The 57243-nt window shown below is 42.2% G+C and carries 61 protein-coding genes and 4 riboswitches (2 of these 65 only partly in view); of the genes, 24 read left to right on the top strand and 37 right to left on the bottom strand.

Features of this window, described 5'->3' with window-relative positions:
* The 3 genes in view from BLR93_RS12550 to ribD are tightly spaced (at most 11 nt apart) and all read right to left on the bottom strand, a layout consistent with a single transcriptional unit that may run on beyond the window.
* Positions 1–891 carry the 5' portion of a bifunctional 3,4-dihydroxy-2-butanone-4-phosphate synthase/GTP cyclohydrolase II gene (locus tag BLR93_RS12550; RefSeq protein WP_093215119.1) on the bottom strand. 312 nt of this gene lie to the left of the window's left edge, so the window shows 891 of its 1203 coding nt (coding positions 1–891); it begins with the start codon at positions 889–891; its stop codon lies beyond the left edge, outside the window.
* An 11-nt stretch (positions 892–902) separates the two neighbouring features.
* A complete protein-coding gene (gene ribE / locus BLR93_RS12545) occupies positions 903–1568 on the bottom strand; it encodes a riboflavin synthase (protein ID WP_093215116.1) in 666 nt (221 codons plus the stop codon).
* 1 nt (position 1569) lies between these two features.
* Positions 1570–2664, bottom strand: coding sequence for a bifunctional diaminohydroxyphosphoribosylaminopyrimidine deaminase/5-amino-6-(5-phosphoribosylamino)uracil reductase RibD (gene ribD, locus BLR93_RS12540; RefSeq protein ID WP_093215114.1), 1095 nt, complete (start codon positions 2662–2664; stop codon positions 1570–1572).
* Positions 2665–2885: 221 nt separating this feature from the next.
* Positions 2886–3031: riboswitch (FMN riboswitch) on the bottom strand.
* 193 nt (positions 3032–3224) lie between these two features.
* On the opposite strand from ribD, the gene BLR93_RS12535 reads away from it, so the two are divergent.
* Positions 3225–3860 carry an ArsR/SmtB family transcription factor gene (locus tag BLR93_RS12535; RefSeq protein WP_093215111.1) on the top strand — a complete coding sequence of 212 codons (636 nt, stop codon included), beginning with the start codon at positions 3225–3227 and terminating at the stop codon, positions 3858–3860.
* A 71-nt stretch (positions 3861–3931) separates the two neighbouring features.
* The gene (locus BLR93_RS12530) at positions 3932–5209 is read left to right on the top strand and encodes an MFS transporter (RefSeq protein ID WP_093215109.1); all 1278 of its coding nucleotides are present in this window, start codon (positions 3932–3934) and stop codon (positions 5207–5209) included.
* 24 nt (positions 5210–5233) lie between these two features.
* Here the strand turns inward: BLR93_RS12530 and murB are convergent, their stop codons facing one another.
* Positions 5234–6184 carry a UDP-N-acetylmuramate dehydrogenase gene (gene murB / locus BLR93_RS12525; RefSeq protein ID WP_093215106.1) on the bottom strand — a complete coding sequence of 317 codons (951 nt, stop codon included), beginning with the start codon at positions 6182–6184 and terminating at the stop codon, positions 5234–5236.
* Positions 6185–6620: 436 nt separating this feature from the next.
* On the opposite strand from murB, the gene BLR93_RS12520 reads away from it, so the two are divergent.
* On the top strand, positions 6621–7436 hold the full coding sequence (locus tag BLR93_RS12520) for an STAS domain-containing protein (RefSeq protein ID WP_093215304.1): 816 nt from the start codon (positions 6621–6623) through the stop codon (positions 7434–7436).
* A 124-nt stretch (positions 7437–7560) separates the two neighbouring features.
* Here the strand turns inward: BLR93_RS12520 and argF are convergent, their stop codons facing one another.
* The 5 genes from argF to BLR93_RS12495 all read right to left on the bottom strand — a co-directional run bounded on the left by argF (position 7561) and on the right by BLR93_RS12495 (position 15688).
* Entirely contained in the window at positions 7561–8520 is a 960-nt protein-coding gene (argF, locus tag BLR93_RS12515; RefSeq protein WP_093215104.1) for an ornithine carbamoyltransferase, read from the bottom strand.
* Positions 8521–11769: a carbamoyl-phosphate synthase (glutamine-hydrolyzing) large subunit gene (locus BLR93_RS12510; RefSeq protein WP_093215102.1), complete on the bottom strand. Its 3249-nt coding sequence runs from the start codon at positions 11767–11769 to the stop codon at positions 8521–8523.
* Positions 11762–12865, bottom strand: coding sequence for a carbamoyl phosphate synthase small subunit (locus BLR93_RS12505; protein ID WP_245690143.1), 1104 nt, complete (start codon positions 12863–12865; stop codon positions 11762–11764). Before BLR93_RS12505 ends, BLR93_RS12510 begins: the two co-directional genes overlap by 8 nt.
* A 139-nt stretch (positions 12866–13004) precedes the next feature.
* Positions 13005–14432 carry an argininosuccinate lyase gene (gene argH, locus BLR93_RS12500; RefSeq protein WP_093215098.1) on the bottom strand — a complete coding sequence of 476 codons (1428 nt, stop codon included), beginning with the start codon at positions 14430–14432 and terminating at the stop codon, positions 13005–13007.
* A complete protein-coding gene (locus BLR93_RS12495; RefSeq protein WP_093215095.1) occupies positions 14429–15688 on the bottom strand; it encodes an argininosuccinate synthase in 1260 nt (419 codons plus the stop codon). Before BLR93_RS12495 ends, argH begins: the two co-directional genes overlap by 4 nt.
* 389 nt (positions 15689–16077) lie before the next feature.
* Between BLR93_RS12495 and BLR93_RS12490 the strand changes: the two genes are divergently transcribed.
* The 7 genes from BLR93_RS12490 to BLR93_RS12460 all read left to right on the top strand — a co-directional run bounded on the left by BLR93_RS12490 (position 16078) and on the right by BLR93_RS12460 (position 22277).
* Complete coding sequence (locus BLR93_RS12490; RefSeq protein WP_093215092.1) at positions 16078–17007, top strand: DUF4349 domain-containing protein; 930 nt, start codon at positions 16078–16080, stop codon at positions 17005–17007.
* Positions 17008–17098: 91 nt separating this feature from the next.
* Positions 17099–17210, top strand: a riboswitch (TPP riboswitch).
* Between the two features lie 184 nt (positions 17211–17394).
* Entirely contained in the window at positions 17395–18390 is a 996-nt protein-coding gene (locus BLR93_RS12485; RefSeq protein ID WP_093215090.1) for an ABC transporter substrate-binding protein, read from the top strand.
* Between the two features lie 3 nt (positions 18391–18393).
* Positions 18394–18687 (top strand): thiamine-binding protein, encoded by a 294-nt coding sequence (locus tag BLR93_RS12480; protein ID WP_093215087.1) that lies wholly within the window; start codon positions 18394–18396, stop codon positions 18685–18687.
* Positions 18684–19451 carry an ABC transporter permease gene (locus BLR93_RS12475; protein ID WP_093215084.1) on the top strand — a complete coding sequence of 256 codons (768 nt, stop codon included), beginning with the start codon at positions 18684–18686 and terminating at the stop codon, positions 19449–19451. Before BLR93_RS12480 ends, BLR93_RS12475 begins: the two co-directional genes overlap by 4 nt.
* Positions 19444–20181 carry an ABC transporter ATP-binding protein gene (locus tag BLR93_RS12470; protein ID WP_093215082.1) on the top strand — a complete coding sequence of 246 codons (738 nt, stop codon included), beginning with the start codon at positions 19444–19446 and terminating at the stop codon, positions 20179–20181. The genes BLR93_RS12475 and BLR93_RS12470 overlap by 8 nt, the downstream gene beginning before the upstream one ends.
* The gene (locus tag BLR93_RS12465; RefSeq protein WP_093215079.1) at positions 20178–20954 is read left to right on the top strand and encodes a TatD family hydrolase; all 777 of its coding nucleotides are present in this window, start codon (positions 20178–20180) and stop codon (positions 20952–20954) included. The genes BLR93_RS12470 and BLR93_RS12465 overlap by 4 nt, the downstream gene beginning before the upstream one ends.
* Before the next feature lie 189 nt (positions 20955–21143).
* Entirely contained in the window at positions 21144–22277 is a 1134-nt protein-coding gene (locus BLR93_RS12460) for an MBL fold metallo-hydrolase (RefSeq protein WP_093215076.1), read from the top strand.
* An 88-nt stretch (positions 22278–22365) separates the two neighbouring features.
* Here the strand turns inward: BLR93_RS12460 and BLR93_RS12455 are convergent, their stop codons facing one another.
* The gene (locus tag BLR93_RS12455) at positions 22366–23547 is read right to left on the bottom strand and encodes a pyridoxal phosphate-dependent aminotransferase (protein WP_093215073.1); all 1182 of its coding nucleotides are present in this window, start codon (positions 23545–23547) and stop codon (positions 22366–22368) included.
* Between the two features lie 153 nt (positions 23548–23700).
* Positions 23701–23804: riboswitch (SAM riboswitch) on the top strand.
* A gap of 111 nt (positions 23805–23915) precedes the next feature.
* Between BLR93_RS12455 and BLR93_RS12450 the strand changes: the two genes are divergently transcribed.
* Positions 23916–25001, top strand: a complete 1086-nt coding sequence (locus BLR93_RS12450) for an iron-containing alcohol dehydrogenase family protein (protein ID WP_093215071.1) — start codon at positions 23916–23918, stop codon at positions 24999–25001.
* Between the two features lie 22 nt (positions 25002–25023).
* Positions 25024–25812, top strand: a complete 789-nt coding sequence (locus tag BLR93_RS12445; protein WP_093215069.1) for a carbon-nitrogen family hydrolase — start codon at positions 25024–25026, stop codon at positions 25810–25812.
* 67 nt (positions 25813–25879) lie between these two features.
* Here the strand turns inward: BLR93_RS12445 and BLR93_RS12440 are convergent, their stop codons facing one another.
* The 5 genes from BLR93_RS12440 to BLR93_RS12420 all read right to left on the bottom strand — a co-directional run bounded on the left by BLR93_RS12440 (position 25880) and on the right by BLR93_RS12420 (position 29491).
* A complete protein-coding gene (locus BLR93_RS12440) occupies positions 25880–26299 on the bottom strand; it encodes a DUF4064 domain-containing protein (protein ID WP_093215066.1) in 420 nt (139 codons plus the stop codon).
* Between the two features lie 32 nt (positions 26300–26331).
* The gene (locus BLR93_RS12435) at positions 26332–27273 is read right to left on the bottom strand and encodes an ABC transporter permease (RefSeq protein ID WP_093215064.1); all 942 of its coding nucleotides are present in this window, start codon (positions 27271–27273) and stop codon (positions 26332–26334) included.
* Positions 27266–28171 (bottom strand): ABC transporter ATP-binding protein, encoded by a 906-nt coding sequence (locus BLR93_RS12430; RefSeq protein WP_425440948.1) that lies wholly within the window; start codon positions 28169–28171, stop codon positions 27266–27268. The genes BLR93_RS12435 and BLR93_RS12430 overlap by 8 nt, the downstream gene beginning before the upstream one ends.
* Before the next feature lie 149 nt (positions 28172–28320).
* Positions 28321–29130, bottom strand: a complete 810-nt coding sequence (gene thiD / locus BLR93_RS12425; RefSeq protein WP_093215060.1) for a bifunctional hydroxymethylpyrimidine kinase/phosphomethylpyrimidine kinase — start codon at positions 29128–29130, stop codon at positions 28321–28323.
* A gap of 31 nt (positions 29131–29161) precedes the next feature.
* Positions 29162–29491 carry a hypothetical protein gene (locus BLR93_RS12420; RefSeq protein ID WP_093215058.1) on the bottom strand — a complete coding sequence of 110 codons (330 nt, stop codon included), beginning with the start codon at positions 29489–29491 and terminating at the stop codon, positions 29162–29164.
* 125 nt (positions 29492–29616) lie between these two features.
* Here BLR93_RS12420 and BLR93_RS12415 point away from each other — a divergent pair, with 125 nt between their 5' ends.
* Positions 29617–29913 (top strand): DUF3817 domain-containing protein, encoded by a 297-nt coding sequence (locus tag BLR93_RS12415; protein ID WP_093215055.1) that lies wholly within the window; start codon positions 29617–29619, stop codon positions 29911–29913.
* A gap of 67 nt (positions 29914–29980) precedes the next feature.
* Here BLR93_RS12415 and BLR93_RS12410 read toward each other — a convergent pair whose 3' ends face one another.
* The 8 genes from BLR93_RS12410 to lepB form a co-directional block, all read right to left on the bottom strand.
* The gene (locus BLR93_RS12410) at positions 29981–30454 is read right to left on the bottom strand and encodes a DUF456 domain-containing protein (protein WP_093215052.1); all 474 of its coding nucleotides are present in this window, start codon (positions 30452–30454) and stop codon (positions 29981–29983) included.
* Positions 30455–30686: 232 nt separating this feature from the next.
* The gene (locus BLR93_RS12400) at positions 30687–31211 is read right to left on the bottom strand and encodes a type 1 glutamine amidotransferase domain-containing protein (RefSeq protein WP_093215048.1); all 525 of its coding nucleotides are present in this window, start codon (positions 31209–31211) and stop codon (positions 30687–30689) included.
* A 153-nt stretch (positions 31212–31364) separates the two neighbouring features.
* The gene (gene thiE / locus BLR93_RS12395; RefSeq protein ID WP_093215046.1) at positions 31365–32009 is read right to left on the bottom strand and encodes a thiamine phosphate synthase; all 645 of its coding nucleotides are present in this window, start codon (positions 32007–32009) and stop codon (positions 31365–31367) included.
* A gap of 6 nt (positions 32010–32015) precedes the next feature.
* Positions 32016–32822, bottom strand: a complete 807-nt coding sequence (gene thiM, locus BLR93_RS12390) for a hydroxyethylthiazole kinase (protein WP_093215043.1) — start codon at positions 32820–32822, stop codon at positions 32016–32018.
* On the bottom strand, positions 32815–33648 hold the full coding sequence (gene thiD, locus BLR93_RS12385; protein ID WP_093215041.1) for a bifunctional hydroxymethylpyrimidine kinase/phosphomethylpyrimidine kinase: 834 nt from the start codon (positions 33646–33648) through the stop codon (positions 32815–32817). The genes thiM and thiD (BLR93_RS12385) overlap by 8 nt, the downstream gene beginning before the upstream one ends.
* A 322-nt stretch (positions 33649–33970) precedes the next feature.
* Positions 33971–34073: riboswitch (TPP riboswitch) on the bottom strand.
* Positions 34074–34139: 66 nt separating this feature from the next.
* Entirely contained in the window at positions 34140–35168 is a 1029-nt protein-coding gene (gene splB, locus BLR93_RS12380) for a spore photoproduct lyase (RefSeq protein ID WP_093215037.1), read from the bottom strand.
* Positions 35161–35418, bottom strand: coding sequence for a transcriptional regulator SplA domain-containing protein (locus BLR93_RS12375; protein ID WP_093215034.1), 258 nt, complete (start codon positions 35416–35418; stop codon positions 35161–35163). Before BLR93_RS12375 ends, splB begins: the two co-directional genes overlap by 8 nt.
* 139 nt (positions 35419–35557) lie before the next feature.
* A complete protein-coding gene (gene lepB, locus BLR93_RS12370; RefSeq protein WP_093215031.1) occupies positions 35558–36106 on the bottom strand; it encodes a signal peptidase I in 549 nt (182 codons plus the stop codon).
* A gap of 107 nt (positions 36107–36213) precedes the next feature.
* Between lepB and BLR93_RS12365 the strand changes: the two genes are divergently transcribed.
* Positions 36214–37206, top strand: a complete 993-nt coding sequence (locus BLR93_RS12365) for a D-alanyl-D-alanine carboxypeptidase family protein (RefSeq protein WP_093215030.1) — start codon at positions 36214–36216, stop codon at positions 37204–37206.
* 137 nt (positions 37207–37343) lie between these two features.
* On the top strand, positions 37344–38540 hold the full coding sequence (locus BLR93_RS12360; RefSeq protein WP_093215027.1) for a CynX/NimT family MFS transporter: 1197 nt from the start codon (positions 37344–37346) through the stop codon (positions 38538–38540).
* Positions 38541–38604: 64 nt separating this feature from the next.
* On the opposite strand, the gene BLR93_RS12355 is transcribed toward BLR93_RS12360, so the two are convergent.
* The 4 genes from BLR93_RS12355 to BLR93_RS12340 form a co-directional block, all read right to left on the bottom strand.
* A complete protein-coding gene (locus BLR93_RS12355; protein WP_093215025.1) occupies positions 38605–39030 on the bottom strand; it encodes a hypothetical protein in 426 nt (141 codons plus the stop codon).
* A gap of 396 nt (positions 39031–39426) precedes the next feature.
* The gene (gene proC / locus BLR93_RS12350) at positions 39427–40224 is read right to left on the bottom strand and encodes a pyrroline-5-carboxylate reductase (RefSeq protein WP_093215022.1); all 798 of its coding nucleotides are present in this window, start codon (positions 40222–40224) and stop codon (positions 39427–39429) included.
* A 17-nt stretch (positions 40225–40241) separates the two neighbouring features.
* On the bottom strand, positions 40242–40715 hold the full coding sequence (locus tag BLR93_RS12345) for a GNAT family N-acetyltransferase (protein WP_093215021.1): 474 nt from the start codon (positions 40713–40715) through the stop codon (positions 40242–40244).
* A gap of 18 nt (positions 40716–40733) precedes the next feature.
* Complete coding sequence (locus BLR93_RS12340; RefSeq protein ID WP_093215019.1) at positions 40734–41381, bottom strand: SGNH/GDSL hydrolase family protein; 648 nt, start codon at positions 41379–41381, stop codon at positions 40734–40736.
* Between the two features lie 106 nt (positions 41382–41487).
* Between BLR93_RS12340 and BLR93_RS12335 the strand changes: the two genes are divergently transcribed.
* On the top strand, positions 41488–42276 hold the full coding sequence (locus BLR93_RS12335) for an ion transporter (protein ID WP_093215017.1): 789 nt from the start codon (positions 41488–41490) through the stop codon (positions 42274–42276).
* A gap of 87 nt (positions 42277–42363) precedes the next feature.
* Complete coding sequence (locus tag BLR93_RS12330; RefSeq protein WP_093215014.1) at positions 42364–42840, top strand: spore coat protein; 477 nt, start codon at positions 42364–42366, stop codon at positions 42838–42840.
* Between the two features lie 80 nt (positions 42841–42920).
* Here BLR93_RS12330 and BLR93_RS12325 read toward each other — a convergent pair whose 3' ends face one another.
* Entirely contained in the window at positions 42921–43340 is a 420-nt protein-coding gene (locus tag BLR93_RS12325) for an organic hydroperoxide resistance protein (RefSeq protein WP_093215012.1), read from the bottom strand.
* 188 nt (positions 43341–43528) lie between these two features.
* On the opposite strand from BLR93_RS12325, the gene BLR93_RS12320 reads away from it, so the two are divergent.
* Positions 43529–43798, top strand: a complete 270-nt coding sequence (locus BLR93_RS12320) for a DUF1292 domain-containing protein (RefSeq protein WP_093215009.1) — start codon at positions 43529–43531, stop codon at positions 43796–43798.
* Positions 43799–43816: 18 nt separating this feature from the next.
* The gene (locus tag BLR93_RS12315; RefSeq protein ID WP_093215006.1) at positions 43817–44068 is read left to right on the top strand and encodes a hypothetical protein; all 252 of its coding nucleotides are present in this window, start codon (positions 43817–43819) and stop codon (positions 44066–44068) included.
* A gap of 16 nt (positions 44069–44084) precedes the next feature.
* Here BLR93_RS12315 and eutH read toward each other — a convergent pair whose 3' ends face one another.
* Positions 44085–45206, bottom strand: coding sequence for an ethanolamine utilization protein EutH (eutH, locus tag BLR93_RS12310; RefSeq protein WP_093215001.1), 1122 nt, complete (start codon positions 45204–45206; stop codon positions 44085–44087).
* 154 nt (positions 45207–45360) lie between these two features.
* Here eutH and BLR93_RS12305 point away from each other — a divergent pair, with 154 nt between their 5' ends.
* Both BLR93_RS12305 and BLR93_RS12300 read left to right on the top strand, forming a co-directional pair.
* Positions 45361–45993 (top strand): LysE family transporter, encoded by a 633-nt coding sequence (locus tag BLR93_RS12305; RefSeq protein ID WP_093214997.1) that lies wholly within the window; start codon positions 45361–45363, stop codon positions 45991–45993.
* 82 nt (positions 45994–46075) lie between these two features.
* Entirely contained in the window at positions 46076–46816 is a 741-nt protein-coding gene (locus tag BLR93_RS12300; RefSeq protein ID WP_245690142.1) for a YqcI/YcgG family protein, read from the top strand.
* Here the strand turns inward: BLR93_RS12300 and BLR93_RS12295 are convergent.
* The 4 genes from BLR93_RS12295 to BLR93_RS12280 form a co-directional block, all read right to left on the bottom strand.
* Positions 46813–46968 carry a YvrJ family protein gene (locus BLR93_RS12295; protein ID WP_093214994.1) on the bottom strand — a complete coding sequence of 52 codons (156 nt, stop codon included), beginning with the start codon at positions 46966–46968 and terminating at the stop codon, positions 46813–46815. The genes BLR93_RS12300 and BLR93_RS12295 overlap by 4 nt on opposite strands.
* 216 nt (positions 46969–47184) lie before the next feature.
* Positions 47185–48507 (bottom strand): amino acid permease, encoded by a 1323-nt coding sequence (locus tag BLR93_RS12290; protein WP_093214992.1) that lies wholly within the window; start codon positions 48505–48507, stop codon positions 47185–47187.
* A gap of 337 nt (positions 48508–48844) precedes the next feature.
* On the bottom strand, positions 48845–50278 hold the full coding sequence (locus BLR93_RS12285; RefSeq protein ID WP_093214989.1) for an MDR family MFS transporter: 1434 nt from the start codon (positions 50276–50278) through the stop codon (positions 48845–48847).
* 31 nt (positions 50279–50309) lie between these two features.
* The gene (locus BLR93_RS12280) at positions 50310–51182 is read right to left on the bottom strand and encodes a TetR/AcrR family transcriptional regulator (RefSeq protein ID WP_175559348.1); all 873 of its coding nucleotides are present in this window, start codon (positions 51180–51182) and stop codon (positions 50310–50312) included.
* 189 nt (positions 51183–51371) lie between these two features.
* Between BLR93_RS12280 and BLR93_RS12275 the strand changes: the two genes are divergently transcribed.
* Together BLR93_RS12275 and BLR93_RS12270 are read left to right on the top strand one after the other, a co-directional pair.
* Entirely contained in the window at positions 51372–52265 is an 894-nt protein-coding gene (locus BLR93_RS12275; RefSeq protein WP_093214985.1) for an SDR family oxidoreductase, read from the top strand.
* A gap of 102 nt (positions 52266–52367) precedes the next feature.
* The gene (locus BLR93_RS12270; RefSeq protein WP_093214983.1) at positions 52368–53534 is read left to right on the top strand and encodes an iron-containing alcohol dehydrogenase; all 1167 of its coding nucleotides are present in this window, start codon (positions 52368–52370) and stop codon (positions 53532–53534) included.
* Positions 53535–53867: 333 nt separating this feature from the next.
* Here the strand turns inward: BLR93_RS12270 and BLR93_RS12265 are convergent, their stop codons facing one another.
* Both BLR93_RS12265 and ytzI read right to left on the bottom strand, forming a co-directional pair.
* Positions 53868–54590, bottom strand: coding sequence for a YqjF family protein (locus BLR93_RS12265; protein ID WP_175559347.1), 723 nt, complete (start codon positions 54588–54590; stop codon positions 53868–53870).
* 141 nt (positions 54591–54731) lie between these two features.
* Positions 54732–54896 carry a YtzI protein gene (gene ytzI, locus BLR93_RS12260; protein ID WP_175559346.1) on the bottom strand — a complete coding sequence of 55 codons (165 nt, stop codon included), beginning with the start codon at positions 54894–54896 and terminating at the stop codon, positions 54732–54734.
* A 181-nt stretch (positions 54897–55077) separates the two neighbouring features.
* On the opposite strand from ytzI, the gene BLR93_RS12255 reads away from it, so the two are divergent.
* Entirely contained in the window at positions 55078–55500 is a 423-nt protein-coding gene (locus BLR93_RS12255; protein WP_093214977.1) for a pyridoxamine 5'-phosphate oxidase family protein, read from the top strand.
* 305 nt (positions 55501–55805) lie between these two features.
* Here BLR93_RS12255 and BLR93_RS12250 read toward each other — a convergent pair whose 3' ends face one another.
* Together BLR93_RS12250 and BLR93_RS12245 are read right to left on the bottom strand one after the other, a co-directional pair.
* Positions 55806–56981, bottom strand: coding sequence for an FtsW/RodA/SpoVE family cell cycle protein (locus BLR93_RS12250; protein WP_093214975.1), 1176 nt, complete (start codon positions 56979–56981; stop codon positions 55806–55808).
* A 260-nt stretch (positions 56982–57241) separates the two neighbouring features.
* On the bottom strand, positions 57242–57243 hold a 2-nt sliver of the coding sequence (locus BLR93_RS12245) for a zinc-dependent alcohol dehydrogenase (protein WP_093214973.1). It continues 1132 nt past the right edge of the window; a 2-nt sliver of its 1134-nt coding sequence is all that appears in the window; its start codon lies off the right edge, out of view; only part of the stop codon is in view: it crosses the right edge, with 2 bases visible at positions 57242–57243.

Genomic DNA, 57243 nt, shown 5'->3' with positions numbered 1-57243 from the left:
TATTCCCCGGCCTTCCTGGCGCATGTAAATAAGGACGCCTTTGCCAGCTTCTTCAATCTGCTTTAATGCTTGTTCCAATTGTGGGCCGCAATCACAGCGGTGTGAGCCAAACACATCCCCGGTCAGGCACTCGGAATGAATTCTTGCCAATACAGGGTCCTCTGCATTTAATTCCCCTTTATACAAGGCTAAATGTTCCTTGCCAGTTATTTTTTCAGTATAAGCGGCCAGCTTGAATTCTCCATATTCGGTAGGAAGATCAATTTCAATTTCCTTCTCGATTAACTGATCATTCACTTTCCGGTAAGCAATTAAATCCTGAATAGTAATCAATGATAACTGATGCTTTTCGGCTAGTTCTTCCAAATCCGGCAATCTGGCCATTGTGCCGTCATTTTTCATAATTTCACAAATCACACCTGCTGGCTTAGCACCAGCCAACCGTGCCAAATCCACGGCAGCCTCTGTATGCCCTGGCCTTACTAAAACTCCCGCACTCTTAGCAACTAAAGGAAAAACATGCCCTGGTCGCTTAAAATCAATCGCTTCTGTTTGTTCATCCAACAGCTTTTGGATGGTTAACGCCCGATCATAGGCGCTAATACCTGTATCTGTCAGCTTGTGATCAACACTTATTGTAAATGCTGTACCGTAAGTATCACTATTTTCTTCAACCATTGCATGCAAGTGGTATTTTTTTGCCAGTGTTTCATCCATCGGGGTGCAAATCAGCCCCCGGCCTTCTTTTGCCATGAAATTGACCGCTTCAGGAGTAGCATGTTCAGCTAACATTACAAAGTCTCCTTCATTTTCACGATCCTCATCATCGACAACAATTACCATTTTCCCTGCCCGAAGATCTTCCAGCGCCTGGACAATTGTCTGGAACATTAGCTGTCCTCCTATTCTAAAAAACCATATTGTTGTAATTTATCCACTGTGATCGCTGCTGCCGAATTGCTTTTTTTCTCGTTTTGGTATCTCGCCGAAAGAAGACGATCCATATATTTGGCAAGCATGTCATATTCTATATTGACCACATCCCCTTCCCTTTTTTGGGAGAGGATGGTGGCTCGCTGTGTTTCCGGAATGAGTGAAATCGTAAAGCCTTTTTCAGAGAGGCCAAAGACTGTTAACGAAGTACCATCCACGGAAATCGAACCTTTTTCTGTAATATAAGGAAGGCCCTTCTCCGCGACATCAATCGTTAAATAAAGGGCATTTGCCTCTTCCCAAAGTTTTGCTATCGTTCCGACTGCATCGACATGTCCCGATACAAAGTGGCCGCCAAAGCGATCCGAAGCTCGCATTGCTCTCTCCAGGTTCACTTCTATCCCTGTCGTTACACCTGCCAATGAAGAAGTCCGGAAAGTTTCCGGGATAACATCCACCGAAAACCAATCGTTATTGAAAGCTGTTACTGTTAAACATACTCCATTAACAGAGATGCTTTCACCGATTGCTACATCCTTTGTGACGGTTTTTCCTTCGATCGTTAATGTCGATGAATTGCGGTTTTTTTTGATTGTCTTTATTTTTCCTTTTTCCTCAACGATACCGGTAAACAATTTATTGTTCCCCCTTGTCAGGTACTGCAATTATTTTTATATCGGTGCCAATTTGTGTGAAGGAGGTAAAAGTTAATCGTTTGCCTTCCTTCATTAGTCGAGGAGAAATACCGCCCACGGAAGTGACAGCATCAATCCCACCAAGCAAACGCGGAGCTATATACCAATGGCATTCATCAAAAAGGCTTTTTTCTACAAAAGAACCGTGAACACCACTGCCACCCTCCACATAAACGGATTGGACATTCTGCTCTCCCAATAAATCCAAGACAGCTTCCAGCTGGATCTCCGGTGTGTCCAACTGCCATACTTTCACATGAGACTTATTGCATTTAGCTTGCCCTGTATTGGCTGAAGAACCACAAATCACCCAAGTCATTGCCTCTTGGCTGTTTAATAGCTTACTATCTTCCGGAATGCGCAAATGAGTATCTAACACAATCCGAATCGGATTCTTGCTTCCCTGGGGGAGTCTAGCGGTTAATAACGGATCATCCTGTAATACCGTGCCAATCCCTACAAGTATTGCATCATGTAGATCTCGTTGTTTGTGGACGTCTTCCCTTGCCTCTGAGGAAGTGATCCAGCGGCTGTCTCCCGAGGCAGTCGCTGTTTTGCCATCTAATGTCGCCGCGGCTTTCAAGGTGACATACGGCCGTTTATGCCTTATATGTTTAAAGAATTTACGGTTTAATTCTCTTGCCCTTTCTTCTCTCAAGCCGACCTCCACTGTTATCCCTGCTTGCCTTAATTTGTCAACTCCGCGTCCAGCTATCTCCGGGTTAGGATCCAAGCAGGCAACAAATACTCTGGCTAGCTTTCGTTCGATTATTAAATCCGCGCATGGCGGTGTTTTGCCATGATGTGAGCAAGGCTCCAATGTTACATATATGTCAGCCCCTTCCGCTAAATCCCCTGCTTGTTTTAAAGCATGGACCTCCGCGTGCTCTGTACCTGCCTGTAAATGGCTGCCTATACCAAGCACTTTTCCATCCTTTACTACTACAGCACCTACAGAAGGGTTAGGGCTTGTCTGCCCAAGCGTTACTTCAGCTATCGCCAAGGCTGTATCCATGTATTTGGCCTTCGAGGACATCTTGTACCAATCCTTTCTATTCAAAGGTAGCCAGCAGGTATTCCCTTTTTTGCTAACTTATCTATAAGCATAAAAAAGCCCCGGTATTTACCGGGGCTTGAAATAACAACACAGATAGTAAAAGCGCATAAGAAAATAGTGACAAGACCATATAGAACAAACACTTTGCGCTATATGCCTCTTTTCCTATGCATCAAAATAAACGTATAGCTACGCTTATCCGTTTCCTTTTCCCATCCAGACTTTCACTGTCGGCTTTGGAATTGCACCAAATCCACCGCTGCAATTAGCAAGCGGGTCACGGACTAAGGGCATACGTTCGCCCATCACCGCCGGTCGGGATTTACACCCTGCCCCAAAGGAATTTTTATTCGATTAAAATCATGATAGCATTAATTATTAAAAAATGCATCTAATTGAACCATCTACTTAATTTTGAAAAATAGTCGGTCAATTGATTTCCTTTATTCTGTTTTTTGATTGTCGTCAGAGGCAGGTTGTGATACTATACAGTTAAATTATTTTAACCGTGTAAAATTTATAAACGGAGGCGCTTCTCATTGGAACAGATGATGACTTTAAAGACATTTGAACAACTAAAAGCACTTAGCGACCCTTTTCGCGGGCAATTAATGATGCGCCTAATGGAAAAACCTTATACAGGACAGCAATTAGCTGCCCAATTTAACCTTTCCCGCGCCAAAATTCATTATCACCTGAAAGAGCTGGCCAAAAATGACTTGGTAGAAATAGTGAAAACAGAAGAGAAAAACGGGATTATCCAAAAATTTTATCAATCAACGGCAAGGGGCTTCTCTCCTTCCGAACAGCTTCTTCCGTACAAAGAGGACTTGAGCGAGGCATCCAGGCAAATGTACACGCAAATGCTGGAGCGCACGAAGATGAGGGTGCTGACTGCTCCACCAGAAGCTTTTCAGCAGGAAAAGGCGACATCTGATCCATCCGAGTGGTCCCATCTTTCCTCCACTTGGGAAATTACTGCAACGGAAGAACAATTTAAACGCTGGCTGAAAAAGTTCTTTTCCCTGATGGAAGAGCTGCGGGAAACTAGTGCCGAAGCGGAAAAGGATGCTAATGGAAAACTATACAGCATCACTGCTTTCGGATTTGAAATAGATGAGCCGTTGTTTCAGCGTATAAATCTTCCAGAACAAAACAAAAAAGAATCGGATTAAGATTCTTTTTTTTACATATACGGTAAAATTTTTTTTACCGAGTAATTTTATTTATTAAGGGAGGAACCTGCGTGTCTTTATTAACCAGCAATCGAGACTTCCTATGGCTGTTTCTAGGAAGAATTGTCACAAATATCGGCGACAGCGTCTACTATGTGGCTGCCATGTGGCTTGTTTACGACTTGGGAGGCAGTTCTTTTTATTCCGGATTGGCGGGATTCTTAACGCTACTGCCCATGGCATTACAATTTGTTACCGGTCCTTTTGTAGACAAATGGCCGATTAAAAGGACGCTTGTAATCACACAAATACTGCAATCAATCCTTATACTAATCATTCCGTTTGCCTATACTCTCAACCTGCTAACCGTTCAGCTTGTATTAGTAATTATGCCAATTGTATCTTTTATTGAACAGTTCGCTTATCCATCTCAGACAAAGGCCCTTCCAATCCTACTAAACGATAAAGAGTTGATAAAAGGGAATTCTTTGTTTTCCTTTGCATACCAAGGGATCGACCTCGTGTTTAATGCTGTTTCCGGGATTTTGGTGGCAACTGTCGGAGCTGTTACCTTGTATGTAGCCGACTCTATTACATTTGTTATTGCTGCTCTGCTTTTTGCGAGTGTTAAGCTTCCTGAAAAAACGGAGCAAACAATGGGAAAGAAAGGTTTGAAACCAGCTTTTCGGCAATACTTGGAAGATTTGCAAGAGGGCTTTTCTCTCGTTTTTCATTCTCTTATGGCCACCTTTTTAATCGGATCGATTGCCTGCAATTTTGCCATCGGTGCTGCTATGGCTGTCTTGCCTGGGTTTGCAGACAGTAAGGGCGGCGCTGAAATTTATGGATTCTATCTGGCAGCCATGTCGTGTGGTTCATTAATAGGTGCACTGGCAAGTCCCTGGTTCGGTAAATTTGCTGTTGGCCGGGTCTCGATTGTTGCCTTTTGTTTTGGATCGGCATGCTGGATAGCCAGCGCTTTAATTCCTTCCGTCTTACTTGGGACTGTCTTGTTCGGTATTGCCTGGCTTCCTGTTGGCGCAACAAATGTCTTGTTTGCAGCAGTCGTGCAGACGGTCGTGCCTAATAGCGTACTAGGCAGGATAAATACAGTTTCACGCAGTATGAGTGTTGTCGCTATGCCTATAGGTTCTTTGGCAGGAGGCTATTTGGCAAGCATCACCTTCCCTTCGTTAATTTTTTCTTGTGCAGGTGCTGGACTGCTTATCGTATCAATTGTCTGGGCGCTTCACCCCGCCCTCCGCCGCCTGCCAACAGCGGAAGAAATGAACAGTGAAACATTCCGGCTGAATTTTGTATCAGAAAAACAAACAGCAGCTCCTAAATAAGGAGCTGCTGTTTGGAAGAATCTATTAATTTTGCTTTACGGACTTTTGTGTATCTACATCGGCGTCTTCGCCAATGATTTTCACTTCTCTCTCCAGGAATACACCGAATTTTTCTTCGACAGTTTTTTGTACCAACTCAATCACTGATATATACTCAGTAGCCGTTGCATTATTTTTGTTGACAATAAATCCGGCGTGTTTGGTGGAAACTTCCGCTCCTCCAACTCCTTTGCCCTGAAGCTCGCTGTCCTGGATAAGCTTGCCAGCGAAATATCCAGGAGGCCGTTTAAAAACACTGCCACAGGAGGGATATTCCAAAGGCTGCTTCGACTCTCGTTTATAAGTAAGATCATCCATGATAGCCTTAATATCCTTATAATTGCCTGGCTCCAATTTGAAGCTAGCCTCGAGCACAATATAGCCTTTGTCGGGGATATTGCTAGTCCGGTATTCTAAATCCAAATCTTCTGCCGCCTTCGTTAACAGGTTTCCGTCCGGGTCAACAACTACGGCATGTTCCAGCACATCTTTAATTTCTCCTCCATAGGCACCTGCATTCATAAACAGAGCACCGCCGACAGTTCCGGGGATGCCGCAGGCAAATTCCAAACCTGCCAGCTCTTCCCTTAATGCTCTACGGGAAACTTCAATGATTGCTGCGCCGCTTTGGGCTACGATGCGCTTTCCACTTGTGCGAATTTCCTGAAAGCGCTTCTGGCTCATTACTATACCCCGGATGCCGCCGTCTTTTACAATCATATTTGAACCATTCCCCAGAAGTGTAAAGGGTACCTCTTCCCGTTGGGCAAGTTTCACTAATTCCTGAACTTCTTCAAACGTCTCTGGAGTAACCAGAATATCTGCTTTTCCGCCTAATCTAGTGTACGTATGATTTTTCAATAATTCATCAACCATTACGTTTCTTTCTGAAGTTATCTTCAGTATCTCTTTATATGCATGATGATAATTTACCAAATCAGATCATTCCTTTAATTTGTTAGCCTCGTTCTCAGATGCAGCAGTCAGTCTGAACAAAAAATAAAACAGACCTTTTTTCATAACTTTGATTATAACACAGGTGTAAAGAACCAACGACATCTTAATTTCCCGCTGTAAACGCTATTATTAAAATCTTATGAAAAAATTTTTTATACGTGCCTAACTCGTTTACACCGTTATTTTCTCCATATCCCTTCCCCTTCACCCATAAGTCAAACATTTAACCATCCAGAGCTTGCAACATTTCAAAATGTTTCTCTGTAGCAGATAATTTCATGAATAATCAGGATTTGTTATAATGTTAGAGATTCTATTTTTCTTTTTATTTCATTAGTAGAATAATTTTCCGGAACTATGTTTTTATCTTTTCGTAAAGGGAGTGATTTTCTTGGAATGGACTTATCAAGATAGCATGAGTATAAAAGAGTTTCTCATCAGTAATAAAGAACCCTTTGAAGAAAAATTACTAAATGAAGCTGTGAACGTTCGAGGGAAAATAGAAGAAATACGATTAATCGGAAATATTAATTTATTAAAAAATGCACACCTTTTGGTTCTCTATGTAGTGGAGGAAAAAGAACAGGAACTACTCGCTTTTGCAAAGCGTGAGGGAATCGCATGGGCTAATTTCAACTTAACATTGGCCTTTAAACTGGAGTGGGTGCAAGCCATCCGCAGAACCTTATGGGTCGCCTTGTATAATTATGACTTGCAAACCAATGAGTCTGCCGACCGTGACAGATTTTATACATTGGAGAATAAAATCAACGCGCTGATTGATCAGTTTTTGAATGGCTTTTTTATTAATTATTCAAAGTATAAGGATGAATTAATAGAAGCTCAACGAGAGCTGGTACAAAATCTATCAGTTCCGATTATTCCAGTAACCCCTTATGTAAGTATTTTACCTTTAATCGGAACGATTGATTCTTCCCGCACTCAAACGATCGAAGAAAAAGTCTTAATAGAGATCGGCAGACATCGGATTCACACATTGATCTTGGATTTTTCCGGAATTGCTGAGATGGAAGGAGAGATAGCCAAACGCTTTTTAAAATTGCTGGATGGTATTTCTTTGATGGGATGCAGGCCTGTTATTACAGGGTTGCGGCCGGAAATTGTGCAAAATATGGTGGATTTAGATCTGTTGTTCGAGCATAAAGCTATTATCAAAGGAACATTACAGCAAGCATTAGACGAGTACTTGGCGTACGGTGGAACAGTTTAACGAGCTACATAACTGCCCTTCTTGGTTAGGCAGATTACGTTGCAATCTCTGCAAGTTGAAAAAAATAAAACGGCTTTCTTATCAGCCAAAAAAGCCCTTCCTAAGGAAGGGCTTTGTTTTTCAGTTATCCCATGAGGGCAGTCATTAATGCCTTTTGTGCATGCAATCTGTTTTCAGCCTGTTGAAAAACGACCGATCTACTGCCATCTATCACTTCTGCTGTAACCTCTTCCCCCCGGTGCGCCGGTAAGCAGTGCATAAACACGGCATCCTTCTGGGCATAAGAAAATAATTCTTTATTTACTTGAAAGCCTGAAAATGCTTGTTCCCTGGCCGCCTGTTCACTCTCCTGACCCATACTTGCCCATACATCTGTATAAATCACATCTGCACCCCGGACGGCTGCTGGAAGGTCTGAAGTGATTTCTACTTTACCGCCTTGAAGCCTGGCAATCGATTTTGCCTGCTCTGTTATACATTCGTCGGGCTGAAACCCTTCCGGCGCAGCTATACTGATATTCATTCCCATTCTAGATGCTCCAAGCATAAGAGAATGCGCCATATTGTTTCCATCCCCGACATAGACGAGGTTAATTCCGTTTAACCCGCCCTTCACTTCTTCGATTGTTTGTAAATCCGCTAAAACCTGGCAAGGATGATAGCTGTCGGTTAAACCATTTATGACAGGAATTGAGGCATTCGCCGCCAGCTCCTCCACCGTTTTCTGAGAGAAGGTTCGTATCATTATCCCATCTAAATATCCGGATAATACTTTGGCTGTATCTGCAATCGGCTCGCCCCTGCCGATTTGAATGTCATTTGCGCTTAGGAATAGACCTGTTCCGCCCAACTGATAGATTCCTGCTTCAAAAGAGACGCGGGTTCTGGTTGACGATTTTTCAAAAATCATCCCGAGCGTCTTTCCCTGCAGCGGCTGCTCGATAATCCCTTTTTGCCGCTGCATCTTCAATGTCGCAGCAAGCTCCAACAAGTAGCTTATCTCCGCCTTGCTGTAATCGCCCAATGTTAAAAAATTCCGGCCGGAAAGCTGTTGCTGTATGTTGATTTCTTTGGTCAATTCCATTTAATGCACACGCTCCTTCTCTTGATTCAGCCCTTGATTCGCCTGTAAATACTCATTAATGGCATGCGGTTCCTCTATGACTTGCATAGATGCTTTCAGGAAAGCTGCTAATGTTTCAACTGTCGTTAAGCATAATGTATCCGTCTTTAATGCATCTTCCCGCAGCTGCACATGTTCATTGGATTCCCAGCTTTGCATGAGATCGCAAATCAATTGAAAATCATTGTTTAGACAGCTTTCTCCTGCTTCAGCAATACTAATAACTTTATCAACAGTAATTCCTTGTTCATTAAGTGCATCAGCTGTTTCCCTATCAACAGCTATCTTCGCCGGAAGCTGTGAAATAATGTCCAACAGTTCTTTCGATAAATGGCTGGCATTACTTCCTAACGAGAGGAATATCTGCTGATTCTTTCTTAAATCGAGCAAGCTTCCTTCCTTCCAGCCGAACGCCTTGGCCATAGCACTTTCGACAGTCGTTCCCAAGCCAATTGCTTCTCCAGTCGATTTCATTTCAGGGCCCAGGAAGGGATCTACACCAGGCAATTTATTAGTAGAAAAAACAGGAACTTTAACAGCATAATAACTGCCCGAATCATGCAGTCCAATCCTCCAGCCCAGCTCAGCTAACGACTCCCCCATCTGGACCCGGGTAGCCAGGTCGACCAACGGTACTCCCGTTACTTTGCTGGCAATTGGTACCGTCCGGGAAGCACGCGGATTTACCTCCAGTACATATATATCCTTTCTATCTTCACTAAGGACGAACTGAATATTGATAATACCCTTGATTGCTAATTCTGCAGATATTTGCTCGGTATATTGTTCTATTAATGCTTGCTGGTCATGTGTTAGACCTGGGGCTGGGAAGATAGCTGTGCTGTCTCCAGAATGGACGCCCGCTTTCTCGACGTGCTCAAAGATCCCAGGGATTAACACATCCTCACCGTCACAGACAGCATCCACCTCTACTTCATAACCAGAGATGAAACGGTCAATCAATAGAGGGAAAATCCGCGAACCGGCCCCTTCATTTTTTAAGCTGCCAATATAATTTAACAGTTGTATGCGATTATGGACGATTGCCATTCCTCTGCCCCCAATCACATAAGAAGGACGAATTAGAATTGGATAGCCTATTCTCTCGGCTATTTTCTCCGCATTCACTGTATCCATTACTGTTTCACCAGGTATATGTGGGATATCTAGCTTCTTTAATAGCTGATAAAATTTATTCCGATCCTCAACTGCTTCAATGGCTGATAAAGATGTCCCGCTAACATGTACACCAGCCCTGCTTAATCCTTCAGCTAAGTTGATTGCTGTCTGGCCGCCGAACTGAACTAGCACTCCATCTGCATTCTCTTTTTCTACCACATGCAATACATCTTCTTCCGTTAATGGTTCAAAATACAAATGATCTGCCGTATTGAAATCAGTACTGACAGTCTCTGGATTATTATTGACGACGATGGCTTTGATGTCCTGTTCTTTGAGCGACATTGCTGCATGAACCGAACAGTAATCGAATTCCACCCCTTGGCCGATACGGATAGGACCGGAACCAAGGACTACCACCTTCTGCTTGCCAGCCAGCGCTTCTACTTCATCGCTTTCTTTCCACGAGCTGTAAAAGTATGGAGTATCTGCTGAAAATTCCGCCGCACAAGTATCAACCATTTTATAGGAAGGTGTTAATCCGAACTGACGCGTTTTTCCCTGTACGTCTGCTCTACTGACTTGAAAAATGTCAGCAAGCAATCCATCTGACAACCCGTATAATTTTGCTTTACTTATATCTGAACTGCTTAAGGACTCCCAATCCTTGGAAGCAAGCTCCTTCTCCAGTTGGATGATTAATGCTATTTCATTTAAAAAATATTTATTGATTTCCGTTAATGAATGAATGTCGGCAATCGAGTAATTTCTCCTAAACGCTTCAGCAATTACGAACAGCCTTTCATCAGTAGCCTCTGCCAGACTTTTGTTAATCTCATCATTTGTCAAACTAGCAATGTTCGGCAATACTAAACTATCTACCCCGATTTCCAATGATCTGACCGCCTTATTTAAGGCCGCCGGAAAATTACGAGCTAGTGCCATCACTTCACCTGTTGCTTTCATTTGCGTTCCAAGCCGTCTGTTTGCCTTTGCAAACTTATCAAACGGCCACCTCGGAATTTTGACAGCAATATAATCAATCGCCGGCTCAAAACTTGCATAAGTATGGCCGGTAATTGGATTCAAAACTTCATCTAAATGATAGCCTAAAGCTAGCTTTGCAGCTATGCGGGCTATCGGGTAGCCTGTTGCTTTGGAGGCTAGTGCACTAGAACGGCTGACGCGAGGATTCACTTCAATAATTACATATTCATTGCTTTCAGGATTTAAAGCAAATTGGATATTACAGCCGCCCACTACGCCCAATTCTCTAATTACCTTGCAGGAGGTAGTACGCAGCATTTGATATTGGCGGTCATTAAGCGTCTGGGAAGGCGCTACGACAATGCTGTCTCCTGTATGGACTCCGACCGGGTCAATGTTTTCCATATTACAAACAATAATGCACGTATCATTGGCATCCCGCATGACCTCATATTCTACTTCCTTCCAGCCTTTTACACTTTGGTCGACTAAGACCTGGCCAATCGGACTGGCATGAAGGCCGTTTTTGACAATTGCTTTCAATTCCTCCTCATTGTCAGCTATTCCGCCGCCGCCACCGCCCAATGTATATGCTGGACGAATGATAATTGGATAGCCTGCAGAAGTTGCAAAACTAACCGCATCCTCTACTGAGCTAGTTGTGATGCTTTCCGATACCGGTTCATCTATGGACTTCATCATTGACTTGAAGATTTCCCTGTCTTCTCCTTTTTGAATAGTATCCAGCGGTGTACCAAGCAATTCCACTTTGTATTGCTCAAGCACGCCTGCCTCAGACAATGCCACAGCAAGGTTTAATCCTGTCTGTCCGCCCAGTGTAGGCAGTAAGCCATCAGGTTTTTCTTTTTTTATGATATTGGTCAAAGATGTACAAGTCAGCGGCTCCAAATAAACCTGGTCAGCAATATGTTGATCAGTCATAATGGTGGCTGGGTTATTATTAACTAAAATAACCTCCATCCCTTCTTCCTTTAATGCTAGACAAGCCTGGGTGCCAGCGTAATCAAATTCAGCAGCCTGGCCGATAACGATAGGGCCGGAGCCGATAACAAGCACTTTTTTGATATGTGAAAACTTAGGCATGTTGTTTCTCTCCCTTGTCTGGAATCTTGCTGAGGAACTCCTTAAATATTTTATACGTATCAATAGGTCCGGGATGTGCCTCTGGATGAAACTGAACGGTCATTACTGGCTTTGTTCGATGTACAAGCCCTTCCACCGAACGGTCATTGACATTGATATGCGAGATATCCCAATTAGCCAGTTCAACGGAATCCATATCAACAACGTATCCATGGTTTTGTGAAGTAATGAAAACTTTGCCTGTCGTCAAGTCTTTTACTGGATGGTTGCTCCCGCGATGGCCATATGGAAGACGTTCGGTCTGCCCGCCATGAGCGAGGGCAACCAGTTGATGTCCCAAGCAAATACCCAATGTTGGGTATTTGTCGGTTACTTCCCTGATATGGCCGCCCAAATAGGATAAATACTTAGGATCTCCTGGCCCGTTGGATAATACAATGCCCTCAGGCTGGAGCTCCTTTATTACTGCCGGTGGTGTATCATAGGGTACAACAGTCACATTACAGCCAAGCTCTGCCAAAGTATCGGTGATCGAGTGTTTGTATCCATAATCATAAACAACTACATGCGGCCCCTTCCCAGGCAAATGGGAAGAAGTGTTCTTTCCTTTTACCTTTGTTATCTTTGTCACCGATACTTTTTTAACAACCTCTGTATCCACCTTTATCATTTTCGGAGCTGCCTGCTTATTGGATGTTATTTTGCCATAAACTTCTCCATTTTCTCTGATGATCCTTGTCAATGCTCTCGTATCTATATCATATAACGTGGGTATTTTATATTGACTGACCATCTCGGTTAAAGTGAAACTAGCCTGGTAATGTTCCGGTGTATGACATGGAGAAGAGATAATTAATCCAGCTAGAGACGGCTTCAAACTTTCATGGTCAAAATCATTGAATCCATAGTTGCCAATCAACGGATATGTCATTGTCACTATTTGTCCTGCATAGGAGGGGTCTGTCATTACTTCCTGATAGCCTGTCATGGCCGTGTTAAACACAAGCTCCCCTTCGGCAGCGATTTCCTCGCCAAGCCATTTCCCTTCCAAAACATCCCCTGTGCTCAGCACAAGGTAGCCTGTAATTTCATTCAATTCCGTCACTCCTCTCTCGCACAAATAAATGGTTTTTATACGCATTTATTTATATTTATTCATATCAATGAAAAAAACAGGCCCACAACCACCTTTATGGCGTAAGCCGTAATTATCCATCTTTTTTATAAATTCAAAATCAGGCATTTTCGTCATTTTCGATTAATTGTTTGTGCTGTTCAATCCACTCCATATTTATTTGGAAGAGCTGCCGCGCTACAGCAAGCTGTTCTTCCACACGGTTCTTAGCTGTACCGCCTGCCACATTCCGGGCGTTTACGACAGCCTCTGGAGCAAGAAAATCATAAATATCCCTTCCAATCAGCGGGGAAAATTGCTGAAATTCCTCGACAGATAGATCCATTAAATATTTATTATGATTGATGCAGTGCAAAACCACTTGGCCGACTACTGCATGCGATTCCCTGAATGGCATATCCTTGCCGACAAGGTAATCAGCAAGATCTGTTGCATTAGAATAATCTTTAGCTACCGCCTGGTACATGTTATCCTTTTTGACATCCATCGTTTCTATCATCGGTGCGAACAATCCCAATGCACCTTTTAGCGTATCGACGGTATCAAACATACCTTCCTTGTCTTCCTGCATATCTTTATTGTAGGCAAGCGGAAGGCCTTTAAGCGTCGTTAGCATACCCATTAAATGCCCATAGACTCGCCCTGTCTTTCCTCTAACGAGTTCAGCGACATCGGGGTTTTTCTTTTGCGGCATCATACTGCTCCCCGTACAAAATGCATCATCCAATTCAATGAAATTGAACTCGGCACTAGACCATTGGACAAATTCCTCGCACAATCTGGATAAATGAACAGAAATCAGGGAAGCATTTGATAAAAATTCCACAACAAAGTCACGATCGCTGACAGCATCTAAGCTGTTTTCACAAATCCCATCAAAGTGAAGCTTCTCAGCCACATATTGGCGGTCAATCGGAAAGGTGGTTCCAGCCAGTGCTCCGGCACCTAATGGTGACTGGTTAACCCGCTTCCAGCTGTCAGATATTCTTTCCATGTCTCTTTGAAACATAAACACATAAGCCATCATGTGGTGGGCAAATAATACAGGCTGGGCCCGCTGTAAGTGAGTATATCCCGGAAGAACTGTATCAAGGTTTTCCCGCGCCTGTTTGTGGAGGGCCTTTTGAACATCCAGCAGCAGCTGGCTGATCTCCACTAAGGCCGCACGCAAGTATAAGCGCATATCCAATGCCACTTGGTCATTCCGGCTCCTGCCAGTATGCAGTTTACCGCCGACAGGCCCTATTTCTTCAATCAATAGTTTTTCGATATTCATATGAATATCTTCGTTTTCTTCGCTCATTACCGCTTCTCCATTTTTGATCTTTTCTGCAACAGAGTGAAGCCCATTTGCAATAGTAACAGCATCCTTCTCTGGGATAATGCTGCATTCTTTCAACATTTCCACGTGGGCGAGACTGCCTTGTATGTCATACACTGCTAATTTTTGGTCAAAGCTGATTGATGCTGTATATTCGTCGACTAGCTCATTTGTTGGCTTGGTAAACCGGCCGCCCCATAGTTTCATTGTTTAACAGCTTCCTTCACATCGACCACAACATTTTCAATCGATGCATCTTTTTTGGCATGTGTTTGATTGACAGCAGAGTGAACTTTGGTAGGAAGTCCCCATAATTTTATAAAACCTAGTGCCGCTTCATGGTCAAAGCTATCTTCTGGTTTGTAAGTTGCCAAGTCAAAATCATACAGTGACTGTGCGGATTCACGGCCGATTACTTGTGCATGCCCTTTGAACAACTTGACTTTCACTGTGCCAGATACTTGTTTTTGGGTTTGCTCAATAAACGACTGTAATGCTTCCGTTAACGGCGAGTACCAAAGTCCGTCATATACAGTCTGCGCCAGCTTTTGTTCAATTGTCGGCTTAAATTGGGCAACTTCTCGAGGCAGGGTCAATGCCTCCAGTTCCTGGTGGGCAGCTATTAATGTCAATGCCGCGGGCGCTTCATATATTTCACGGGATTTAATGCCGACTAACCGGTTCTCTACATGGTCGATCCGGCCCACCCCATGTTTTCCGGCGATTTCATTCAGTTTTAGGATAAGCTCGGAAAACTCGAGAGATTCTCCATCAAGTGAAACAGGCTTTCCTTGATGAAAAGTAATTTGGACAGTCTGTGGCTGATCCGGAGCATCGACAGGATCTTTGGTCAATTCGTACGCTCCTTTTGGCGCTTCTACCCAAGGATCTTCCAAAATACCGCATTCGTTACTGCGTCCCCACAAATTCTGATCTACACTGTAAGGATTATCGATATCTACCGGGACAGGAATGCCATTTTCCTCCGCATACGCGATTTCTTCATCCCTTGACATTGCCCACTCACGGACAGGTGCAACTATTTCCAAGCCAGGATTCAGCGCTGTAAAAGCTACATCGAATCTTACTTGATCATTGCCCTTTCCTGTACACCCATGGGCTACAGCTACTGCTCCTTCTTTCTCTGCAATATCAACAAGGACTTTGGCAATCAAAGGACGTGATAGTGCAGAAATTAACGGGTATTTTCCTTCGTATAGCAAGTTTGCTTGCAAAGCGGGTAAAACATATTCATTGGCATAAAGTGATTTTGCATCAACTACGTATGACTTAATCGCCCCTACATCAAGTGCTTTATTTTTAACAAAATCAAGATCCTTTCCTTCTCCTACATCAAGTGCGACGGCAATTACATCATAATTGTATTTATCCTGAAGCCATTTAACTGCTACCGATGTATCAAGCCCACCCGAGTATGCTAATACAATCTTATCTTTTTTCATTAAAAATCTCCCCTTCTGCTGTTTATATATTTATAGATTAATTGAGTTGGTTGCGTATGAATTATTATGCACTATTAAGTATATTAATTCAACCATAAATAAATATTTTTACAAGAAAACTTACCTGAACGGAATCTTCGTGACTTTCAATCCCTTTTAGTTGCAATATTTTATGCATTTTTTAGCTTATTTAGCGCTACTTTATTTTTATGATAATCCGTATGAAGTGTGATTATGGCCCACTGCCCATTTTTATAAAAATTAATTTTCTTGTATAGCTTATTCATTCTCCTGACTTCCCGGACCAATATCACAGCAATAGTAAGGAGCTGGTGTAACTTTACACCGTGTGCTAGCGTCTATTTAAAAAACTAAAGGGTGGTCAAAACATGAAAAAATGGTTTCTTATTTTATTGGTTCTAGGCTTTAGTGTGTACCTGGCAGGCTGCAGTAACGATTCGGAGCTAAAAGAATCAACGGAAATTGCCGGGGATACCGCTTCCGAAACTGCCGAATATGAGAATAGTGAAACGGGTGAGGAAAGCCAGGGAACAGCAGATGGGGCCAAACTAAATAAGCAGGAATCAAAGGAGTCTGCGGTTACTAGTGAGGCGGCACAGACGAATCGAAAGGTGATTTATAATGCTAACCTGCGAGTTGAAGTCAAGGATTACCAGCAGTCTTTTTCCGACTTTCAAGCCCAAGTATCAGAAGCCGGGGGGTATATTGTAGAATCGAATACGCATGAAGGTTCTGACGAAGATTTTACACAGGGTCATATTACCGCACGAATTCCGCAAAAACATTTCCAAAGCTTTATAGACTTTGTTGAGGAAGGCAGCAGCAAAGTTTTGGAAAACTCAATAACCGGGCAGGATGTCACGGAAGAATATGTTGACTTGCAATCCCGCCTTAAGACCAAACAGGCTGTTGAAGAACGCCTGCTGGCTTTTATGGAGGAGGCAAAAAAAACAGAAGATTTATTAAAGATATCAAATGACCTGGCAAGCATCCAAGAAGAAATCGAGACTATTACTGGACGGATTCGCTATTTGGATAACAAAGTAGACTTAGCAACCGTCACCATCCATTTGCAGGAATATAATGTTAAGATCTCTGGTGTGGATAATGACAATTTAAACACTTGGGATAAAACAAAAGAGCAGTTTATGAAAAGTATAAATGTGCTGCTTTCCGCTTTCTCCGGCTTGTTCGTCTTCCTTATCGGTAACTTGCCTATCTTAATTCTACTTGCTGTCATAGGCACGATTGCCTTTTTTATCATAAAAAAAGCCAGGCAGCGTAACGAAAAGCAGTAGTAAGCTTTTGTTAAGTATGTAATATCTATTGAAAAATTAAAACAGCTATGGCAAAGTTAAGATTGTAATAAAGATTAAACCAATTAAATAGTTGTACATGTAGGGGGACCAGTATTTGCTGGTTGAGATCGTATCCGTATAGATACAGACCCTTGGAACCTGATCTGGCTGAAACCAGCGTAGGGAACATATTTTGACGGTAGTTATGTGATGATATGCACCCTAGGTAGGAACCTATGGTGTTTTTTTATGGATAAAAGCAGCCGGCTGAATAGCCTGACATACACAAACTGTCACCGTCGATAAACCAGAAGGTAATTGATATGTTCCCTGTTTCTAGTTTACTTGCGTTTAAGCTTTATTAACATTCAGCAAGGGGGAAATAGGATGAAAAAAGCACTAATGATTTTAGCAATCTTAATCGCAGCAGGATGCAGCAGCGAAAACAATGCCAGCCAGCAGGAAGATCCGCAAGCGTTACAGAATGTTTCGCTCGTATTGGATTGGACACCGAATACCAATCATACTGGTTTGTATGCAGCGCAAGACCAAGGTTTTTTTGAAGAAGAAGGACTTAATGTAGAGATAATCATGCCAGGTGAAGCGGGAGCAGATCAACTTGTGGCCTCCGGCAAAGCTGATTTCGGGGTAAGCGCCCAGGAAACATTAACAGAAGCCCGGGTACAGGACATTCCCATTGTTTCGATAGCAGCAATCATTCAGCACAACACTTCTGGTTTTGCCTCCCCGGTCAATAAGGGCATCACTTCTCCAAAAGACTTTGAAGGGAAAACGTATGGCGGGTGGGGAGCTCCGGTAGAGAAAGCTGTCATCTCTTCCTTAATGAAGCAGGAAAATGCAAATGCGGAAACAGTCGATATTATTAACATGGGGGATACTGATTTCTTCACTGCTGTGGAACGTGATATCGATTTTGCCTGGATATATTACGGATGGACCGGCGTAGAGGCTGAACTTCGCGGAGAAGAACTAAATATGCTTTACTTGACCGATTACTCGGAAAAGCTTGATTATTATACTCCTGTCCTTACTGCCAGTGAAAACACGATAAAAAATGATCCTAAAACGGTAAAGGCCTTTGTCTCGGCGGTATCCAAAGGCTATCAATTTGCGATTGACCATCCTGATGAGGCAGCAGATATCTTGATTGAAGCAGTCCCTGATTTGGATGCGGAACTGGTCAAAGCCAGCCAGGAATGGCTGTCTCCAAAATATCAGGATGATGCAAGCCGCTGGGGCGAACAAAAGCAGGAAACCTGGGAAAACTACGCTGAATGGATGTACGAAAACGAACTATTGGATCATGAATTAGAAGCAGACAAAGCATTCACCAATCAGTTTTTGCCAAACAAGGAGGACTAAAAGATGGCTGATTCACTAGTTAGCATTCAAATTATTCCCAAGACCAAAAATGGAGAAAGCGTAATTCCCTATGTAGACGAAGCAATTGCTGTCATTGAGGAAGCAGGTGTCGCCTATAAAGTCCATCCATTGGAAACCACCATGGAAGGTGAACTGACTGAACTCTTTTCCGTTATTGAAAAAATGAATAAAAAGATGATTGAGATTGGAAGCAGTAATGTTATTTCCCAAATCAAAGTGCTCTACCAGCCAAGCGGAGCCTCGATGGATAAATTAACGGAGAAATACCACCCATGACAGCTTTTCGGAAAGGATGGAGGCCGGTATCGGCCATCATCCTTCTATTTCTCCTTTGGGAAGCAGCAAGTTTGCTGTTTGAAGTGCCATCCTGGCTGCTGCCTTCCCCTTCACAAATTTGGCAGGAGGGAATTGCTGGCTGGCCTGATTACCGCTACCACCTATGGTCGACGATCCGTTTAACAATCGTTGGCTTTTCCATTGGTACGATTATCGGTATAGCTGTGGCTATCTGCCTGCATTTACTGCCAAAACTAAGGGATACACTTTACCCATTAATGATTTTGTCGCAGAATGTCCCGATTATTGTCCTGGCACCGTTACTAGTTATTTGGTTTGGCTTTGGCGTGTTGCCGAAATTGATTGTCATTACGTTAGTTTGCTTTTTCCCCATTGCTGTTGCGGCAATGGATGGTTTTAAACAAACGGACGCAGATTTGATGCATTACATGAAAATGGCCGGCGCAACCAAAGGACAAATTTTCAGGAAGCTGGAGTGGCCGTTTGCTTTGCCTGCATTGTTTTCCGGTTTAAAAATATCGGCGACCTATAGTGTGATGGGAGCAGTTATTTCCGAGTGGCTCGGTGCCAAACAAGGCATCGGTGTTTATATGACGTTAGCCTCCTCGTCCTTCCGCACTGACCGGGTTTTTGTGGCTATCTTTTTAATCATGGCTTTATGTCTGATTTTTTTTGCTTTTATTATTCTTCTGGAAAGATGGACGGTTCGCTGGAAAACGAAGGGAGCAAAAAATAATGGCTAGTTTATCTCTTATTAATATTTGCAAATCATTCGGCGATAAAAAAGTGTTAAAAGACCTTTCTTTTTCTATCGATCATGCGGAATTTGTGTCGATTGTTGGTCCATCGGGAAGCGGAAAAAGCACGCTGTTCCATTTGATTGGCGGCTTGCTCCAGCCAGACAATGGCGAAATCCGTATGGAAAGCAGTTTGATTAACGGGAAAAGAGGGGCGATTAGCTATATGCCACAGAGTTCCTCCTTGCTTCCCTGGCGGACGATTCTGGAAAACGTCATGCTCGGGGAAGAGCTTCTCGGCAAAAAAGATGAACAGGGAGCTCTCGAAATGATTGCAAAGGCAGGCTTATCAGGCTATGAGCATGCTTATCCTGATCAGCTGTCCGGAGGAATGAAGCAAAGGGCTGCGTTTATCCGCAGTATGCTTAGTCCGCAATCGTTGATTTGCCTTGATGAACCATTTTCCGCTCTCGATGAATTTACTCGATTGGAAATGCAGCAATGGCTCTTGTCCATCTGGGAGGAGCATAAGCGCTCCATATTATTTGTGACCCATAACATTGAAGAAGCACTTTACTTATCTGATCGAATTATTGTTTTATCCAGCAGGCCAGCCCAGGTCAAGGCTGTCTTTACCATCCCTTTTGCGAGACCAAGACGGGAATCCATTGTTCTCACAGAAGATTTTTTGCGCTGGAAAAAGAAAATATACAATGAATTGAGGGGAATGATATGAGCTTTGCTGTTATAGATAGCCATATCCATCTAGATATGTACACAGATAGCCAACAAATCCAGCTGCTGAAGGAGCTTCAGGAATACCAGGTAGAAGCTTTAATATCTGTGTCAAACCACCTCGCTTCAGCTGAAAGGACTTTGGAGTTAGCTGCGCTTGACCACAGAATATATCCCGCTTTTGGTTACCACCCTGAACAGGTGCTGCCTACTGATATAGAGTTAGACAGACTATTCACCTTCATGCGTGAAAACTTGAAAAGTATGGCAGCTGTCGGTGAGGTCGGGCTCCCTTACTATTTACGAAAAGAAAAGCCTGAAATTTCCGTGGAACCATATATGGATTTGTTGGAATCATTTATTCAACACGCCGCTGCTTTTCAAAAACCGATTGTTATGCACGCGATTTATGAAGATGCTCCCTTTGTCTGTGGCTTACTGGAAAAGTATTCGATTGAAAAAGCCCATTTCCACTGGTTTAAAGGGGACTCAGCTACCATCCAGCGTATAGTGGAAAATGGCTACAGCATATCGGTTACACCGGACTGCTTGTACGAAAAGGAAATTCACGATGTGGTGCGGCAAGTCCCCCTAACTTCCCTCATGGTGGAAACAGACGGCCCCTGGCCTTTCAGCGGCCCTTTTAAACAGAGCTTGACACACCCGAAAATGGTCCATGCCAGCATTGCAAAAATTGCCGAACTCCATCAAGCAACAATTCAATCGGTCTACCAGCAGATCAATCAAAACACCAAAAGATTCTATCTTATTTAACATCAGGATTCTCAAATGAGCCAGCAGCCTAAAGCAATTCCTGTTAGGGAAAAGTGCTAGGCTGCATTATTTGTAACAAAAATGAGAATTTGTAAAGTTTAAGTGAAGAATGCCGCGGGTAAGGGCATACATTAACATCAAACAAGTAAATTTGTTATAATTGCTTCAAAAAGAAGAGGAGGAGAGAACATGAGTGGTTTAAAACCCTTAACCGTAAAAGAACTGGCCCATAGAATTTTAAACCAGGAAGAGGTTTTTATTCTTGATATTCGCCGGCAAGAGGATTATCAGGATTGGAAAATAGACGGCCGTCACGTCAAAAGTATCAATGTTCCATTCGCTGACATTCAAACTTTCCCAAATAAAGTGAAACAGTCACTTCCTCAAACTCAACCTGTTTTCATCGTTTGTTACAAAGGCATCTCCGCGCAGACAGCAACGGCCCTCCTTGAGAGAGAAGGCATGGAAAATGTTACATACTTGGTAGATGGCATTACTGGCTGGGGGGAGCATCTTGAGCCTGTCAAGATTGGCAGCTTATCTAATGGAGGAAGTGTCTATCAATTCATCCGATTAGGAAAAGGATGCTTGTCCTATATGATTGTGTCAGGAAAGGAAGCCCTCGTCATTGATGCCAGTCGTATGACAACATTCTATCAATCATTTGCAGCTGAACATGGCTGGACAATTAAACACGTAGCAGATACACACCTTCACGCCGACCATATCTCAGGCGGCAGTTTATTGGCTGAAGCCGTTGGTGCGGACTATTGGTTTCCTCCTGCTGATGACGAAGGAGCGGTTTATGACTATCAGCCATTAGAAAACGGATCGGAAATTAAATTCGGGGAGGAAAGCGAAACGGTAACTGTACTATCCTCTCCAGGCCATACAATCGGCAGCACAAGCTTTATTGTCGACAATCAATACTTACTAACCGGCGACACTTTGTTTGTTCAGTCGATTGGGAGACCAGACCTTGCCGGGAAAGCTGCAGAATGGGCCGGGCACTTACACTCCACTTTATATGACCGATTCCCTCGGTTACCGCAGCATTTGAATGTTCTGCCCACCCATTTTAGCAATATTGGCGAATTAAACGAACAAGGCAATGTCCAATCCACATTGGAAGAGCTTTATTTAAATAACGAACGGTTGAACATAAGCTCGCCTGAGCAATTTAATAAGGCGGTTACAGGGAACCTTCCGCCCCAGCCAAACAGTTATCAGGAAATTCGCTTAGTTAATCTTGGTAAAATAAATCCTGATACACACGAGCAGCAGCAAATGGAAGCAGGCCCCAACCGCTGTGCTGTAAGTTAACAAATCATCGAAAGTAGCGTAAAAAGGCTGGCTCAGTTAGCTGAACCAGCCTTTCCTATATTTCAAGGAAGAAACTATCTTCCGAAAATTAATAGTCGTTAAAAAGATTCAATTCTGCGATTCGGTCCACCGCTTCCTCTAATCTTTCTGCGCTATCAAGCAGGCCGACACGAATATAACCTTCTCCAGCCTTGCCAAATCCTTTCCCTGGCGCTACCGCTACATGTGCCTCTTCTAATAAAAGATCAGCAAATTCTTCAGATGTGTAGCCTTTGGGAACAGGCAGCCAGGCAAAGAAAGTCCCTTTCGGCATTTCTGCTTTCCATCCTATTTCATTTAATTTAGAAATAAACCGATTCCTTCTATCCTCATACGTACTCACCAGATTCTTGACAGATGATTGTTCCCCAGTTAATGCTCTTGCTGCTGCAGCCTGAATTCCGCCAAACAAACTGACATACATATGATCCTGTAATAAATTTATACTTTCAATAACAGAAGCATTTCCGACTGCAAAGGCAACCCTCCAGCCAGCCATGTTATAAGTTTTGGACAAGGTATAAATTTCAACCCCCACATCTTTTGCACCTGCGGACTGCAAGAAGCTTTGCGGCTTATCACCGTCAAATCCTAGAGCGCCATAGGCAAAATCATGTACGACACAAATATTGTGCTGATACGCCAGCTCGACTGTTTCATCAAAAAAAGCTTTGGAAGCTGTAGCGGCTGTTGGATTATTCGGATAATTCAAAAACATTAACTTAGCTTTATCCAGTGCCTCTCTGTCTATTGATTGATAATCAGGCAAAAAATCATTCTCTTTTAGTAAAGGCATTGTTTCCGTCTTCACATCTGCTAAGGCAATCCCTGACATATAATCGGGGTAGCCTGGATCTGGCAGCAACGCCACATCTCCCGGATTCAACAGGCATTGGCCAAGCTCCACCAACCCCGTTTTCGCACCAAACAGGATGGCAACCTCCTTCTCCGCATCGATATCGACACTGTATTCCTGCTTATAAAAGGAAGCAACCGCATCCTTAAGAAAGGAGAAACCGCGAAAAGGAGGATATTTATGGTTTACCGGGTCGGCCGCCGCATCCTGCAGTTCCCGGACAATATGAACAGGTGTAGGCAGATCCGGATTCCCCTGTCCCAAATTGATAACATCATGCCCTTTTTCGGTCAATTCCTTTACTTTCTGTACTAAATTGGCAAAGAATTGATCCGGAAGCCTTTTTAATAAATTCGATTGTTCGAAGTTCCTCACACTACGTCACTCTCCCAAGTATGTATATAAAATATAATTCCTAATCATAGCCATTATCCATCTATTTGTAAAGTTACCTACTTGATTCCCCGCCTTGACAGAAAATTAGCGTGATGCGATAATATCATACAATTGAAAATTGCTGAAATGACACTCTTATCAAGAGAAGGCGGAGGGAATGGCCCTGGGAAGCCCGGCAACCGGTGTAAACGAACATACGGTGCTAAATCCTGCAGCATACCGCTGCAAGATAAGAGGAAGAGTTTGCCATTACTAACCTCTTCCTATTTGTAGGAAGAGGTTTTTTCGTCTTTAATAAGAAATATCTCCCGCTGACGTGCGATACCAATCATAATGGAGGTGCTAATATGAAACCAATCCAAGTACAGGGTGCCCCAGCTATTTATCAATGCTTTGAAGGTGTCCTTGAGTTACTTCCAGAAAAAATTGCCGAGCAGCAATTCTCGCAAGGCTTGGTCATTCACGGAGAGAAATCGTGGAAGGCTGTTCAGCCCCATTTTGTTGAGCCTGGTGTGCCGCTTCATTACATAGGCTATAATAAGGATTGCACCCACGAGGAAGTAAACCGAATCAGCCTGGCCGCAGCCAGTAGTAAAGCTGACTTTATCATTGGCATTGGTGGAGGTAAAGTATTAGACATCGCCAAAGCCGCCGGCCATAAATCAGATTTGCCGGTAATCCTGATTCCAACGCTTGCATCCAACTGTGCCGCTTGGACACCATTAAGTGTTTTTTATGATGATAAGGGGAATTTTCTCGAATACATTATTTTTCCAAGGAGTACGTTAATGGTTTTACTCGACCCAAGCATCTTGATCGATTCTCCACCTGAATTTCTGCGTGCAGGTATTGGCGATACAATTGCTAAATGGTATGAAGCCGATGTTTTAACCAGGAGGTTAAGTTCAAAAAGTGTTTCCCTTGATATTGCTTTGCAAGCTGCCAGACTATGCCGTGACGTGCTATTAGAAGAAGGCACAAAGGCGATGGAAAGTTTAAAAACTGGTTCAGTCACTACCCACTTGGTCAGGGCTGCAGAAACTATTATAATGGCTGGGGGCATGGTCGGGGGCTTTGGAGATCATTACGGACGGATCTCCGGCGCCCATTCTATCCACAATGGATTGACTCATCTCCCTGAAACACATCGCTACCTCCATGGTGACAAGGTGGCCTATGGCATACTAGTTCAATTAGCTTTGGAACAACGGCCGGAGGAAATTGCGCTGCTCCTTCCTCATTACCGGGAGTTAGGGCTTCCTAAGTGCTTAGCTGAGTTGGGAATAACCAGCGGTAAGCAGGAAGCGATGGGAACTATTGCAGAGGCTGCCGCTGCTCCTGGAGAATCTATTTATCTCATGGACATCTCAGGAAAAGAAGAGGTTTATGCAGGCATTGCTCAATTAGAGCATTTAATGCAGCAGGAGACTTAACCGTCATAAGAGGAGGTTTTTTGTGAAACAATCTTACGCACTTATTCAAATGGATATAGCTTTTGGCAACCCTGAAAGAAATTTTCAACAAGCGGAAAAAATGATTCGGGAAGCAGCAGCCAATAATATTACTACTGTAGTCCTTCCAGAATTGTGGACAACAGGCTATGACTTAACTCGCTTAGAGGATATCGCTGATGATAATGCCAGCCGGTCAACATCGTTTTTGGGTAAACTCGCCAGTGAACTTCATATTAATATTGTGGCTGGATCAGTTGCTAAAAGAGTTGATCATCAAACAAGCAATACTCTATTAGTCTTCAACCGCAAGGGAGAACTGATAAAACAATACAGTAAAGCCCATTTGTTTCGATTAATGGACGAAGAAAAGCATTTAGTAGAAGGAAACAGCGACGGTAAGTTTGTGTTGGATGATGAAAAAAGTGCTGCTGTTATTTGTTATGATATCCGGTTCCCCGAATGGATTCGCACCCATATGCTTGATAATACACAAGTTCTTTATGTGGTCGCCGAATGGCCAAAACAGAGAATTGACCATTGGCGTGCTCTCCTCATCAGTAGAGCCATCGAGAACCAGTGCTTTGTGATTGCCTGCAACCGGGCGGGATCAGATCCGAACAATCAGTTTGGCGGACAATCGATGATTATCGGCCCATGGGGTGAAGTAATAGCAGAAGCCTCCGAAGAAGAGACAATCCTTTATGGGGCCGTTGACTTAGATGAAGTTGAAAAAATCCGATCAACCATCCCTATCTTCACTGACCGCCGTCCTGACATGTATAAATTGTAACGCAATAAACAAGCAGAGCCTGGATTATACACCAGGCTCTGCTTGTTTATTAGTCTATTAGATTCAATCAGCCTTCAATAACTTTTTTTGGTTTTCTTACCAGACACATGATTCCAGCTATCAAGTATAACAGCGCTGGTATGAGGCTCATGCCTAAATAAACAATGAAAGATAACACAGCAGTCACAATGAATAAGATGCCTGCAGTTTTAGGCTTTTTATTTCCTTTTATCAAAACTACTGCCACAATTCCCAAAATCACTGCTATCAAAGAACTAATAATCAAAAACCAGGCACCGCTGTTCATGATTTGGGTAAAGTCCCCAATCTTCTCCATTCCCGATTGCTGTGTTAGCATTTTTTCCATTTCCTGCTGGAACTCCTCATCATTCCGCAATCGAAACAATACTATACCGAATAAAGTAAAGAAACAAAAAAGTACTGCCCCAATAATACCGAGGACTATTTCCCCTGTCCGTTTAACCATTGTATAACCCCTTTCATGAAATCGTAATATTTTTAATGTCCTGCAACATCCCTCTTTGTAAAGAACACCCAGGATAGTACCAGAAATACCAAATAATAGACCAGAAGAACCATCACGGAAAACGGTAACGTCATTCCTTCTATCAATGGGGTACCTCTATAGTACTGGTCTAAATTAGTATTTGCGAATAAAATAAACTTTGCCCAATCATATTGAAGGAAGAAGCCCATAATGGAGCTTCCTGCCATCATTAGGAAAATAGCAAAACCTATCGCTAAACCACTATTTCTAAAGATAGAGGATATCATGAAAGCCAATGCAGACATCATGACTAAATTCACTAAACTAAACCCATAAGATCTTGTAATCTCATGCAAAGCAGACACTTGGACAAATCCATCCCCGCTATTTAGAACTAACGTTGGGTTGATTCCATTTACACCAAAGAAAACAGCCCCTGTCAACCAGGAAAACAATAACAGGAATACCAGAGAAGTAAGTGCAAATAATAAAACGGAAACATATTTTGAGAACAGTATTTTTGTCCGCGACACTGGTCTTATCAATAGTAATTTAATCGTTCCCCAGCGGAATTCATGCGCAACAATACCGGCTGCTACAATTATAGTAAATAAACTTAACAAAGCCGAAAGCATCGAATTATCTATCACCGACTGCCAAACATCATAATTCTGCGGCTTAATGTCATTCTCCAAATAATAATTATTTTCCTTGACTACCTGATCATATGCTATTTGTTCTTCATCCATACCTTCCGTTAATTCAGCATTCTCCTGTTCGAGCTGCTGGCGCCAGTCTTCCCCATATTCCTCATTTCCAAGATCGCCGACGGTTTTACCGAGAATTGCAATACCAAGAATGATTACAGCTAATATCACGAACATAATCCAAGTAGATTTCCGGGCATAGAGTTTCACTTGCTCGTTATATACGAGATTCATAAAGTTACTCAATCGTATTCTCTCCAATCAAATCTAGAAATTTATCCTCGAGCGTCGAACGCTTCACTTGGACGCCGAATATTTCCACCTGCCCATCGACGAGGCTTTTTATAATGCTGGGAATTTCTTCCCTTTTGGCTGATAAAACCAATTCTTCTTTTTCGATTGCTGCGTTGATTTGCAGTTTTTCCTGCACAATGTTCCGTCCGGTCTCCAGCGGTACAGCTTCAATGTGTATATCTTTTACATCCGTTTTGTTTAAAGCTTCCTGGACCGTTTCTATCGCAATTAGTTCACCATTTTTAATGATGCCAATACGGTCACACATCAGTTCGATTTCTGATAGTAGGTGGCTGGAAACAATTACAGCCACGTTTTCTTTTTCGGCTAAATTCCTTATGTATCGGCGAATTTCACGGATTCCGGAAGGATCTAATCCATTGGTCGGTTCATCCAAGATCAAAATAGATGGGTTGTGTAACAGGGCTTGGGCTATTCCAAGTCGTTGGCGCATACCTAAAGAATAGCGGCCGACCTTCTCATTGATAGCCTTATCAAGGCCCACCAGTGTTACCACTTCTTTAATCCGTTCTTCCGTCACAGCAGGCATCATTCTAGCGTAATGCTGTAGATTTTTCCAGCCGGTCATAAATGGATACATTTCAGGATTCTCTACAATCGCACCGACTCGCCGGATTGCCTCTTTGTATTCCGTTTTTATACTTTTCCCCTCGATCAATACATCTCCTTCTGTTAATTTCATCAATCCAACCATCATTCTTATGGTTGTTGTTTTTCCTGCCCCATTTGGACCCAAAAAGCCAAAGACCTCTCCAGGGTATATGTCAAAATTCAGGCCTTTAATGATTTGCTTGGAACCAATATTTTTCTTTACATCGATTAGTTGCATTGCCGATTCAGCAGTCAAATCTTGCACCTCCATACGTTTTATTAGCTGATACTTGTCCACTCTTTATTCTACGGGTGTTAGCGTGCAAATGTTTCAGCAATCCGCAAACTTTCCAAAATTCCCCTATGGAAATCTTGAGAATCTTGCTGCTAATCAGTTACTTCATTGCCATATTTACGGTATGCTGCATGATAGGTAGATCCGATACCACGGCCAAAATCTAATGGATACTGAATAGCAGCGGTGACAAATGCTTTAGCAGTATCTACAGCCTCTTCCATCGGCTTGTTCTTTGCCAGTTCCGCTGTTATCGCCGCTGAATAGCTGCAGCCAGCACCACTTGTATGGATAGTGTTAATTCTCTCTTGATAAAATTCGGTAAAAGTGCTGCCATCATATAAAACATCAACCGCAGATTCCTTAAGGGATCCTCCCTTAACCAGAACATATTCCGGTCCTAGTTGATACAACTGCTTTGCAGCTTCCCTCATAGCAGCCGTCGTATCAATCGGACCGCACTCGAGCAAACGTTCAGCCTCATGTAAGTTTGGAGTAATTACCCATGCAAGCGGAATAAGTTTTTCCTTCATCAACTCGATGGCATCATCTCTTAACAGCTGGGAGCCCATCTTTCCTATCATCACTGGATCAACAACAATTTTTTTCGTTGGCCCCTTTTCTAATAACCCGGCCACAAGACTGATGATCTCTTTTGTAAACAGCATTCCAGTCTTCACCGCATCGAAGCCGACTTTTTCTGCTGCAGTATAATATTGAGCCTCTACAGCCTCGAGCGAATGAGTAAAGATCCCTTGCTTTGTTATAGTGTTGTTTGCAACCATTGCCGTAATAGCCGCCATCCCGTAAACGTCCCGTTCCTGGAACGTTTTCAAGTCTGCCTGGATACCAGCACTCCCCTGTGCGGCAGACCCTGCTATTGTCAGTACTTTTGGCACCATATCACTTGCTCCTTTCTTTTATTTTCACGGATTAATTCCCCTCCCTGTCACGCATGATTACGTTTGCTATCAGCCCAACAGCTACTGCTAATACGGCAGCAAAAAAGTAGTTTATAAACTCTCCGTAAACATATTGTTCAATCAATAAGAATAGTATAAATATTATTCCAGCGGCAAGGATACTCGCAGCTGTTCGGTATCTAGGTCTTTTCTGCTTAATATATTTGACTTCTATTAATAAAGTAATCACCCCTAAACCGGCAACCAGCAATGCCCCAGCAGAAGCCTTTGTAGTTAAATAAGAAGTCAAGCCAAATATAATCAAAAAAGTTGGCAGGATAGTCGGTAAAATGTTTTTCAAGAAATTCTCTCCCTTTTTGTTTCACCATGAATATATGTTGAAAAATAATGCTAACATATAGTTTAGCACCATTTTTTGCTATATACTAAATAAGACTATTAGTAATCAGAAAACGGAGGTATTCAATGTTAAATTCACCTATACGGCTATTCAGAGTTTTTGGCATGATAGAAGGAACTTCTCTGGTGATCCTGCTTTTTATAGCTATGCCGTTAAAATATATGGCAGGTCTAGCTGAAATTGTCACAGTAGTTGGTTCCCTTCATGGCTTTTTCTTCATTTTGTATCTTCTGGTTATCGCGTACACCACATTTAAAACCCGGTGGGCATTGAGATGGATATTCAGTTCAGTATTGGTAGCCTTTATTCCATTTGGTAATTATGTACTTGATTATAGGCTCCAGAAAACACATTACGTCTAATAACGCTAAGCAGCCTGCTTCCATTCGGGAAGCAGGCTGCTTCATTTAGTTGTAGTTGCAATCCTTTTCAGACAGCGATGAAAAACCAAATTATCATGATCAATTGAATAACCGCCTTAGCAAACGCTCCCCCGAGAAAGCCCAGCAAAGATCCAAACGATGCTCTCCACGCTTCCTGTATCGATTTCTGCTGAGCTACTTCTGTTACAAATACGGCTACAAACGGAACGATAATAATACCAAATGGCGGGATAATAAAGGAACCGATAACAACGCCAATGGCTGCAACTCTTTCTCCCCATTTTGTCCCTCCGTATTTCTTCACAAAATAACTATTGGCTATAATATCAGATACGATCAACAATCCCGTCAGTATCACCATAGCAACCCAGAATATCCATGATAATTCACCTTCTATAAAAAAGAAGTACAGTAAAAATCCAATCCATAGGACTAATGGAGCTGGGATTATCGGGAAAACAATCCCGGCAAAACTTAGCAAAAAACAAGCTGTAATTAGAATCCAAATAATAATGTCGATAAAAACCCCTCCTTTATAATCCGACTAAAATAACATAATGGGCTGGCCAGTGCCACCTGCGAGCCCGTAACTCCAAGAACCGTTTCGCCTAATATTCCTATTTCATTTGTCTTTTCACTTGAAAAAAGAGGCTGCACTACGTTGTACAGCCTCTTTTCCATAGCCTTTGATTTCGGTATTGACCAGCGGCCGGCAGACTTCATGCTCTGCGTCCTTACATCGTTTCGTTAGATTAAGAGTCGGCGAGTAAGTCGGCGAATTCTTTCATGTATGGCGGAAGATCTGGTGGACGGCGGCTTGATACAATATGTCCATCGACCACTACAGGAAGGTCCTTCCAATTCGCTCCTGCATTTGTCATATCATCCTTAATACCAGGTGTGCTAGTCACATTTCTGCCTCTTAAAATGTCAGCAGAAATTAACACCCAGCCGGCATGGCATATTTGGCCGATCGGTTTTTCAAAGTGATCCATATGGCGGAGCATTTCCAGTACTTCAGGATACCTTCTTATCTTATCCGGCGCCCATCCGCCAGGAACCAAAATGGCATCGTATTCTTCTGCTTTAATATCGGCATAAGCAAAGTCAGACATAGCCGGCACGCCATATTTTCCAATATATTTCTCGTTGGCTTTTTCACCAACCAAGTGTACGGTTGCCCCCTCCTCCTGAAGCCGAAGGATAGGATACCATAATTCTAAGTCTTCAAAATCATGGGCTACTAAAGCTATTACTTTTTTATCCTGCAAGCGCATTTCGTTACCTCCTTACTATTCCTGTGCAATTTGTCTACACTATCACTATTCCCAAGTGTACCATCTTGAAGAAAATTTCTAAATCAATTAAGCATTTGTTTCTTAGTGTAAGGAAGTAGTTATTGCGTCATCAGCTGCTTGCGCTCAAGAAGTCTAACGCTTTTTTGCTGTAAGCTTGTTCAACAGCTGTGCTGCCTGCTGCGGAGATTCGGCTTGACTAATTGCTGAGATCACCGAAACTCCATCGGCACCAGCCTTGATTGCATCTGCAGCATTATCCGTATGAATCCCTCCAATGGCTGTCACTGGGGTCTCGCCTGTTAAACGATTAATCTCTTCTAGACCTGCAAGTCCAATCGGTAATTTGGCATCCTGTTTCGTAGAGGTTGGAAAAACAGGGCCAGCCCCTATATAGTCAGCACCTGCTTGGAATGCTTGGACAGCCTCTGTACTGTTCGTGGCTGATACCCCAATGATAAAAGACTTAGGGCAGCGTTGTTTAACAGAAGCAAGCGGTTCATCATCCTGTCCGACATGGACACCGTCAGCACCAATATCAACCGCCAAATCGACATCATCATTAACAATAAACGGCACTCCATAGTGGTTACACAGTTGTTTCAATTTAATTGCCAGGGAGTGCTTTTCCTTGCCTGTCTTGGCACCGCTGCCTTTTTCCCTGAATTGAAACATCGTTATCCCGCCTTTTAAGGCTTGTTCCACTACTTGCAAAGGTTCCCCCCTGCAATTGTTACTGCCCATTATAAAATAGACTTGTAAGCTTTCACGGACCAGCATGGCAAACTACACTCCTAAATGGTTAAAATAAGATAGTTTTATCTTCCCCTGTAATTCCTTTTCGTTCAAGTGATAGATGGTATCTAAAAAGGCGGTTTGAAAACTGCCCGGACCTTTACTGGAATCCGCTGCTATCTCTGCAGCAGCACCATAAAAACTAACTGCTCCGGCAGCAGCCTTCAACTCTGTCTCTTTAACAGTCAAAAATGCAGCAATTACCGAACTGAGCAAGCACCCCGCACCCGTTACTCTCGTTTGAAGCTGGTGCCCATTCTTGCCAAGATAAAGCGAGTCACCGTTTGTGATTACATCTTCCTCGCCAGTCAGAACGACAGCGGTTCCAAGCTGCCTGGCAGCTTTTATTGCTATCTCCTGATTGTTTCCTTGAAAGGAGGAATCTACTCCTTTCACTTTGGCGTCCGCTCCCGCTAGATAAGCAATTTCACCGGCATTACCGCGGATAAGTGAAACATTTACTTGTTCAAGAATGTGTAAAGCTGTTTTATTCCGAAAAGGGGTCGCGCCTGCTCCGACTGGATCAAAGACCACTGGTATCCCTTTTTCATTAGCTGCCTTCCCGGCTGATATCATCGCTTCTACCTGCGGGGTAGTCAGTGTCCCTATGTTAAGGACTAGTGCATCTGCCACAGACGCCATGTCTGCTGCCTCTTCTCGCGCATTTGCCATAACCGGCGACACTCCTAAGGAAAGCAGGCCGTTCGCTGTAAAGTTGGTGACAACATTATTGGTGATATTGTGGATTAATGGCTGTCGTTCTCTCACTTTTGTAATCAAACTCGCAATCTCACTCATTATCGTTCCCTCCTGTTGCATTATTTGGAACTCCTTGCAGGCGAAGCCCCCAGTGATTAGTTGGTCCATTTCCTCTGCCAACACCTAGCGTATAATGGATGGCTGCAGTAATAAAATCCTTGCCTATCTTAACTGCTTCCGGGATTGATTTGCCTTTGGCAAGCTCTGCTGTTATTACAGCCGAAAATGTACAGCCTGTTCCATGTGTGTGTTTTGTTTCTGTTCTCGGTGATTTAAAGAAATGATATTCCTTTTTCTCATATAAGACATCAATTGCTTCGCCGGGTAAATGCCCGCCCTTCACTACTGCAGCTTGGGCACCAAGGTCTTCCACGATTACTTTTGCTGCCTTTTTGGCATCCTCTTGATCCTTAATGGGAAAATCTACTAATATCTCTGCTTCAGGAACATTGGGAGTTACCACCGTAGACAGTGGAAGCAAACTGCCCTGTATTGTCTTTCTTGTCTTCTCTTCCATTAAGGAATGTCCGCTTTTGGCTACCATTACCGGGTCCATCACATAAGGCATCCGATTTTTTTTCAATTCCATTGCAATCATCTCCATCATTTCACTAGTCGCAATCATGCCCGTTTTCACTGCCTGCGGGGCAATATCATGGAATACTGCATGTAATTGTTTCTCAATAAATGGCACGGGCAAATGGTGTACATCTTCTACCCCCAAAGTATTTTGAGCAACAATAGAAGTAGCTACACTCATACCGTAAACTTCCCGCTCTTGGAAACTTTTTAAATCTGCTTGGATTCCAGCGCCGCCTGTGGGATCTGTACCAGCAATTGTCAGTGCACTTGCAATCGGTGACATGGTTTTCCCCTCCTGAATTTTGAATTTGGTTTAACGATCATTCTATTAATCTAAGCAACTGTTTTCTTTTAACGAAAAGTGGCGCCTGCTTTGGAACCTCTCCCTGGATTTTCGTAGAAAGAAAGGATGGCTCATAATACGTTCAGAAATAGGCTGGGCAGGTCTCTCTTCGCTCCAGAAAATTTCATTTATAAACTCCTCCCTGTAATGGAGAAAGTCCACAAGAGCTGGATGGAACGGGAAATCTTTACTTCAGGAGCATAAAAAAACCGCTCCAGAAAACTGGAGCGGTTGTCATCTTATTTTAACTATAATAGATATACTTATCCCGTCTCCACTTTCCTACGCTGGTATTAACCAGTTCAGGTTCAAAGGGACCAAGGATTCATCCTTATCTCAGCCGTATGGCGCCCCTAGTGGACTTTCCGATATTTAATTACTTCAAATTAAACATGAAAACAAAGCATTGTCAAACATCCTCTTCAACAAGACTAGGTGAAATATTCGATTTTTGCTTTCGGGAACAGCTTGCTGATGGTCTGTTTCATTACATCCTTCATTTCTTCCTGTTCCTTATCCTGATACACATATTTCCCTATCCCATATCTTCCCCATTTCCACTTTCGTTTTGACTCATCAAGCTCAAGCTTCGACATTGGATAATTTTTTTCTATAACTCGCTTAGCCGGCTGTGTGAACCGATGTTGAATCAATTCAAAGGTCAAATCCTGTTTAGCTGTGGGCGGCAGCTTTTCTGCTAGTCTTTCCAGCATCTCTGTGTACCCCTTCTGCCAGCCATCATGCAAGTAAATTGGGGCCACAATAAAACCAAGCGGATAGCCAGCTTCAGCTACTTTAACCGCCGCTCCGATTCTTTCTTCAAGCTTTGAAGTTCCCGGTTCGAAATACTTAATAACATAGTCATCGTTGACGCTAAAACGAAACCTGGTTTTCCCTTTATGGTCAGCGTCAAGAAGATGATCTACATGGGCAAACTTCGTTACGAACCGAAGCCTTCCATGCCTGGTCTTACCAAAATATTCTATTGCCCTTTTCAGTGTATGTGTCAAATGGTCAATGCCTACAATATCCGATGTACAGGAAGCTTCAAACCTGGTAATTTCCGGAGCACGTTCACGCATATATTTTTCTGCCTCGTCGAAAATCTCCTCCGTATTCACATAAGTACGAATATACGGTTTGCTGCCCATCGTTGTTTGTAAATAACAATAATGACAATGCCCCATACACCCTGTTGCGAAGGGTATTGCATACTCTGCAGAAGGCTTCGATGTATCAAACTTCAGCGTCTTTCTTATTCCCACTACTAAGGTGGATTTGGCGTTACGATATTTTTGAAAATCGTTGTCGCCCGGTAGGTTTCGCACTTGGTTATGTGAAGTGGTCTCCCGTATCTCAATGTCCATGTTCTTAAATTTATCGATAAGTTCCCTGCCTAGCGGGTACTCCAAAGCGCGCGGTTCCACATAAACTAACTGAGGGACAAACGGTTTAACCATGGAAATCCGCTTCCTCTGAATCACCGAACACCGATTGATAGGCAAATTCCGCTTCCTGTTCAGAACGATAAACTGCTACTTCCTCTGTTAAGGGATAATATGTATCATACAAAAATAACGCCAGGTCACCAGCATGATTAGGGTCAGCAACCACCGCTGCCTCCTGGACATTGGCTACCCCCTGTACATGCGGGTTTCTAATTATCACATAGACGACTTCCCCCGGCATATAGCCTTGATTGTATTCCATTGACTCACCCATTTCTGTTAAAGTATGCCCTTATTGTCCCACCGCCCCTAGAAATTATTACAGAAACAAGCAGCGATTGTTTGTACATTCATAAAAAAACACCCGACCCAGGTTTTCTTCCATTCGGGTTGGATGTTTTTTAATTAGGGATACCTATTCCTTGCAGCGGCCATATTCTTAACTTAACATCGCCAATGACTGATTCTTCGGTAATGAAACCAAAGTATCTGCTGTCTTTGCTATCGAGCCTGTTATCCCCCAGGACAAACAGACTGTCCTCAGGAACAGTGCTTTTTCCGGCAACTTCTTGTAAAGTAAAATCGTTTGTTAGATACTGGCTATTCGATAACCTTTTTTTATATTCTTCTAAATAAGGCTCTTCAACTGGCTTGTCATTAATATAAAGAATATCCTCTTTCATCTCCACCGTATCGCCAGGTAATCCGATCACTCGTTTTACATACGCATCTTCTGAATCAGGCGCCTGAAAAGCAATTTCATCAAACCGTTGTATTTTGCTGATTTTGCTGAGAATAATCCTGTCCCCATCATGCAGGGTAGGCATCATTGATTCGCCTTCCACAATCGATGGCGTAATTAGGAAATGCCGGCAAACCACCACAATAATAAGAGCAACCAAAATCGTTTTCAACCAGGAAATCACTTCGTTTTTCAAGGTGTTATGCATACGGATACCCTACCTTTTAATAAAATATTGATGTGAATTTTCAAAAAAAGACATTTTTTGTAGACTTTTCTGGCTGTGTTTCGTCTTAGTTTAATGGAGGTATGAAAATGAAAACTTTTAAATATATTTTAATTTTACTCTTTTTACTGCTTATCGCTGGTTTTATCACTCTTTCGTTACATGGCGGCCAGCCTGAAAATCAGGAGGAACAATCAGAAACAATCATTTATCAGGACTCCTCTTTCCAAGTGGACGAGGAGGTGCTGCTTTCAAATTTAAACCTAGAAGCTGAATCCGCTTTATTAATCAATGCAGATAATCAGCAGCTATTGTATGAGAAAAACATAAACCGTTCCCTGCCAGTAGCCAGCATGTCAAAAATGATGACCGAGTATCTTGTCTTAGAGGCGATCAATAACGGAAATCTTACTTGGGAACAGCAAATCCCTATCAGTGATTATGCCTCTGCAATTTCCAATACACCAGGCTTTTCTTCTATCTTATTAAAGAAAGAGCTAACTTATACGGTAGAAGAATTATTTCATGCAACAGCTATCCACTCAGCCAACGGTGCCGCTATCGCTTTAGCGGAAGCCGTTGCAGGGAGCGAAAAAGAATTTGTCCAATTAATGAATCAGACAGCCGAAAGAATCGGGCTGGAAAAATCAACATTTGTTAATAGTACTGGACTTAGCAATAGTGACTTAGGCTCATACAGCTATGCAAATCTTCCAAGCCCGGACAACATGATGTCTGTTAAAGATGTTGCCTCGTTAGCTTTAGAACTGTTGAATACCTATCCGGAAATACTCCATATTTCCTCTATGCCTTCACAAACTGTGACCCATGGCAGTCAGGATGCTATTACTTATTATAACACCAATTCGATGCTGCCTGAAATGAATGAAGAGAATATCAGCTACTCGGGAGTAGATGGTTTGAAAACCGGATATACAGACGTGGCAGGTTATTGTTTTACTGGCACAGTGCAGCAAGGCGGAACACGTTATGTATCGGTAATTATGGGAGCTGGAACGGAAAATGCAAGATTCTCGGATACAAAGAAGCTTTATGATGCAGCCTTTAATTCCGTTGATTGAACAAATTGGCCCTCAATGGAAGGCTTATTTCATTGAGGATTTTATCCACTTCTTTTATACTGTGTTTTATACATTCATCGATATACTATTGCAAACAAACTTTTACATAAAAATCCTGTCATTCTAAGGAGTCATGTATGAACAAACAGCAAACCCTTGCTTCAAGACCCGCTACCCCTATATTACTGGTAGCTGGCATTATTTTAATTGCTATTAACTTACGGCCTGCAATTACATCGGTAGGCCCTTTGATTGGAACAATCCGGGATAGTATTGGACTTGAAAACTGGAGTGCTGGCTTGATTACTAGTCTGCCTCTTTTGGCATTTGCCGTTATGTCTCCCTTAGCTCCGCGATTAAGCAACAAAATCGGAGGCAGCTTAACCCTTTTATCTGGCCTGATCATTTTAATGCTTGGGATTCTTGTCCGTTCCGCTGCCTACATCCCCACCCTATATTTGGGGACAACGCTTGTCGGCCTAGGGATAGCCATCTGCAACGTTCTTCTTCCAGGCTTAATAAAGGAAAAATTCCCTGAAAAGGTCGGATTTATGACGAGTGTTTATTCTACCTCGATGGCAACCTTTGCTGCACTTGCTTCCGGGCTGAGCATTCCTTTAGCAGCCGATCTGCAGTTGGGATGGCAGGCATCTTTGGCTAGTTGGGCATTATTGACAGGGCTCGCTATCATTATCTGGTCTTTTTATATTCATTCCCAGCGTAAATCTCTGACAAGCCAGCAATTTTATGAGCCTTCTGCTGCAAAGCTTATTAAATCCACGCTTGCATGGCAGGTCACCTTGTTTATGGGAATGCAGTCATTTCTCTTTTATGTCACCATCTCCTGGCTTCCAGAAATTTTGCATGACTATGGACTAGCAATCGGAACGGCAGGGTGGCTGCTGTCGTACATGCAGTTTATCAGCTTGCCCGCCACCTTCGTTGCTCCTATTCTTGCCGATAAGTTCAAAAATCAGCAAGGAATGGTAGCCGTTATAGGTTTTCTTGCTTTAACAGGATATAGTGGTTTATTGGCAGGAGGCCCTATGCCATTATTAGTAGTCTGGATAACGCTAATAGGCTTATCTTTAGGCGCCAGTATCAGCCTGGCACTGACTTTCCTAAGTATGCGTACCGTCAATGCCCGCCAGGCAGCAGAGCTGTCTGGAATGGCCCAGTCAATCGGCTACTTATTTGCAGCTATTGGGCCATTTTCCATCGGCTTTTTCTATGATTTAACCCAGATATGGCAAATACCCTTGCTGATTATGATTTTCATTTCGCTGCTTATCATCATTTTTGGGCTCGGAGCAGGCCGTAATAAATATGTATGAATGATAGTCCATAATCCGAGAAGCGGCAGGCCATTCGAATGTCACACATGTCCTGCCGCTTTGTTTATTTGTTAAGCTCATTATAGATAACTACTTTTACAGCGTCCAATTCCTCTTTGGTCAACTTATCTTCTACTTTTTCCAACAACGCAGCCTGCTCTTCCGGACTTATACCGGAATTCACCGATTCATTCATTTCCTGTATTTCACTCATGCTGAACTTCTTAATTAAGTTCTTTACCGCACCTTCTTTTGTTTTAAATGGAAGAGTACTCTGGTCTATTTGCGGAACATCTGCTAAGAACTCCTGCAGCTCAGGACTATTCTTAGCGACTTGTTCCATATCGCCAGCCTGTCCGCTTAAATCAAGTTCCTGCTCCAATTTTTCTACCATCCTGTCGGCAACAAAACCAGCAGCAACATGATAGACACCATAGCCGACACCTGCCAGGATTACGATGATAATGACTAAGTTTCGTAAAAACCTCATGTTTCCCTCCCTCTCGCCAAGTTAAAAATTGTCCTGTGGAAATAATGTGTAAAAGGAACCTCATCTGAGGTCATTATAGCAAAAACAAGACTAAAATATGTGCAAAACCTTTGACTGTTTTTATCGAATGCTGCCTGAATTTGCTGACAAAATCGCCGACCCCATACAATCTATTGATAAGGTGACTGTCGCAGACAACGGTGATAGAGATGAAGCAGCGAAAACAGCAATTACGTGACAAAGTTAATGTTCACCTGATCTGGCATAGAACTTAATAGAGGTTGGAACAAAAGTATAATGGCCAAAGCAAAAATCGAACTCGTTCGATTTTTGCAAATGGATTTATGTTATGTCTCAACCACTTTTTAGGTTATTGTACCTTTTTATTTTCTTTAATCAGCTATTACCAGCTTTCCTCCGGCAAGCCTCTATCGCTTCTCGTAACAAGCTATCTACATTATGATTGTCTAAAACCCCTAGTCCGGCAGCAGTAGAACCGCCAGGTGTCGCTACCTGGCCTGCAAGGGCTGCAGGGTCCTCTCCGGTTTTAAGCAGCTCGGCGGAACCGGCAATCATTTGCGCAACTAGTTTTCTTGCTTGCTCTTCAGTTATACCAGTTTCCTGGGCTTGATTCTTTAATGACTCGGTGATCCGATAAATAAAGGCTGGCGCACTTCCTGTAATAGCCGTTAATTGATGGAGCTGCTGCTCAGTCACTTTCTCAAAGGCTCCTATCCCAGATAAGATTTCCTCTAACACCTTCACATACTGTTTTTCGACATGGGTACCGATAGCATAAAGCGTACTTGACTCACCAAGTTTCGCAGCAGTATTTGGCATTACCCAGGCAGTGGGGGTTCCGTCCGGCAGGCGGGCTTCCAGATAAGCAGGGTCTATACCTGCGGCAACTGTAATAACCAGCTGCCCATTGATAAGTCGGTATATTTCTTTCAGGATTTGCTCGTGGTCTTCAGGGGGCATGGCCAAAAAAATAATATCTATTTTATTTAATTGCTGCTTCCAATCCTCAGTTACTGGGACTCTGTAAGTATTTTGCACATACTCTAGTCTTGTTTTATTTCCTTTATTAGTAACAAGAATGTCGAATTGTTCTTTTTCGGCCAATGTGCTAATGATCGCTTGCGCCATACGGCCGGCACCGATAAATAATACTCTGTTCGTAGTTTGTGGCATTGTTTACCCTTCCTTCTTCAAAGCTTAAATGACATTGTCCGGAATTTAGGAACTAACCGAAGCCGTTCTTCATAATAATCGATTATTTCCTGTTCCTTTTCTGGAAGCTCAAGGATGATTTCTTCTGCCCCCCTATTTAATGCAAACTTTTTAATCTTCTCAAACAGATGTTGGTCAATCCCTTTGTAGATGTGGTCTTTTCTGACATACATTTCCTCTATTTTTATGATTCGTCGCTGCTCTGTCCGGGCTGTTTCCATCTGGTTCATGCCGATAAAAATAGTAAAAGCGATGATTTCCCCTGCTTTTTCAACAACGTATAACCTTTTCTTATCATCAGTAAGCACTTCTTCCAGGAATTCTATATCAATAGGATGATCCGTTTCTTTAAAATAATCAGGTTCTGCTAAAGCCCGCGCCTGGTAAAGTTCCCGGTAAAGCGTTAAAAGCTGCTGAAAATCATCCAAGCTTCCTTCTCGTATTTTGAACATCTTTATCGCCTCTTTCTTTTATGCTGCTGTATATTTTAAGTGAGCCAAAACTGACTTCAACCAGGTATGGGCCATCAGCATATTACCAGTTGAATTCATATGGACGCCGTCTGTCGTCAAGCAATGGGTTTGGTTCTTAACTAAGTAAGAAAGGAACGCCTCATGAGTTGGAACAAGAATTCCGTCATTCTTTTCTGCCAAACTCCTTACGATTTCTACATATTGCTTCAGCTTTAGATTGCCTGCAGAGTTTACATCTTCTTCAATGACTGTTGGTTCCATTAACACTGGGATAACAACTTTTGATGACTGTTTCAAATCATCTAATAAAGCCTGATAAACTTTTTGGAAACGCTCAGGGTGTATCTGCTCGATATCCGGTTGGTCCAGCTGCCTCCATACATCATTGATTCCAATAGATATCGATACATAATCTGCAGACATTTCTATAACATCTTTAGGCCACCGGTCTGCCAAGTCGGTTACTCTATTACCATTTATGCCTTTATTGATCACTTGCGGACAGCCTGCCGGGTTTGTTGCAATCAAGTAATCTCGGATAAGTCTGACATATCCCCAGCCAATTCCTTCTTCATCATCTTTCCGTCCACAGTCCGTAATACTATCACCAATAAATAAAATGCTTGGCCTGACCTTCATGCACATCCGCTCCTTTCGTAATTACCTTCTGTCCTTAAGTTAACTATAGTCTACAGGTGACAGTCAATGCTTCAACAAGTAAAATGATAGAGAAAGGAGGCACGGTTAAGACATGTCTAACTTAAAAAACAAATGCTTCTACATTTCACAGCATCCATTATTCACCAATTTGATCGTTGGGCTGATTATCATAAATGCTATATTGATAGGTTTGGAAACCTATTCAACAATCGCCGTTCAATATACAGAGTGGCTATACATATCAGATAAGATTTTGCTATGGATATTTACTTTGGAAATCGGTATCAGGCTTATCGGCAGCAGGACTGCTGGGGACTTTTTTAAGGACCCTTGGAGTATTTTTGATTTTATCATCGTAATGAGCGGCCATCTGCTTGTCGGAGCTTATTACGTTACTGTGTTGAGGATTTTGCGGATTCTCAGGGTTTTACGAGCTATTTCAGTCATCCCATCACTAAGGCGAATGGTTAACGCCCTTCTTTTGACGATCCCCTCGATGGGAACCATTTTGATGCTGTTATCGATTTTCTTTTATATTTATGGAGTGATTGGCACGATGTTGTACAGCCAGGTAGCACCTGAATATTTTGGTACTCTGCATGCTTCCCTGCTCACTCTCTTTCAAGTAGTTACCCTGGAGTCCTGGGCAAGCGGAGTTATGAGACCAATTTTGGCTGAAGAGCCTTCTTCCTGGTGGTTTTTTGTCAGTTTTATATTAATCGGTACTTTTGTCATTTTCAATTTATTTGTCGGAGTCATAGTTAACAATGTGGAAGAAGCGAATAAAGAAGGCACCCCCGATCCCACGGACATTAAATTAGATAAGCTTCAAGCTGAATTAACAGAGATAAAGAAGTTATTGAAAGACCGTAACGATTAAGGTTTCCAGGCCGTTAGCGTTAATTAACAAAAAAATGGGTTCCTGCATACATTGAACAGACAATTTAAATAGGGGAGTTGGATTTCAATGGATAAAAGTCTCGCTTGGCACGAGTCCCTGGAACTGCACGAATTAACTGCTTTTCAATCAATCGGCTTGATGAAATTAAAAAATACTCTGCCTAAAGTGAAAAGCGCTGATCTTCAAGCATTGTATAAACAGGCAATTAAGGAAATGGAAGCAAATCTCAAGGAGCTATTACAGTTTTATCCGCTCACCCCGAGAGATGGGGAGATAGAGGAAAGAAAGGGTGTTGATGAAACACTTTTGGAAGGTGATCTGTTAGTACTGACAAAAACTGCGGTCCGAAATTATAGTATCGCTATTACCGAAACCGCTACACCAGCATTAAAAAATGTTCTCGTCAGCCAGCTTAACAAACTCATCCAATTACACGATAAGGTTTTTCGGCTTATGTATAAAAAAGGCCACTACCCATCGTATGATTTAGATAAACTGTTTAAAAATGATCTTATGCTTGCCAAAAAAGCACTCAGCCAATAACTGCACGGGACGCCGTATTTCATAATAGAAAGCAATATTCAGCCCTTCAGACGAGCAGCCTGAAGGGCTGAATTTATTATTTATACAGCTTTGGTGTTTAGCTTTACGTCAATATTTCCTCTAGTCGCCTTGGAATAAGGGCACACTTTATGGGCTTGTTCTACTAATTCCTCTGCTTCTTCCTGGCTAACACCTTTAATTTCCGCATGAAGGGTAACTCCAATTTTAAAGCCGTTATCTTCTTCATCTTTCAGGAAATCGACATCAGCTGTGATCGTTGAATCTATATCCTTTTTTTGCTTCCGTGCAACAAGGTTTAGAGCACCATCAAAGCAGGCGGAATAACCAGCTGCAAACAACTGCTCTGGATTGGAGCCTTTTGCATTTGGATCATCCTTAGGATTAACCAAGTCTAAGTCAATTAGCCCATCATCCGATTTCACATGGCCATTTCTTCCACCTTTGGCTGTAGCATGCGCAGTAAAAAGTACATCACTCATGAATAATCACACTCCTCATTTTTATTCTCGCTACCGACAAGTCTATTTTATTGTCCATTAATATATTTTCCTTCTTTCACCGAATTTTAAACTGTTTTAAATGATTTCGTGAAAAATGAATCCCTTCTTTGACGATTTGTATAAAATAATCGGAGTTACAAAACCTAAGGACATCTGAAAACAGAGAGGTGAGACAAATCAATCAACCAAAAGAGAACTTACAAACGATTTTCGTCCAGGATGAAAATGGTTCAGAAACGGAATATGAAGTAGATGCAGTCATTGAAATGGAAAATAAAGAATATGTGCTTTATTCGTCCGGCCATAAATTAAAAATGAAAAGAATACTTCATGAGGACGGCGATGAATTTTTACTGGATGTCTCCGAAGAAGAAATGAGTAAATTAATAAGCGCTTATCAGGAAGCAATATCCGAGGAAACAAAAGAAATCCACTGATCAGGGAGGCGGGTCATTTTGCCGTACACCAATTATACCAAGGAAGCTGTTCAAGCTGTTCAAAGAGCCCAAAAATGGGTGGAGCTTGCCCAATCTAATCCTGCTGGCTATTCTGAGTCTCAAAACCATTTAGTATTTGCCCAAGAACAAGTTGCCAACGCTCAACAAGCAATTGCCAATGCCAGTGAGGAAGAAAAAAAAGAGCTTCGGCAGGCGGCCGACTTACTAAGGTTGTTAAAACAAACCCAACAATCGATCAGCAATAGTTAACAGTCATCAGGGAGGCCTAATCAAACGATTGGCCTCCACTGTTCATGCGGCTTTTAGGAGAACTAGATTCCTTAGGAACGAATATAAGGGCAAGCATAACTGCTGAAAATCCTCCGATCAGCTTTCCAGCTATCACAGCAAACGCCAACTCCCTGTCTATACCTGCTACAAAGCCAAGGTGGCCGCCAAAGACGAACGCCCCGCTGACTGCAAAAGCTACATTTAGCACTTTTCCTCGTGGTTCCATAGACCTTAATGCCGTTAACATTGGAATGACATGAGCAAAAGAGGCAATAAAGCCTGCAGTTGAAGTATCGCTCAATGCAAACTTTGCTCCAATACGGGTTAGCAATTTCTTAAATACCTTCGAAATAAAAGCCATCATCGGAAATGCACCCGCTAAAAATAGAGCGATTGACCCTACAATTTTGACTCCTTCCTCCAACGGGGTCATATTTGGAATGACCACGAAGCCAGTCAATGTTTCAATGGCAATTGCAGCAAGCCCAGTGATGGCTGTAATTTGAACCCCTTTACCAAATACAGAGAAACCGATAACCATCTGATTGGTTCGTTTCCATAACCCTAAAGATAACAAAATGGAAAGCGAAAAAGGAATGATGAGGTTACGTAAAACGACCGAAACGTCTATCCCTGCCAGCAATCCTCCTGCAAGACAACCTACCGGCACAGTGATTAACCCCAAAAGAATTCCTTTGGCAAAGTAGTTATAGTCTTCTTTCTCAATAATTCCTAAGGCAACTGGAATAGTAAAGGCGACCGTAGGGCCCAGCATCGTACCTAGAAAAACCCATGAGAATAACTCGGCTTGATCACTCTGGGACATAGCCTTGGCCAGCGAATACCCTCCCATATCCAAGGCTAAAATAGTATTGGCAAATGAAGCAGGATCAGCTCCCACCAAGCTGTAAACAGGCACTACAACCGGCGTCAGCACTGCGGCCAGAACAGGTGCCAAAGAGATGATCCCGACCATTGTAAAAGTCAGTGGGCCCATCGCCATGAAACCATCTGTAAATCGTTGGCCTAGCCCCCATTTGTTACCCAAACATTTATCCAATGCGCCTAAACAAAAAAAACCCGCTACAATGTATATAATGATATCGTTTATATTCAAATCCTATCACCATCTTATCCCCGCTTTTATCACATCCATTCTAACAGTACCAACATATTATGCACAGCCAGACCGAAAATCTTCTTTAATTTTTGTGCTAACTCACTCCTTGTATGAATAAAATGTACAAGTTATCCAAAAGGGAGAGAGAATAGTGGGAATATTTTTCAGTTATGTATTTTTAGGATTGTCATTGGCCGCTCCAATCGGCCCCATTAATGCCGCCCAATTGGACAAGGGGATTAAAAGCGGATTTTTCCATGCCTGGCTGATCGGACTCGGTTCTGTCGCCGCAGACATTTTGTACATGCTTACCGTATATTTCGGTATTGTACATTTTTTAGAAACACCCTTTATGAAAACTTTTTTATGGTCCTTTGGCTGCTTTGTATTGGTTTATACAGGAATCGAGAGCTTGTCGAGTGCAAAAAATGTAGCGCTTGACCGTAATCGGGAAGAAGAAGATTCGGGCACCAAAACTTTTTTTACCGGCTTCTTTTTATCGTTGTCCAATCCATTGACGATTCTTTTTTGGCTCGGAATTTATGGATCTGTGCTAGCTAAAACAGCAACCCAATATGATACCTCCCACCTGGTTCTTTATAGTGCCGCTGTCATCATTGGCTTAATTATTTGGGATATCTCGATGGCTCTTGTGGCCAGCAGCTTCCGAAAATTTCTGACAGAACGTGTACTTATTCTGATTTCATTATTGTCCGGTTTATCGCTAATCGGGTTCGGGTTTTATTTTGGCTATCAGGCAGCAAAACTTTTATTCCATATATAAATAATAACAAGCGAAGTCTGCGCTGGTATCAGTCACCCATTCACTTCCCTTTCAATAAGTTATAAGGGAAAGGGTGAGAACTTTGGAGCTATATTCTGGAATGGAACTGACGCAGAAGCCCGAAAGTGTTAACGACACACATTATCAACACTTTTTATCCTTTACCAGGAAAATGACCGATAAACAGCATAAATTCCCCTGCATCCCTGCTGTGCAAGGGTTTCATTTAAACCATTTTCGTTTTGGTTTCCTTAAGGACCCCGCTCAAAAGGAAACGATAAGCATGATGGCAGCACTGCTAAAAGAATATAGCCATCAATACAGAGACATCGGCCAATATACCTCGCTTATCGTTTTTTTTGATGAAAAAGAAAATATAGAGTGGAGCCTGCCCGATTATGAGAATGCCTTTTGGAAGATGCTAACGGAGTTAAGTGCTTTGGACCCTATCGATTGGCCGGAGAAAATCCCATTAAACGCTGCTGATCCATTGTGGGAGTTCTGTTTCCATGGCGAGCGGTACTTCGTCTACTCTGCTACACCACAGCATAAAAACAGACAGAGCAGACACTTTCCGTGTTTTCTTTTGGCGTTTACGCCAAGATGGGCTTTTGATAAATTTGAAGCACACGCTGCTGCCCCCTTTGTCAAAAGAAAAATAAGAGAGCGGCTAACGGAGTATGACGCAATCGCTCCCCATCCAGATCTTAAAGCTTATGGACAACCGGATAATTATGAAGCAAATCAATACTTTTTGCCAGATAATCAATCTACACGTAAAAGCTGCCCTTTCCACTCTTACAAACAACATCGATCAACTTAGTCCTTTTTATTTTCCATAATTTTTGCCATTTCACTAACTGCTCGTTCCAGTTCTCTGATCCGCTTTTCAAAGCGGTGCAGCAAATATACGGATATCGCAATTGGGAAGCCTAGGTTACTAATCAACTGGATGAAAGTTAGATTCTCAAACATAGTATCAGCCAACCCCTTCCTATTCCTCAACATAAGTACTTAGTAACTTAGCTGCTAACCAAGTTATAAATAATCCTTATACTTTGATGGAACCAAAATATAAGAGCGGCCTCTAACCGGAGGCTTTGCTATTTTATATGAGGAAAGGAATGGAGTTGTATCGGACAACCATCGGAAATCGGCTAAAAATCCGCTTCTATAGCCAGCTGAACGTTTTTAGCTGGCTGATTTTTTCCACTTCTTTTTCATCATTAGGGTTATCAGGCCAATGATTAACAGAAAACCCACACTGACAAAAAAGCCTGGTCTGCTGTTCTTTTCAAACAAGGTTCCTGAGACTGCAGCCAGGATTAACAGCAAGCCAAAATAACCTTTAAACTGATGAATCCCGGACAGCTTCATTAATTTCTTGAAAGATAGCAGAATAAACAGCCAGGTGTACAGCAGCATTAACCCCGCTGCCGTCGTGAAATATTCATATATCTTTTCAGGAAGCAGTAAAGACACGACGATAGATAGTATTAAGCCAGATGTCGTCAGTCCTAGTGCCCGGAATGGAATATCTCTTTTACCGCTTGTTTTTGAAAAAAACTTCGGTGCGTCTCCATCATTGGATAAACTGACAATAATTGTTGTTATCGCAAATAGAGAAGCGACCATCGTTGAAAACCCGGCAATTACTAAAGCTCCATTAAACACATGGGGAACAAATGACAAGTGGTACTTATCAAGAGCTAGAATGAACGGACTTTCCTCTGTCGAGAACTTATCCCAAGGGACAAGATACAAGGCTAAACCGAGTGACGCTATATATATGGAAGTCAGCGAAAACAACATGACCTTTCCCGATCTGGGAGCATCCTTTGGTTCTTTCAGCTCATTTGCCATAATACCCATTACTTCAATACCACCGAATGCATAAAAGGCAAAAATAAGTGCAGTCCAAAAACCTACCATTCCATTTGGAAAGAATTCTTTAAATCCATATGAAAATGCAGAAGCTTCCGCTTTTCCGTTCAATACACCAAAAACGGCAAGCACAGCTATGATGATAAACATTAAAATAGCGGCTACTTTTACAACAGCAAATATATTTTCAAACCGTTCAAAACCGCTGACCCCAGTAAGAATAACAATTAATCCGAGTCCGCCAAATACAGAAGCCAAAATCCATAACGGAACATTAGGAAACCAAAATTGCGAGAAGATACCTAGCGCAGTCAGCTGGCTGCCCATAATCAACATTTCAGACGACCAATACATCCATCCATTACTAAAGCCCGCCCAATGTCCATATGCTTTCTTGGCATAAGTGCGGAATGACCCTTCGACTGGATGTTCTGCTGTCATTCTGGCCAGTGCATCAAATACAATATAAGTTCCTGTAGCTGCAAGGATAAAAGCGAGCAAAACAGAAGGACCTGTCTGGCGGATTGCAATGCTTGACCCTAAAAAGTAGCCGGTCCCGATAATGCAGCCGATGCCTATCATCGAAAGCTGCCACCACTTAATTTTTTTCTGTTTGGATTGTTTACTCATAAGATCCCCCCTTCAGCATTATCTGGCTTATTGTTGCTGAGAAGCAGAGGAATTATTCAATAAAAAATCTGGAACTTCTATCGTAAACAGCAGTTGTTTCCTGGATAATTAAGAATGCCGCGGGACAAGCATTGCTCGTCCCGCGGCATTCATTCGGATAATCTATCCTTTTATTCGGTCGTTTCCGCTTTTCTTGGCTAGCTTCAACTCCCAGCGGCTCTTGCACTTCCTGCTCCTCGTACGATAAGTCAACATCTTCGCCGGCGCTCCGTGTTTCCTTTATCTCCTACAGACCAGTCCACTGCCTTCGCAGCTATTCGGTCGTTTCCGCTTTTCTTTATTCCTCATTCTGTTGGGCTTGGGCGGCTCTCTCTTCTGCTGGTGTTGTTCCTTTAATAAAGAAAGAGAGTGCTAAGCCTACGAAAGATAATCCAGTTGCTACCCAAAATGCTACATTGACACCATGGATTCGATCGGCAGCAGAAGCAGCTTCACTTGTATCCAGAGCAGCACTCGTCATAACTGTCACCAAAATTGCTGTCCCTATTGAGGCTGCTACTTGCCGCATCGTATTGTTCATAGCTGTACCATGTGGAATCAGTTTTAATGGCAGCTGATTCAGTCCCGCTGTTGTTACAGGCATCATTACCATAGACATCCCAAACATACGAATACCGAAAACTATCGTCAAAAATAACAAGGAAGTTTCTGTGGTTAGATTAGTAAACAAAAATGTGGTGACTGTCATAATTGTCAATCCGGTGATTGCCAGCCATCGTGCTCCAATTTTATCAAAAATCCTTCCTGTCACTGGTGACATCGCCCCCATTAACAGGGCACCAGGCATGATCATGACTCCCGATTCTAGTGCAGAGTAATCCATCATGTTTTGCATATATATCGGCAGGATGGTTTCTGACCCGATTAAGCTCATGAAAACAATCATGCCGATGGCAGTCGTAATGGTAAAGGTTTTATATTTAAATACCCTGAATTCAAGAATTGGCTGAACCAATTTAAATTGCCGAAGGATGAACAAGGTCAAGGCAATGGCTCCTACAATTAAAGAGGCAACTACTTGAACACTGCCCCAGCCGCTGTTCCCAGCGCTGCTGAACCCATATAATAAACCGCCAAATCCAAATGAGGATAAAATGATTGATAAGATATCTACTTTTGGACGAGTTAGTTCATTAACGTTTTTTAATGCAAAATAGGCAATGATAATATCAATAATTGCAATTGGCAGGATAATGAAAAACATCCATCGCCATGGATAGCTTTCTACAATATATCCCGATAAGGTCGGTCCGATGGCAGGAGCAAAGGAAATGACCAACCCTACATTCCCCATGGCTGCCCCTCGTTTTTCAATTGGAAAAATCGTTAAAAAGACAGTCATCATCAATGGCAGCATAATACCCGCGCCAGCTGCCTGAATAACTCTTCCCACCATTAAAATAAAAAAGCTGGGAGCTATTCCGCAAATAAGCGTCCCTACAGCAAAACAAGACATCGCTGATATAAATAACTTTCTGGTAGTAAATGTTTCTATCAAAAATGCAGTAATAGGAATCATTATTCCATTTACAAGCATAAAGATAGTGGTCAGCCATTGGGCTGTGTTTTCTGTAATATGAAAATCGCTCATAATATGAGGAATAGCTGTAGACATTAGGGTCTGGTTCAAAATAGCCACAAATGCACCCGCCAGCAGTACTGCCACGATCGGAAACCTATTCTCCACTTTTTCTGGTTGTTGTTCTGCCACTTTTTCATCTCCTTTATTGCTGTTTTTATAGTCACACGAGGGATTCTATTTGCTTTATCCTATCGCTTAATTCCTGATTCTTTTTCAAATAGGCGAGCAAAGCATGAACTAAAAATTCTCTTGGTTGATCCTTGCATAGTTCATGATCTATCAAGTCAATTGCCGCATTCATTTCGTCTTTATCTTGATTCGTTAACGCTACGATGGTTAATTGTTCCTTAAGCTGGGTCAAAAGCAACCTAGCCTGTTCTGTACGCCCTAAAGGTTTCCAGCCCAAATCGAATTCCTCATATTCCCTCATGATTTCAGATGAAAGCACTGGTTCTGCACCAACGTTCCTTTCAATAATCGCATCTAATGAACGAACAATATATTCAGCAATACTTTCCAGTTCAACTGGCTTTCTTTCCTGTACTGTCAATTGGATAAACTCTTTAATCATCCCTTGGAAAGTCATAACGATATCCCAAATAAATGGCTCGGGTTTTGAACCATATGCCTGAAACAATAAATGTTTATGCCAACTTAACATCGCCGCCCTAGTCCTTTTAATTAAAGCGACGATTTGCTTATTATTTTCTTTTGGGAGTGTCTTATAAAGGATATTAAAAAAATCCCGGTTCTCCAGCATCCCCTCTAATTCGATGATGATGGTTTTCTTGAAAGTTTCATACGGGGAAAGCGTTTGATCCAAATGGATCCCGCGGGCTCTTTCAAACATTTTCTCATGATTGTATTCAAATACTTGAATTAATACATCTTCTTTCGAATCAAAATATTTATATAACGATCCTTTTGAGACGCCGCAATCTTCGGCAATTTCCTGCATGGAGGTTGAGAAATAACCCTTCTTTGAAAAATATTTGATGGCAGCCTCCAGGATTTGCTTTCGTTTTTCGTTCATGCCCATTCACCACCTCGTGACCATTCAGTCATTAAAAAACTAACAGGTTTTATAAGCCATGATGAATTATAATGAAATAATCCAATCAGTGTCAACTTTAAAGACTTCCTTATTAAAGTTTTTACGCACATAAGATAGGAATGATGAATAGCCTACTTTCGAATAGACTTTGACTAGGAGGATGAAGATATGTATAAGGAAAACCTAAACAAAACATCCCAAAAACAACAGGCAAGCTTTCCGCAACAGCATCAGCGACAACAGCCAGGGATTGAAGGATTAATGGTGCCTAAGCCTGCCATTGAAAATCCGGAATATCAAGGGTCTGGTAAGCTGTTAAATAAAGTTGCCATTATAACCGGCGGTGACAGCGGAATTGGGGCTGCTACAGCTATCGCTTTTGCTAAAGAAGGGGCAGATATTGTAATTCCTTATTACTACTCCTATGAGAACCAGGACGCTCATCGAACAAAGCAGAGAATTGAGAGTCTTGGACGACGCTGCCAGTTAATGGTGACCGATCTAAGGGAAGAAAAAAACTGTAAAGCAGTCGTTAACAAGACGATTGATAGTTATGGCAAGCTTGATATCTTAGTTAATAACCATGGCGTGCAATTCCCCCAGGAAAGCTTGCTCGATATCACCTCTGAACAATTTGACGATACATTTAAAACCAACATTTATGCCTTTTTTTATTTAACAAAGGCCGCACTACCCTACCTGAACAGATCCAGTACCATCATAAATACAGCATCGGTAGTAGCATACGAAGGAAATGAAAAGCTAATTGATTACACTGCGACCAAAGGAGCAATTGTCGGGTTCACCCGTTCCTTATCCCAAAATCTTGCCGATAAAGGAATTCGGGTAAATGCGGTCGCACCCGGTCCTATCTGGACACCTCTGATTCCCTCTAGTTTTTCAGCTGAATTTGTAACTACTTTTGGTCAGGATGTTCCTTTCAAGCGTGCGGGACAGCCTTATGAGCTTGCCCCTGCTTATGTCTACCTCGCTTCCTGCGATTCCTCTTATGTTTCCGGCCAGGTTCTTCACATCAATGGCGGAACAATGGTCAGCTCATAGCTCCTAAGAAAAGTCATTATAACAACCAGCCTCCTTTAAATTGTATATTCCTTTACAACATTTTTTTATTTCGTCATTATAAAGAGTAGGAGGCTGATAAAAATGCAAAACTTTACATACTACAACCCGACAAAGCTTATTTTCGGGAAGGGACAATTGGAAAAGCTGAAAGATGAGGTACCTCAATACGGAAAAAAGGTCTTAATGGTTTATGGCGGCGGAAGCATTAAGCGAAACGGCCTATACGATGAAGTGAAAAATACTTTGGCAGAAATAAATGCCGAAGTTTTTGAACTTTCCGGCGTTGAACCTAATCCGAGAGTCTCGACAGCCCGGAAAGGAATTGATATTTGCAAAGCAGAGAAAATAGACTTCCTTTTAGCTGTAGGGGGCGGAAGTACAATAGACTGTACAAAGGCTATTGCTGCGGGAGCAAAATATGACGGAGACGTTTGGGATATTGTAACAAAGAAAGTGGCAGCTTCAGACGCTCTTCCTTTCGGTACAGTGCTAACCTTGGCAGCAACAGGCTCGGAAATGAATGCTGGTTCCGTAATCACCAATTGGGAAACAAATGAAAAATATGGCTGGGGCAGCCCATTTACTTTTCCTAAGTTTTCTATTTTAGATCCTGTTAACACCTTCTCTGTACCGCGGGACCAAACAATTTACGGTGTGGTTGATATGATGTCGCATGCTTTGGAGCATTATTTCCATCATGAAACAAATACACTTCTTCAGGACCGCATGGTAGAATCCTTGTTAATTACGGTAATGGAAACAGCGCCTAAGCTGCTTGAAAACCTCGAAAGCTACGAACACCGTGCCACTATCTTATATAATGGTACAATGGCCCTTAATGGAGTAGTCAACATGGGCTACCGCGGCGACTGGGCAACTCATAATTTAGAGCACGCTGTCTCTGCTGTCCATGACATCCCTCATGGCGGCGGCCTAGCCATCATATTCCCTAACTGGATGATGCATACCCTGGATGAGAACGTCGGTCGCTTTAAGCAGCTGGCAGTCCGTGTGTTCGAAGTAGATCCTGAAGGGAAATCAGATCGGGACGTAGCCGTGGAAGGCATTGAAAAGCTGCGCGAATTCTGGAACAGTATCGGAGCACCTTCCCGTCTCTCCGATTACGACATCGACGAAGACAGTGTCGAATTAATGGCCGAAAAAACAGTAGTAGCCAACAGCGAATTCGGCAACTTTAAAAAACTAAACAAACACGACTCACTAGAAATCCTAAAAGCCAGCTTGTAACAAGAAAACCGAAGACAACCGATTAGCTTTGTACAGGGTGGACTGCTCCGTATGAGATAAAGGAAACATGCCCCTTCAACAAAAATCCCGGCCAATTAAGGGAGGGCACTGAAAAACGAAAGCTCTACGAGAGGTAGAAATTTAAAAAAGCGGTCTGTGTGGGATTCAATTTCCATACAGACCGCTTTTCGTCTAACTTCAAGAGGTTTGCGCCCTCTTTTCCTTCTCATTAGTTTAACGATTCATGGAATCAACCACAAACGTTGACAGCCCCTTTAGATTAAAAAGGACTTTTTCAGGTGCCTCGATCAAGGCCGAGATTTTTTATGATAATTACTTAATCTCTCCTACAGTTTCAAACGGGAAAAAATGAACTTTTTTTGATTTAGAATAATGGACCAACGGCTTATTGGTAAGATACTCTTCAGGAAGGAAAGGTACCACATCACTCATATCAAGGTCCAGCTCTGCCTCCTGCAGTTCCCATGGGGAATGGATGATTGATCCTTTCAATACTTTATTCCCTTTAAAAGTAAAAAGGCAGTAACGCTCTGACAGCCAATGGGTCAGTGACCCTTCTTTAGCCGTTGACTTTTGGGAAATCGGCCGATAGCTCGCATAAAACTGTGCCGGAGCTTCTCCCTCATGAATTCGCTTACTTTGAAATAGAACCGCATGCTTACTGCGCTTTATGCTCATATTCGCTTTCATATACGGCAAGGAAAAGACCGCGCGCGCGCCAGCAACAGCTGCATTGCTATCTGCATCAAAGGAAAAGAAATACACCCCTTGTTCCCCGTTATACTTTATATAGGTGCGAACGTTCAACTCCAAAAAGGAGCTGACAAACGGGATGGGGCCAGGCATACCCCGAAATCGGTTTTTATTCCCTTGAAAAGGAACCACACTAATCCAGGCGTTGCCGTTATATGTTTCCAGTTCAAACTGCTCCGGTACATGCGGCCTTAGTATTTCGTAAGGTATCGGCCAATGAATAAACAACACATCATCCCAGCGTTGTTCTGCTACCCATGGCCACCTTGGACGTAGATTCAATATAGCCCCTCCTTTTACATATACTTTCCCTTAACCTCTAAATGGAACATTAAAACTGTTAATGAGTGCTTTCATCTAAAAAAGCTGTCTGAATGACCTCATCCGCGCCAGCGAATAGGTTATCCAGACAGCTCCCTATAATTAATCAGCCATCTTATCATTATATTCATTCTTCTCTTCTGTCGCTTGCTGATCAGGATGCGGGTCTACCGTATGTTTATATGCATAGCCTTTAGAAGTAGTAAGAAGTGATAATCCGATAACTAAAGCAACCACTAACGCACAAATAATTGTGACAATTATCATCATTGTTTCTCCTTGCTATATATTTACTAAGTCAGTGTTTCATTCATCGTCTTATAAAGTATAACATCGTTCCTCTTTTTTTGAAAAAAACGTTTATTACATCTGAATGATTGTTTTGTGTAATGACAAAATAGGTACATAACAATAAAGAATAATAATTTTAATAGGAGTGGATATCAGCATGGAGCAAAGTGAAATAAAAGCTAAAGCAGAACGCATCTTGGACAGCAACCTGATTGGCACACTGGCAACGGTCAAAGGGGACAAACCTTTTTCCCGTTATATGACTTTCTTTAATGACAACTTTACTTTGTATTCTGCAACAGACAAAAACACCCATAAAGTAGAGGATATTGAGAAAAACAATAGTGTTCATATACTAATCGGCTATAACGGAGAAGGATTGGATAATGCTTATTTAGAAATAGAAGGCAAAGCAGCTATAAAAGATTCACCAGAAATAAAAGAAAAAATTTGGAACGAAAAGCTTTCTCCATGGTTTGAAGGACCAGCTGATCCCAGTTATACAGTATTGGAAATACAACCGGATGAGATTCGGTTAATGAATACGAAGGAAAATGATCCACAGATATTGCAGTTGTGACAAACAGCTTATTCCTCGGCAAAACGCTCGTTATTTATGCGGTTATCTGAATTTGCTTTTACCTTTCTTTTTCTTTCAATAATGAATCCAGGAAGCTTAACGAGGAATTACACCCCATGTGATGATACTACTATCCTTGCGTCCTGGTCTGGTCAGTTACGAAACCAACAAAAAACACCAACTCCTATTTCTTTTAGATTCGATAAGAATCACCAAAAGACAGGAGTTGGTGTACATTATTTCACCTGGAAGCAACTGAAAGTTTTTGTGGCTTAACTTAGCAAGTTCCTTTACAGTTCATCAAATCACCTAAAAAGTGAATTGTCCATTCTAGCCTGTTCACTATTAACTTTTATGATCAAAGCATATCCAATCATAGCAGATAACACAGAACTCCCTCCATAACTTATCAGAAGTAACGGAATTCCAGTAATCGGCATAACCCCTATTGTCATCCCTATATTTTGGAACGTGTGGATAAAGAGTAAAATTAAATAACCGAAACATATAAAGGCACCAAACTCATTGTTTTGGTGGATTTTCAGACCTAAAGAAACTAGTTTAAATATCAGTAAAAAATACAACAATATGACTATCGCACACCCAGTAAAACCAAACGTTTCTCCAATTATAGAGAATATAAAGTCAGTCTGGGCTTCTGGAATATAGACTTCTGAATTACTGATCCCTTTTCCAGTTAATTGTCCCGAACCAATAGCCAGTATCGACCTTTTAAAGTGGAAAGAGTCATCAGCATCACTTTCTGAAAATCCCAGCCAGGTTTCTATTCTGTCCATTTGATAAGGCGCAATATGAAGAGTAGCTTGGGTAAAATCCGGAAACTTAACTACCATCATCCCGATCATGCCAACTGCTAAGACAAAAAATAAAATGGCAGAAGAAATTATTTTCCAATTGATACCTGATAGAAAAATAATACCTCCCGTTATAGCCAGATAAACCATAGCAGTTCCGAAGTCAGGCTGTAGAATGATAATGCCGACCGGAAAGACACCAATTAATATTAATTTCAAAAGCAGCTTTAAATCGTTTTTAACATTTTTATTTTTGTGTTTTTCCTTATGCTTTGAAATGGTGGAAGCCAAATAAACAATCGTAGTAATTTTCACTAATTCCGAAGGTTGAAAGGTTATACCGCCTATTCTAAACCAGCTTTTAGCGTTATTAATTTCCGGGGCTATTGCCTCTGGGCTAAAATAAAGAATTACCAGTAGAAATATACCAGCTAAATATAAATAAAAGCTTAAAAAATGTATAGTTCCTAAATCAATTAATTGTATCAGCCCAATTAAAACCAAGCCCAATACAAACCAAAACATTTGCTTAAGAAGGAAATTTTCACCGCCATATTGCTCCAACTGTTGTGCATTGTAAATGGCAACAAGGCTGATGAATATAAAACCAAATAGTAATATCAGTAAATCATTTAAACCGTATAATCTTTTGTTCAATTCTTTCATCCTTTTAGTTTAATCTATCGCATTCATTTTAACATATATGCCTAGCTGCAGTTATTTCATTTAAAAATCATCTATATGTACAAATTTTACTAGATTGTGCAAATTGCCCATTAGGACCTGAAAGTTGGGGTGACAGCCATCCACATGACCAGCAGATACTCATGGGAATCCATCGCTGAATAGCGAATGAAAATATTTTTATACCTAAAAAAGGGGCTGTCCTCTAACGTCTACCTAGAACAGCCCCTTTTTTCTGGTTCTT

Source organism: Sediminibacillus albus (assembly GCF_900101125.1).
Taxonomy (GTDB): domain Bacteria; phylum Bacillota; class Bacilli; order Bacillales; family Amphibacillaceae; genus Sediminibacillus; species Sediminibacillus albus.
This window is presented reverse-complemented; position numbering and strand designations above follow the sequence as displayed.

Excerpts from the sequence above, each read along its gene's own strand:
- BLR93_RS12465 (WP_093215079.1), top strand. The coding sequence starts at position 20,178 with ATGAGCTTTGCTGTTATAGATAGCCATATCCATCTAGATATGTACACA.
- ribD (WP_093215114.1), bottom strand. The coding sequence starts at position 2,664 with ATGTCCTCGAAGGCCAAATACATGGATACAGCCTTGGCGATAGCTGAA.
- proC (WP_093215022.1), bottom strand. The coding sequence starts at position 40,224 with ATGCCACAAACTACGAACAGAGTATTATTTATCGGTGCCGGCCGTATG.
- BLR93_RS12280 (WP_175559348.1), bottom strand. The coding sequence starts at position 51,182 with ATGAACGAAAAACGAAAGCAAATCCTGGAGGCTGCCATCAAATATTTT.
- thiD (WP_093215041.1), bottom strand. The coding sequence starts at position 33,648 with ATGTCACCGATTGCAAGTGCACTGACAATTGCTGGTACAGATCCCACA.
- BLR93_RS12520 (WP_093215304.1), top strand. The coding sequence starts at position 6,621 with ATGAGTATAAAAGAGTTTCTCATCAGTAATAAAGAACCCTTTGAAGAA.
- BLR93_RS12470 (WP_093215082.1), top strand. The coding sequence starts at position 19,444 with ATGGCTAGTTTATCTCTTATTAATATTTGCAAATCATTCGGCGATAAA.
- BLR93_RS12375 (WP_093215034.1), bottom strand. The coding sequence starts at position 35,418 with ATGGAATACAATCAAGGCTATATGCCGGGGGAAGTCGTCTATGTGATA.
- BLR93_RS12415 (WP_093215055.1), top strand. The coding sequence starts at position 29,617 with ATGTTAAATTCACCTATACGGCTATTCAGAGTTTTTGGCATGATAGAA.
- BLR93_RS12290 (WP_093214992.1), bottom strand. The coding sequence starts at position 48,507 with ATGAGTAAACAATCCAAACAGAAAAAAATTAAGTGGTGGCAGCTTTCG.
- thiM (WP_093215043.1), bottom strand. The coding sequence starts at position 32,822 with ATGAGTGAGATTGCGAGTTTGATTACAAAAGTGAGAGAACGACAGCCA.
- BLR93_RS12430 (WP_425440948.1), bottom strand. The coding sequence starts at position 28,171 with ATGCAACTAATCGATGTAAAGAAAAATATTGGTTCCAAGCAAATCATT.
- BLR93_RS12335 (WP_093215017.1), top strand. The coding sequence starts at position 41,488 with ATGTCTAACTTAAAAAACAAATGCTTCTACATTTCACAGCATCCATTA.
- BLR93_RS12295 (WP_093214994.1), bottom strand. The coding sequence starts at position 46,968 with ATGTTTGAGAATCTAACTTTCATCCAGTTGATTAGTAACCTAGGCTTC.
- BLR93_RS12330 (WP_093215014.1), top strand. The coding sequence starts at position 42,364 with ATGGATAAAAGTCTCGCTTGGCACGAGTCCCTGGAACTGCACGAATTA.
- BLR93_RS12460 (WP_093215076.1), top strand. The coding sequence starts at position 21,144 with ATGAGTGGTTTAAAACCCTTAACCGTAAAAGAACTGGCCCATAGAATT.
- BLR93_RS12255 (WP_093214977.1), top strand. The coding sequence starts at position 55,078 with ATGGAGCAAAGTGAAATAAAAGCTAAAGCAGAACGCATCTTGGACAGC.
- BLR93_RS12400 (WP_093215048.1), bottom strand. The coding sequence starts at position 31,211 with ATGCGCTTGCAGGATAAAAAAGTAATAGCTTTAGTAGCCCATGATTTT.
- BLR93_RS12340 (WP_093215019.1), bottom strand. The coding sequence starts at position 41,381 with ATGTGCATGAAGGTCAGGCCAAGCATTTTATTTATTGGTGATAGTATT.
- BLR93_RS12360 (WP_093215027.1), top strand. The coding sequence starts at position 37,344 with ATGAACAAACAGCAAACCCTTGCTTCAAGACCCGCTACCCCTATATTA.
- BLR93_RS12450 (WP_093215071.1), top strand. The coding sequence starts at position 23,916 with ATGAAACCAATCCAAGTACAGGGTGCCCCAGCTATTTATCAATGCTTT.
- BLR93_RS12475 (WP_093215084.1), top strand. The coding sequence starts at position 18,684 with ATGACAGCTTTTCGGAAAGGATGGAGGCCGGTATCGGCCATCATCCTT.
- BLR93_RS12355 (WP_093215025.1), bottom strand. The coding sequence starts at position 39,030 with ATGAGGTTTTTACGAAACTTAGTCATTATCATCGTAATCCTGGCAGGT.
- thiD (WP_093215060.1), bottom strand. The coding sequence starts at position 29,130 with ATGGTGCCAAAAGTACTGACAATAGCAGGGTCTGCCGCACAGGGGAGT.
- BLR93_RS12510 (WP_093215102.1), bottom strand. The coding sequence starts at position 11,769 with ATGCCTAAGTTTTCACATATCAAAAAAGTGCTTGTTATCGGCTCCGGC.
- BLR93_RS12250 (WP_093214975.1), bottom strand. The coding sequence starts at position 56,981 with ATGAAAGAATTGAACAAAAGATTATACGGTTTAAATGATTTACTGATA.
- BLR93_RS12345 (WP_093215021.1), bottom strand. The coding sequence starts at position 40,715 with ATGTTCAAAATACGAGAAGGAAGCTTGGATGATTTTCAGCAGCTTTTA.
- thiE (WP_093215046.1), bottom strand. The coding sequence starts at position 32,009 with ATGCTGGTCCGTGAAAGCTTACAAGTCTATTTTATAATGGGCAGTAAC.
- argF (WP_093215104.1), bottom strand. The coding sequence starts at position 8,520 with ATGGAATTGACCAAAGAAATCAACATACAGCAACAGCTTTCCGGCCGG.
- BLR93_RS12495 (WP_093215095.1), bottom strand. The coding sequence starts at position 15,688 with ATGAAAAAAGATAAGATTGTATTAGCATACTCGGGTGGGCTTGATACA.
- BLR93_RS12485 (WP_093215090.1), top strand. The coding sequence starts at position 17,395 with ATGAAAAAAGCACTAATGATTTTAGCAATCTTAATCGCAGCAGGATGC.
- BLR93_RS12275 (WP_093214985.1), top strand. The coding sequence starts at position 51,372 with ATGTATAAGGAAAACCTAAACAAAACATCCCAAAAACAACAGGCAAGC.
- BLR93_RS12480 (WP_093215087.1), top strand. The coding sequence starts at position 18,394 with ATGGCTGATTCACTAGTTAGCATTCAAATTATTCCCAAGACCAAAAAT.
- BLR93_RS12490 (WP_093215092.1), top strand. The coding sequence starts at position 16,078 with ATGAAAAAATGGTTTCTTATTTTATTGGTTCTAGGCTTTAGTGTGTAC.
- argH (WP_093215098.1), bottom strand. The coding sequence starts at position 14,432 with ATGAAACTATGGGGCGGCCGGTTTACCAAGCCAACAAATGAGCTAGTC.
- BLR93_RS12325 (WP_093215012.1), bottom strand. The coding sequence starts at position 43,340 with ATGAGTGATGTACTTTTTACTGCGCATGCTACAGCCAAAGGTGGAAGA.
- lepB (WP_093215031.1), bottom strand. The coding sequence starts at position 36,106 with ATGCATAACACCTTGAAAAACGAAGTGATTTCCTGGTTGAAAACGATT.
- ytzI (WP_175559346.1), bottom strand. The coding sequence starts at position 54,896 with ATGATAATTGTCACAATTATTTGTGCGTTAGTGGTTGCTTTAGTTATC.
- BLR93_RS12440 (WP_093215066.1), bottom strand. The coding sequence starts at position 26,299 with ATGGTTAAACGGACAGGGGAAATAGTCCTCGGTATTATTGGGGCAGTA.
- BLR93_RS12365 (WP_093215030.1), top strand. The coding sequence starts at position 36,214 with ATGAAAACTTTTAAATATATTTTAATTTTACTCTTTTTACTGCTTATC.
- BLR93_RS12270 (WP_093214983.1), top strand. The coding sequence starts at position 52,368 with ATGCAAAACTTTACATACTACAACCCGACAAAGCTTATTTTCGGGAAG.
- splB (WP_093215037.1), bottom strand. The coding sequence starts at position 35,168 with ATGGTTAAACCGTTTGTCCCTCAGTTAGTTTATGTGGAACCGCGCGCT.